Source organism: Burkholderia perseverans, from assembly GCF_022870505.1.
GTDB classification, from domain to species: Bacteria; Pseudomonadota; Gammaproteobacteria; order Burkholderiales; family Burkholderiaceae; genus Burkholderia; species Burkholderia plantarii.
The window spans coordinates 581,817-622,909 of the sequence record NZ_CP045094.1 but is presented as its reverse complement, the minus strand read 5'-3'; the positions used below and the strand labels follow the sequence as shown (position 1 = coordinate 622,909).

Here is a 41,093-nt window from a genome sequence, read left to right as displayed (position 1 = left end):
CGATCGGGCCGTCAAGTCCCGTCCTGCTCGTTATGCCGTTCGGTTCCTCAGAAAGAACCTTAACTGAACGGCATTACCGGCAGCGCCGGGCGTTTTTCATGCGGGAACCGCGAACGCGGGCACCCTCAGTGCAGGATCTTCGCGAGGAAGTCCTTCGCGCGATCGGACTTCGGATTCGCGAAGAACTCGTCCTTGCGGTCGTCCTCGACGATCGCCCCCTTGTCCATGAAGATCACGCGATGGGCGACCTTCTTCGCGAAGCCCATCTCGTGCGTCACGCACATCATCGTCATGCCTTCCTGCGCGAGCTCGACCATCACGTCGAGCACCTCGTTGATCATCTCGGGATCGAGCGCCGAGGTCGGCTCGTCGAACAGCATCGCGATCGGGTCCATCGACAGCGCGCGCGCGATCGCCACGCGCTGCTGCTGACCGCCCGAGAGCTGGCCCGGGAACTTGTGCGCGTGCGCCTTGAGGCCGACCCGGTCGAGCAGCTTGAGGCCCTTGTCGTTGGCCTCGTCCTTGCCGCGGCCGAGCACCTTGATCTGCGCGAGCGTCAGGTTTTCCGTGATCGACAGATGCGGGAACAGCTCGAAGTGCTGGAACACCATGCCGACCTTCGAACGCAGCTTCGACAGGTTGGTGCGCTTGTCGCCCACCGACTCGCCGTTCACGAGGATCTCGCCCTTCTGGAACGGCTCGAGGCCGTTCACGGTCTTGATCAGCGTGGACTTGCCCGAACCGGACGGGCCGCACACCACCACCACCTCGCCCTTCTTCACTTCCGTCGTGCAGTCGGCCAGCACCTGGAACTGCCCGTACCACTTCGAGACGTTCTTGATGGAAATCATCTTGTAACCTTTTTCTGAAGACCTTTGACGAGCGCGGATGCCAGTACGCACACGACGAAATAGCAGGCGCCCGCGAACAGGATCATCTCGACGTTGGTGCCGTCGCGGTCGCCGATGTTGGTGGCCGTGCGGAAGAAGTCCGCGAGGCTGATCACGTAGACGAGCGAGGTGTCCTGGAACAGCACGATCGCCTGCGTGAGCAGCAGCGGCACCATCGCGCGAAACGCCTGCGGCAGGATCACGAGGCGCATCGCCTGGCCGTAGCCCATGCCGAGCGCGAACGCCGCGTTGACCTGCCCGCGCGGCACCGCCTGGATCCCCGCGCGAATGATCTCCGAATAATACGCGGCCTCGAACAGCGAGAACGCGATCATCGCCGAGGCGAGCCGGATGTCGATGGTCGGCGACAGCCCGAGCACGCCCTGCAGCAGCTGCGGCACGATCAGGAAGAACCACAGCAGCACCATCACCAGCGGGATCGAACGGAACACCGTCACGTAGAGCCGCGCGAACCACTGCAGCGCGGTGACGCCCGACAGCCGCATCAGCGCGAGCAGCGTGCCCCACACGATGCCGACCACGATCGCGAGCACGGTGATCTCGAGCGTGACGATCGCGCCCGTCCACAGCGCCGGCAGCGCGCCGGGAATTCCACTCCAGTCGAAGTCGTGCATCACTTGCCTCCGATGTAGCCGGGCAGCCGCGTCCTGGACTCGATCCAGCGCATCAGGGCCATCACGACGAGGTTGATGATCACGTAGGCAAGCGTGACGGCGATGAACGATTCATAGGTCTGCGCGGTGTAGTCGACCAGCTGGCGCGCCTGCGCCGACAGGTCGAGCAGGCCGATGGTCGAGGCCACCGCCGAGTTCTTGAAAATGTTCAGGAACTCGGAGGTGAGCGGCGGCACGATGATCCGGTACGCCACCGGCAGCAGCACGAAGCGGTAGGTCTGCCATTCGGTGAAGCCCACCGCCAGCCCGGCCGCGCGCTGGCCCTTCGGCAGCGCGGCGATGCCCGAGCGCACCTGCTCGCAGACGCGCGCGCCGGTGAAGAGGCCCAGGCACACCACCGAGGCGGTGAAGAACTGCGTGCCCGGCGGCAGCTGCTTGATCCAGGTGCCGATCGCGGGCGGCAGCAGTTCGGGCACCACCAGATACCAGATGAAGAACTGCACGATCAGCGGGATGTTGCGGAAGATCGACACGTAGAGCGTGCCGAGCGCGGACAGCCAGCGGTTGGGGACGGTGCGCAGCACGCCGAACAGCGAGCCGACGATGAGCGCGATCACCCAGGCCACGAGCGAGACCTTGATGGTCACCCAGAAGCCCGACAGCAGCCAGCCAAGGTAGGTGGTCGGCTCGCCCGTCGAAACGGGGCTCAGGAAGATTCCCCAGTTCCAGTGGTAAGACATGATGGACAGGACTCCAGCATCCGGCAAAAAGAAACGGAAGAAGCGCGAAGCCTCTTCCGTTGCATCAGAGCGTCAAACGGAACGCCGGGCGACTCAGTCGAGCGCCTTGTCGTTCGGGTTCGCGTAGAGCTTCTTCATCGAGTCCGACAGCGGGAAGTTCAGGTTCAGCCCCTTCGGCGGGATCGGGTTCTCGAACCACTTCGTGTAGAGCTTGGCTGCCTCGCCCGACTTCTCGGTCTCGATGATCGCATCGTCGACCACCTTCTTGAAGGCCGGATCGTCCTTGCGCATCATGCAGCCGTAGGCCTCTTCCGATTGCGGCGTCCCGACGATCACCCAGTTGTCGGGCTTCTTCGCCTTGGCGCGTTCGCCGGCCAGCAGCGCGTCGTCCATCATGAACGCAACCGCGCGGCCCGTCTCGAGCGTCTGGAACGACTCGCCGTGGTCCTTCGCGCTGATGATGCTCATGCCCATCTGCTTGTCGTTGTTCATCGCGCGCAGCAGGCGCTCGGAGGTGGTGCCCGCCGTCGTCACGACGGTCTTGCCCTTGAGGTCGGCGAAATCCTTGATGCCCGAATCCTTCGAGGTCATCAGGCGCGTGCCGATCACGAAATAGGTGGTCGAGAAGGCGGCCTGCTTCTGGCGGTCGAGATTGTTGGTGGTCGAGCCGCATTCGATGTCCACGGTGCCGTTCTGCACCAGCGGAATCCGGTTCTGCGACGTGACCGGGATGTTCTTGGTCTGCAGGTTCGGCAGGTTCAGCTTCTTCTTCACGGCGTCGACGATGCGCATCTGGAAGTCGCGCGCGTAGCCGATCACCTGCTGGTTCTGGTCATAGTAGGAAAACGGAATCGACGACTCGCGGTGACCGAGCGCGATCACGCCGGTGTCCTTGATCTTCTTGAGGGTCCCCGTCTCCTGCGCGATGGCACCGCCGGCGAAGGTGGCGAGGGCAGCGGCGAGCAGCAGCGCTTGTTTGATTTTCATCTGGCATCTCCTTGGGCTAACGTCAGGCAGTCTAACAAAGTAACTCTAATGAAAGAAATTGTTGTCGGGCGCATTTTGTTTTGATTGTTCACAGTTCACGTGTCACGCCTGACGTGCCATCCCAAACGGGTCCAGATGCGAAAAACGGGCGATACCGGATCCGGTATCGCCCGCGAGGGGTGGCGGCACGGCGGGGTGAGCCGCGCCGCCGGGTCGACCGGCGGCAAGCCGCCGGTCCAGGGGGTGATCAGGGGTAGAGGCCGCGCATTTCGCGCGCCATCAGGATCCGCTTGCAGGCCACGATGAACGCGGCCGTGCGCACCGACACGTTGTGCTCCTGCGCGACCGACCAGACGCCGGCGAACGCCTCGCGCATGATGCGCTCGAGCCGCTGGTTGATCTCGTCCTCGGTCCAGAAGAAGCTCGAGAAATCCTGCACCCATTCGAAGTACGAGACGGTCACGCCGCCCGCGTTGGCGATCACGTCGGGGATCACCAGCACGCCGTTGGCCGCGAGGATGTCGTCGGCCGCCGTGGTGGTCGGGCCGTTCGCGCCTTCGACGACGATCTTCGTGCGGATCTTGCCGGCGTTCTTCTCGGTGATCTGGTTCTCGAGCGCGGCCGGGATCAGGATCTCGGTCTCGACGGTCCAGAACTCGTCGTTCGCCATCGGCTCGGCGCCCTCGAAGCCCGCCACGCCACCGGTGCGCGCGACGTGGTCGAGCAGCTTCACGGCGTCCACGCCGGCCGGCTGGTAGATCGTGCCGGTGTGATCCTGCACGGCGACGACCTTCGCGCCCGCTTCCTGGAACAGCCTGCCGGCGATCCCGCCGACGTTGCCGAAGCCCTGCACCGCGATGCGCGCGCCCTGGATCTCGACGCCCTTCTTCTGGGCCGCCTCGCAGCCCACCACGAACACGCCGCGGCCGGTCGCCTCGCGGCGGCCGAGCGAGCCGCCGAGCGTGATCGGCTTGCCGGTCACGACGCCGGTGGCCGTCTGGCCCTGGTTCATCGAGTAGGTGTCCATCATCCACGCCATCACCTGTTCGTTGGTGTTGACGTCCGGCGCCGGGATATCGGTGTTCGGCCCGATGATGATGCCGATCTCGCTCGTGTAGCGGCGCGTCATGCGCTCGAGTTCGCCGCGCGAGAGCTTGCGCGGATCGACGCGGATGCCGCCCTTCGCGCCGCCATACGGCACGTTGACGGCCGCGTTCTTGACCGACATCCAGGCCGACAGCGCCATCACTTCCGAGAGCGTGACGTCCTGGTGGTAGCGCACGCCGCCCTTGCCCGGGCCGCGCGAGACGTTGTGCTGCACGCGGTAGCCCTCGAAGTGGGCCACGGTGCCGTTATCGAGCTCGATCGGCACGTCGACCACGAGGATGCGCTTCGGGCGCTTCAGCGTTTCGAGCCAGCGCGACAGCGAGCCGAGATACGGCGCGACGCGGTCGACCTGCTGCAGGTAGTTGCCCCATGGGCCCAACGCTTCCGCGTTCAGGTAGGACGGAATGGACTGCGCGGCGGGCGAGGACTGCGGTTGCGAAGACATGGATTCTCCAACGGTCAGCGAATGACGCACATTGTCGAAAATCGGGTTTTCGAAATCCAATGCCGTTTGTTTATTCGATTATGCGTTTCGTGCATGATCGCGCTACTGCCGGACAACCGGCGGGTTCCGACCATGAACGGCAGCAATCCCCATGCCTTCGGGAAGCGGCGTCGGGCGCGCCGTGGAATGCGGTAACAAGGCGTGGCCGGCGTAGCCGCAGCGGGCGCCGGGGCTTGTCCGGCAAGGCTGGCGGGCGGGCTGTGTCAACCTGGGAGGCACGCCGCAGCGCGCCGATTGACCCCGCACGCGTGTCGGCTATCCGGCTATCCGGCTATCCGCGCCGACGGCGTCTCAGCGCGCGCGCTGCGCCAGTTCCTCGACGACGGCGTCCCACAGCGCGCGCACCAGCGTCTGGCGTGCCTCGTCGCCCTGCACGGCGAGCTTGTCGCGGTAGAGCCGGATCTCCATCGTCAGCGTGAACGGCTGCGCGCCACCCGCGCGCGCGGGCCGGTCGAGGCGGACCAGCTCACCGCGCGCCACCGCATCCTCGACCGCGCTGTGCGGCAGAAACGCGACGCCGTGGCCGGCCAGCGCCATCGCCTTGAGCCCCTCGGCCATGTCGGTCTCGTAGATCCGGTCCAGGTGCAGCGGCTCGCGCGCGTTGGCGATGATCACCTCGGTCATGCGGCCCAGGTACGCGTTCGGCGTGTAGGACAGGTAGGGCACGGGCGCGTCGGCGCCGCCCGGCAGCGTGTAGCGCGGCCGTCCGGCGCGCAGCGGCGCCGAGAACGGGCTGATCGGCTCCATGCCGAGCGTCAGCATGTCGTAGCGCGAGGGGTCGAGCGCCACCGGATGGCTCGGATGATGGTAGCCCATCACCAGATCGCAGCCGCCCTCGACGAGCGAGAGCACCGCGTCGTGCACGTTCAGCGCGCGCAGCCGCGTATGCACGGGGCCGAGCTTGGCCTCGATGCGCTGCAGCCAGAACGGGAAATAGGTCAGCGAGAGCGTGTGCGGCACCGCGAACTCGATGGTCGGCACCGGCGCCGCCGCGTGGCCGCGCAGCACCGTGCGCGCCTCGTGCGCCTGCGAGAGCATGGTCAGCGCCTGTTCGAGAAACACCTGGCCGGCCTGCGTGAGCCGCGTCGGGTAGACGGAGCGGTCGATCAGCTCGGTGCCGAGCCAGGCCTCGAGCGCCTGGATCCGCCGCGAGAACGCCGGCTGCGAGACGTGCCGCGATTCGGCCGAACGGCTGAAGCTGCGCGTCTCCGCGAGCGAGACGAAGTCTTCGAGCCATTTCAGTTCCATGCGGACCCTTGCTGCGCGGCGATTGTGGAGCCCGCATTGTAGCCGCGCACCGGCGCCGGGCGGCACGGCGGCTCACGCTCGGGCGCCCCACGGTCGGCGCCCCGGCACCGCGCATGGACAGCGCGCCGGAGCCGGCCGCCGCCGATGGTAAAATTCCCGGTTGACTCTCTCCACGCCCGAACCGGCCGCCCCATCATGTCCGACACCCGCCCCGACACCCTTTTCGCCCTCACCGCGCTCTCGCCGCTCGACGGCCGCTACGCGAGCAAGACCGAAGCGCTGCGCGAGTGGCTCTCCGAGGCCGCGTTCATGCGCCACCGCGTGACGGTCGAGGTCCATTGGCTGATCGCGCTGTCGCGCGCCGGCTTCGCCGAAGTGCCGCGCTTCTCGGACGCCTCCGAGCAGTTCCTGCTGCAGCTCGTCGAGCGCTTCACCGCGCACGACGCGGCTCGCATCAAGGACATCGAGCACGTCACGAACCACGATGTGAAGGCCGTCGAATACTGGCTCAAGGAATCGGTGAAGGGCCAGCCGGAACTCGAGGCCGCGAGCGAATTCATCCACTTCGCCTGCACCTCGGAAGACATCAACAACACCTCCCACGGCATGATGCTGGCCGGCGCGCGCGACAAGGTGATCGTGCCGGCGCTGCGCAGCGTGCAGCAGCGGCTCGTCACGCTCGCCCACGCGCTGGCCGACCAGCCGATGCTGTCGCGCACGCACGGCCAGCCGGCCAGCCCGACCACGCTCGGCAAGGAAATCGCCAACGTCGCGGCGCGTCTCGCGCGCGCGATCGAGCGCATCACGAAGGTCGAGCTGCTCGGCAAGATGAACGGCGCGGTCGGCAACTTCAACGCGCACCTGTCGGCCTACCCGACGTTCGACTGGGAAGCGTTCTCGAAGGACGTGGTCGAGAACCGCCTGAAGCTCGCCTTCAATCCGTACACGATCCAGATCGAGCCGCACGACTACATGGCCGAGCTGTTCGACGCCGTGGCGCGCGCCAACACGATCCTGCTCGACCTCGACCGCGACGTCTGGGGCTACATCGCGCTCGGCTACTTCAAGCAGAAGACCAAGGCCGGCGAGATCGGCTCGTCGACCATGCCGCACAAGGTCAACCCGATCGACTTCGAGAACTCGGAAGGCAACCTCGGCCTGGCCAACGCCACGCTGCGCCACCTCTCCGAGAAGCTGCCGGTGTCGCGCTGGCAGCGCGACCTGACCGACTCCACGGTGCTGCGCAACATCGGCGTGGCGTTCGGCTACTCGCTGCTCGCCTACGAATCGCTCACGCGCGGGCTCGACAAGCTCGAGGTAAACCCGTCGCGCCTGAACGAGGATCTCGACAACTGCTGGGAAGTGCTGGCCGAGCCGGTGCAGACCGTGATGCGCCGCTACGGCATCGAGAACCCCTACGAACAGCTGAAGGAACTGACGCGCGGCAAGGGCATCACGCGCGAGGCGCTGCAGCAGTTCGTGGGCGGCCTCGCGATCCCGCAGGACGCGAAGGAGCTGCTGCTCGCGATGACGCCGGCCTCGTACATCGGCAAGGCGGTCGAACTCGCGAAGCGGATCGCGTAACGCATGACGTATGCATGACGGCGTGCCGCTGCGCGGCGCGCAAAACGAAGGCGCCCGGGGCATTCGCCGCCGGGCGCCTTTTTTCATGGCGCGGGCCGTGCGCCGGCAGCGCCGGCCCGCGTCGATCGCAATCAGGCCGTCAGGCCTGCGAGGCGAGGCCAAGCTTCTTCAGCACCTCGTCGACCATCTGCTCGGGCGTCTGCTCGATGCTGACCTCGACCGCCTCGTCGTCGCCCGGCACCTCGAGCGTGTCGAGCTGGCTCTGCAGCAGCGACGGATCGAAGAAGTGGCCGGTGCGCGTCTTGAGCCGCTCGCTCAGCACGTCCATCGTGCCTTGCAGGTAGACGAAGCGCACGTCGGCGTCGCCGCCGCGCAGCACGTCGCGATACGAGCGCTTCAGCGACGAGCAGGTGAACACCGCCGTCTCGCCCGCGCGCTGCTTCGCCTCGATCGCCGCGCGGATCGACTTCAGCCACGGCCAGCGGTCGTCGTCGGTGAGCGGAATCCCGTGATGCATCTTTTCCTTGTTGGCGGCGCTGTGGAACGCGTCGCCATCGGTGAACGTGCATCCGAGGCGCTCCGCCAGCAGTTCGCCGATGCGCGTCTTGCCGGCGCCCGAGACGCCCATTGCGATCAAAATCATTGACTACCCCTTGCTTGTTACAGAACGGTGGCGAGCACCATCGTGAACGCGAGCCCGAGCAGCGAGATCAGCGTCTCGAGCGCCGTCCAGGTCTTGAAGGTCTGGCCGACCGTCATCCCGAAGTATTCCTTGATCAGCCAGAATCCGCCGTCGTTCACGTGTGAAAAGATCAGCGAGCCGGAGCCGGTGGCCAGCACCAGCAGCTCGGGCTTGACCGAGCCGCCGGCCGCGGCCGCGATCGGCGCGACGATGCCGCAGGCGGTCGTCATCGCGACCGTCGCCGAGCCCGTCGCGAGCCGGATCAGCGCGGCGGCGAACCAGCCGAGCAGCAGCGGCGACAGGTGCGCCTGGGTGGCCGTGGCGACGATCTGCTGCGAGATGCCGCTGTCGCGCAGCACGCCGCCGAAGCCGCCGCCCGCGCCGACGATCAGCGTGATGCCGGCGATCGGCGCGAGACACTCGCCGCAGAACTTCTGGATCTGCTCGCGGTTGAAGCCCTGCTTCGCGCCGAAGGTCCAGAAGCTGACCAGCACCGCGATCAGCAGCGCGACGTCGGAGGTGCCGGCGAAGCGCAGCAGGTTGTTCGGCAGCGTCTTCGGCGCGAACAGCAGGTCGGCCCAGCTGCCGATCAGCATCAGCACCACCGGCAGCAGGATCGTGAACAGCGTGATGCCGAAGCCCGGCAGCTCGCGGTCGTGGCGCGCCGGGTCGCCCGAATCGACGAACTGCGAGGCGAGCGGGTTGTTCTCCGGCAGCTTCACGTACTTGTGGATCACCAGCGCGAACAGCGGCCCGGCGATGATCGCGGTCGGAATGCCGACGATCAGGCCGTAGGCGATCGTCTTGCCGATGTCCGCGCCGAACGCCTGCACGGCCAGCAGCGCGGCCGGGTGCGGCGGGATCAGGCCATGCACGACGGACAGGCCCGCCACCATCGGCAGGCCGATCAGCAGCAGCGACTTGCCGGTGCGCTTGGCGACGTTGAACGCGATCGGGATCAGCAGCACGAAGCCGACCTCGAAGAACACCGGCAGGCCGATGATCATCGCGACGAACAGCATCGCCCAATGGATGTTCTTCTCGCCGAACCAGCCGATCATGGTGGTGGCGATGCGTTCCGCGCCGCCCGACTCGGCCATCATCTTGCCGAGCATCGTGCCGAGGCCGACCACGATCGCGATATGGCCGAGCGTGTTGCCGTTGCCGGTCTCGAACGACTTGACGATCTTGTCCATCGGCATGCCGACCACGAGGCCGAGGCCGAGCGAGACGATGATCAGCACGAGGAACGGATAAATCTTGTAGCGCGCGATCAGCACGATCAGCAACACGATCGCGATCAGCGCGCACACCAGCAGCATGCTGCCCTGTACTGCCCCCATGGACTCCTCCTCCTTCGATTGTTGGAACCGGGCCGGCGAGCCTGCGGTGCCCGGTATTCTCTGATGTCCCGCGCGGCGCCACGAGGCGCGCCCGACGGGACGCTGAATTCTACTTTCGTTTCGCCATGCGCGATAGAACCGGTTCCATTCGCACAAACCCCTAGCAATCGGCGGCAAGTCTGACGAATCGTGCGGGTGCGCCGGCTGGCGCGCACGCGCGCAGGTCACTATAGGGGAGACGGGGAAAATGCGCCGCGAGCGACGTCAGCGGCACGGCGGGTGCGCGGCTGCGTCACGTGGATATGGCCGCATGCGGAGGGACGCGAAGCCGGTGGTGGCGGCGGCAGCCGACGGCAGGCCGCCCGATGCGGGATGCCGGCGGCGCCGTGTATAGCCGGGCTTCGGGCCGGGAGCGCGGCGAGGGCCGGCCGCCGCTTCGACTCCGACCCGGCAGCCGCGGCGCGCGTTGCCGGCGGATGCGGACGCAACCATCGATCCCGCCGGACTGCATCGGCAAGAGAATCGGCATCGACATCAGCCGGCCAACGGGCCGCGCCTAGCGGCGCCCGGCCCGCGCGCCGGCTTGGGCACGCTGCATCGCCAAGCGGTTCGGCCCGCCGACCTGGCGACGATTCGAGCCAATCCAGCGAGCTAACTCAGCCGACCCACCCGGCGCATCCACTCAGCGAACCAGCTGGCTCGCGGCCTGCGCGAGCCGCGTGACCTCGGCCCAGTCCTGCGCCGCGAGCGCGGCCTTCGGCGTCAGCCACGAGCCGCCCACGCAGACCACGTTCGGCTGCTTGAGGAAATCGGGCGCCGTCTGCGCGCTGATGCCGCCCGTGGGGCAGAACTTCAGCGTCGGGAACGGGCCGTGGAACGCCTGCAGCATCGGGATGCCGCCCGCCTGCTGCGCCGGGAAGAACTTCACCACCTCGTAGCCGAGTTCGAGCGCCGTGATGATGTCGGTCGGCGTCATCACACCGGGCAACAGCGGCAGGCCGGCGTCGAGCGATGCCTGGTGCATGGCCTTCGTGAGGCCCGGCGACACGCCGAACTGCGCGCCGGCCTTCTTCGCGAGCGCGCAGTGCTCGGGCTTCGTGATCGTGCCGACGCCGACCACGATGTCGTCGGCGAGCTGGCTCGCGCGCTCGATCGCCTTCAGGCCCGCCTCGGTGCGCAGCGTGATTTCCAGCACCTTCACGCCGCCCGCGTGCAGCGCGCGCGACACGTGCTCGCCCTGCTCGACCGTCTCGAACGCGAGCACCGGAATCACCGGGCCGAGTTTCACGATGTCGTGGATCGTCTTCATCTGCTGCTTCTCCTGTGATTCGATGCGTGGGCCGGGCCGGCTCCGGCGGATTCGCCGCGCGGCGCCTCCGGCCCGATTCGGTTCAATGCCATTCAGCCTGATGCGGCTCAGTGCGCGATCGTCGCGCCGGCGTGCGCGGCCTGCGCACCCTGCACGGTCTCGCCGACCAGCGCGCCGAACACCGAGGCGCCCGCCTCGGCCGGCATCGCTGCCGCGCGGAACACGCCGAACAGCTCGCGGCCGAAGCCGACCTCGTTGTCGGCCTGGTGCGCAGGGCGCGCCAGCTCGCGCGCGGCCCATTCGTTCGCGTCGACCTCGACGTCGAGCACGCCGGCCTGCGCGTCGATCACGATCGTGTCGCCGCTGCGCACCTTCGCGAGCGGCCCGTCGAGCAGCGCTTCCGGCGAGACGTGGATCACCGCCGGCACCTTGCCCGAAGCGCCCGACATGCGGCCGTCGGTGACCAGCGCGACATGGAAACCCTGATCCTGCAGCACGCCGAGCAGCGGCGTCAAACGGTGCAGCTCGGGCATGCCGTTGGCGCGCGCGCCCTGGAACCGCACCACGGCGACGAAGTCGCGCTTCAGCTCGCCCGCGTCGAACGCGGCCTGCACCGCTTCCTGCGAATCGAACACGATGGCCGGCGCCACCACCTTGCGGTGCTCCGGCGCGACCGCCGAGATCTTGATCACGCCGCGGCCGAGACGCCCCTGCATCAGGCGCAGGCCGCCGTCCGGCGCGAACGGCTCGGCGATCGGGCGCAGCACCTTCGGATCCTGGCTTTCGGCCACGCCCGGCACCCATTCGAGCTTGCCGTCGACGAGCTTCGGCTCGTGCGTGTAGTGCGACAGGCCGCGGCCCGCCACCGTCGTCACGTCCTCGTGCAGCAGGCCGCCTTCCAGCAGGTTGCGCACCAGGAACGCCACGCCGCCCGCCGCGTGGAAGTGGTTCACGTCGGCCTTGCCGTTCGGATAGATCTTCGCGAGCAGCGGCACGATCGCCGACAGCGCGTCGAAGTCGTCCCAGTCGATCAGGATCCCGGCCGCGCGCGCGATCGCGACGAGGTGCATGGTGTGATTGGTCGAGCCGCCGGTGGCGAGCAGCGCGACGATGCCGTTGATCACGGCCTTCTCGTCCACCACGTGGCCGATCGGCGTATAGCTGCCGCGCTCGACCGTCAGGTCGAGCACGCGGCGCGCCGCGGCGGCCGTCAGCGCGTCGCGCAGCGGCGTGTGCGGATGCACGAACGCCGAGCCCGGCAGGTGCAGGCCCATCACTTCCATCAGCATCTGGTTGCTGTTCGCGGTGCCGTAGAACGTGCAGGTGCCGTGGCCGTGATAGGCGGCCGACTCGGCCTCGAGCAGCGCGTCGCGGCCAACCTGGCCGGTGGCGAACTGCTGGCGGATCTTCGCCTTGTCGTCGTTCGACAGGCCGCTCGTCATCGGGCCGGCCGGCACGAAGATGGTCGGCAGATGGCCGAACTGCAGCGTGCCGATCAAGAGGCCCGGCACGATCTTGTCGCAGATGCCGAGGCAGAGCGCGGCGTCGAACATGTTGTGGGTCAGCGCGATCGCCGTGCTCATCGCGATCGTCTCGCGCGAGAACAGCGACAGCTCCATGCCCGGGTTGCCCTGCGTGACGCCGTCGCACATCGCCGGCACGCCGCCCGCGAATTGCGCCACGCCGCCGTTCTCGCGCGCGGCCGCCTTGATGATGTCGGGATACGAGACATAGGGCGCGTGCGCCGACAGCATCTCGTTGTACGACGAGACGATGCCGATGTTCGGCTCGCGGATCGACTTGATCACGAACTTGTCGTTGCCTTCGAGGCCGGCGAAACCGTGCGCGAGGTTCGCGCACGACAGCGCGCCGCGTGCCGGGAAGCGGCCCTGCGCGGCGGCGATGCGGTCGAGATAGGCGGTGCGGGTCGGACGGCTGCGCGCGATCACGCGCTCGGTCACGTTCACGAGAGTGGGATGCGGCGAGGCCATGCTGGGCGGCTCCTCTGATGCCGGGCGGTGCCGGCGGCTGGAATCGTGGGGCTGGCCGGCTGGCCGACCAAACGCGGCAAAGTCTAGTAGAAAAACTACATATTCGCAATCCTGCGGCGCAGCATCCCTGAGGGCATCATCTGCATGAAGCTTGCTACGCCGGCCTAATCGATCAGTAAAAACCCTGATGTCGAATATTCGAATAGGTATTTCTCCTGGAAATTTCTTGTAGTTTTTCTACAATACCCTCGCAAGTCTACAATCCGTCATTTCCGAAACGAGCCGCCGATGCTGCCCCGAATCGAAGCGCTGCGCGCCCAGCTGCGCCCTTCCGAGCGCAAGCTTGCCGACCACGTGCTGGCCGCGCCGCGCGAGATCCTCGACCTGTCGATGACCGACCTCGCCGCGCGCGCCGGCGTAAGCCAGCCCACCATCGCGCGGTTCTGCCACGCGCTCGGCTGCAGCGGCTTCCGCGAGTTCAAGATCCGGCTCGCGCAGAGCGTGGCGCCGGGCGTGCCGTCGGTCTATCGCGACGTCGAGCCCGACGAACCCGCGCCCGGCATCATCGGCAAGGTGTTCGACCGCACCATCGGCGCGCTGATCGAGGTACGCAACAGCCTGTCGGCCGGCAGCGTGGCCGAGGCCATCGCGCTGCTCGCGCGCGCCTCGCGCATCGAGTTCTACGGCGCGGGCGGCTCCGGCATCGCGGCGCAGGACATCCAGCACAAGTTCTTCCGGCTCGGCGTGCCGAGCGTGGCCTACTCCGACCCGCACACGTTCAGCATGTCGGCCGCGCTGCTCGGCGCGCAGGACGTGGTGGTGGCGATCTCGAACACGGGGCGCACGCGCGACATCGTCGATGCCGCGAAATCGGCGCTCGCCTGCGGCGCGAAGGTGGTGTCGATCACGCACAGCCACTCGCCGCTCGCGCAGCTGGCCTCGGTCAGCCTCGCCTCGAACATCGCCGAGGAGACCGACGTGTTCTCGCCGATGACCTCGCGCATGTCGCATCTGGCGATCGGCGACATCCTCGCGGTCGGCGTCGCGCTGCAGCGCGGGCCGGAACTCGTCGACCGGCTCGGCCGCGCGAAGGCCGCGATCACGCGGCGGCGCATCGAGCCGGACGGCAAGGCCGTCGAGCGCAAGGGCGCGCGCGACGAGAAGGGAGCGCAAACGCAGACGTGAGCGGCCGGTGGGCGTGAGAGCCGCGGTGCGTGAGGAAAGATGCGGACAGCAATGAAGGTGGCGCGGCCAAGGCCGCCTGGGTCCGCGCCGTCATTCAGCGCGAGGCGCGTGAGAGGCGCGCAGGCAATCCGGCGCGAACCTCGAATCAGCAAATCAACGAATCGTTGGCATCGCGCAGTTGCGCGAAACTCGCCTCAGAACGGCTTGATCACGGCCAGCGCGACGGCGCCGAGCATGCCCAGCACCGGCAGTTCGTTGAAGAAACGATACCAGCGATCGGAGCGGCGGTTCTCGCCGCGCTCGAACACGCGCAGCAGATGTCCGCAATAGACGTGATAGACGATCAGCAGCACGACGATCGTCAGCTTCGCGTGAATCCACCCCTGCCCCTGCCCGACCCCGGCGACGAGCCAGAGCCAGAGCCCGCAGGCGAGCGCCGGCACGGCGATGAAGCTCATGAAGCGGAACAGCTTGCGCGCCATCGCGAGCAGCCGGCGTACCGCGCCGGGATCGCTCTCCATCGCGAGGTTCACGTAGATGCGCGGCAGGTAGAACAGCCCCGCGAACCACGCGGCGATCAGCACGATGTGGAAGGTCTTGACCCAGAGATACGTCATCGAATGGTCCGTCCGTCGGTGGCCGGATCGCGCCGGCCCGTCGTCGCGGCAGCCGGCAGCGGCCGCCGCGTGCTCATTGCCGCCCCTCGCCGTGCCCGAGCACGACGTACTTCAGCGAGGTCAGCCCCTCGAGCCCGACCGGCCCGCGCGCGTGCAGCTTGTCGTTCGAGATGCCGATCTCGGCGCCGAGGCCGTATTCGAAGCCGTCCGCGAAGCGCGTCGAGGCGTTCACCATCACGCTGGCCGAATCGACCTCGCGCAGGAAGCGCATGGCGCGGTCGTGGTCCTCGGTGACGATCGCGTCGGTGTGCGCCGAGCCATACGCGTTGATGTGCTCGATCGCGGCGTCGATCCCGTCCACCAGCTTGATCGCGAGCACCGGCGCCAGATACTCGGTGCGCCAGTCCTCCTCGGTCGCGTCCACCAGCGGGCCGACCCCGGCCGCCGCGAGCACCGCCTTCGCGGCCGCGTCCACGCGCAGCTCGACCGACTTGTCGTGATAGAGGCGCCCCAGCTGCGGCAGCACCGCCGGCGCGATGCCGCGCGCGACGAGCAGCGTTTCCATGGTGTTGCAGGTGCCGTAGCGATGGGTCTTGGCGTTGTCGCAGACGGTCAGCGCCTTCGCCAGGTCGGCGCGATCGTCGACGTACACATGGCAGATCCCGTCGAGATGCTTGATCATCGGCACGCGCGCCTCCTCGATCAGCCGCGCGATCAGGCTCTTGCCGCCACGCGGCACGATCACGTCGACGTATTCGGTCATCGTGATCAGCTTGCCGACGGCGGCGCGATCGGCGGTCTCGACCACCTGCACGGCGTCGGCCGGCAGCCCCGCCGCCGCGAGCCCCTCGCCGATCAGCCGCGCCAGCGCGGTGTTCGATTCGAGCGCCTCGGAGCCGCCGCGCAGGATCGTCGCGTTGCCGGACTTCAGGCACAGCGCCGCCGCGTCGATCGTCACGTTCGGCCGCGATTCGTAGATGATGCCAATCACGCCGAGCGGCACGCGCATCTGGCCGACCTGGATGCCGCTCGGGCGGAACTTCAGGTTCGAGATCTCGCCGATCGGATCGGCCAGCGCCGCGACCTGCCGCAGGCCGTCCACCATCGTCTTCAGCGCCTTGTCCGACAGCGTCAGGCGGTCGACGAACGCGGCGTCCTGGCCCTTCGCGCGCGCGCGCTCGACGTCGCGCGCGTTGGCGGCCTTGAGCGCGGCGGCCTCGCGTTCGATCGCGGTCGCGATCGCGGCGAGCGCGGCGTTCTTCGCCGCCGTGTCGGCCCGCGCGATCGCGCGCGAGGCCTGTCGCGCGCGGCGGCCGACGTCGGTCATGTACTGGTCGATATCCATCGTGAAACCCGAATCCGGAATGGCGGCCGCGTGGCGCGGCCAGATGCCGTTGGCAATTGCCGCCCGCGCCCGGTCGGGGCGCCGGCGAGTGATCGATTGTATGCGCGCCGTGCCGCGGCCGCTGATGCCGGCGGCTGGCACGGCACAAGCCATGCGGGTCACGTGGGTCACGCAAGCCGCATGGGCCGCGCCGCTCGCGCGGCGCTCAGGCCGGGCGGCGCGGTGTGGCGGCGGCAGCGGCGGCGCGCGCTCCCGCGGGGCCGCGCGCGCCGGCGCCGGAAGCCGGCGCGGCCCGCTGGCCGGCCGGCGAACCCTGCGCGCCGGCGACGGTCATGGCAAGCTGGAACAGCCCGTCCCACGGATCCGGCGGCGGCTCGTCGGCGCGCGGCAGCCCCGGCGCCATGCCGGACAGCCCCTTCACCTGGCGGTCGAGCTTCGCGGCCAGCGCGAGCGCCGTCTCGAGCACCGCCTCCGAGACGCGCGACAGCGCCGGCCCGATCAGCCGCTCGCGCGGCCCCCAGACCCGATTCTCACGGACCAGCACCGCGAGCGGCTTGCCGGCCGCGACGCCGCGCTTGATCCGCAACAGCGTGCGCAGTTCCTCGACCACGGCCCACAGCACCAGCACGAGCGCCTCGCCCTCGCCCTTCAGGCCGTCGATCATGCGCGCGAGCCGGCCCGCGTCGCCCGCCAGCATCGCCTCGTTGAGCTTGAATACGTCGTAGCGCGCGACGTTGAGCACGGCGTCCTGCACCTGGTCGAGCGCGAGCGTGCCGGACGGATAGAGCAGCCCAAGCTTCTGGATCTCCTGGTGCGCGGCCAGCAGGTTGCCCTCGACGCGCTCGGCGATGAACTGCAGCGCGCGCCGCCCGTCCTCGCCGGCGGCCACGCGCTGGCCCTGCGCGGCGAGCCGCTGGCCGATCCAGTTCGGCAGCTGGGCGCGATCGACGGGATCGACCTTCAGCGCCACGCCGCCGTTGCCGAGCGCCGTAAACCACGCCGATTTCTGCGTGGCCGCGTCGAGCCGCGGCAGCGTGACGAGCATCAGCACGTCGGGATTGCCCGCGCCGGCCAGCGTCTTCAGCGCGTCGGCGCCGTCCTTGCCGGGCTTGCCCGACGGGATCCGCAGCTCGATCAGCTGACGCTCGCCGAACAGCGACATCGCCTGGCTCGCGCCGAGCAGCGAGCTCCAGTCGAAGCTGCGCTCGACGGTGAACACCGAACGCTCGGTGAAGCCGCCCGCGCGCGCGGCAGCGCGAATCCGGTCGCACGCCTCCTGCGCGAGCAGCGGCTCGTCGCCGTATACGGTGTAGAGGCCCGCGAGCGTCTTCGCGAGGTGCGCCTCCAGCGCGTCAAGTCGCAATTGCATCGGTTCGCACGCTCAACAGTCGGAAGGAAACGGCGGTCGAAAAGGCCGCGCGCTCACAGCGGCGGCGGCGGCAGCGGCGCGCGCGGCGCGACGCCCGGCACCACGTCGTTCGGCCCCGGCGTCAGCGTATGCACGATCGACAGCCGGCGCGTGAGCTGGTCGACCGCGTCGTTCTGCATGTCCGCGTAGAGGATGTCCGACTCCTGCGCCTTCGCCTGGACGAACTGCGCGTTGTAGGTCATCGCGCGGTTCAGCGAGATCACGCTCGGCGCGATCAGCAGCGCGCCGTCTTTGGTCGTCAGCGTGTAGTTCAACGTGTAGTTGAGCTGGTATTCCTCGACCGTGCCGAACTGGTCGAGCGTCAGCGTGCTCGAGCCGCGCGACTCGCTCACGCGCAGCACTGCGTCGGCCTCGTCGAGCGTCTTGACGATCCTGGTGTCGCTGCCGCCCTCGACGAGGCGCTTCAGGCGCGCCTCGACGAACGGCGGCGCACCCGCGATCAGCAGATGCTTGAACGCGTAGTCCTGCGTACCGCGCAGCTGGAAACCGCACGCGGACAGCAGCAGCGCGCTGCCCATCACCATTACGAACGATCTGCGGATCACCTTGGCTCCTTGCTGGTTCTACTGCGCGTCAGACCACGACGTTGACGAGACGGCCCGGCACGACGATCACCTTCTTCGCCGGCTTGCCCTCGCCGAACTTCGCGAAACTCTCGTCGGCGAGCGCCGCCGCCTCGATCACGTCGCGGCCCGCGTCCTTCGCGACCTTGATCGCGCCGCGCACCTTGCCGTTGATCTGCAGCACGAGTTCGATCTCGGCCTGTTCGAGCGCGGCCTCGTCGACCTTCGGCCAGGGCGCGTCGAGCAGCGTGCCGAATTCGTCGGCATAACCGAGCGCCTGCCACAGCGAGAACGTGATGTGCGGCACCACCGGGTACAGCACGCGCAGCAGCACGCCGTAGGTCTCGCGCAGTACGCCGGCCGGCGCGGCCTTGGCCGCCTCGATCGCGTTGAGCATCTTCATCGCGGCCGACACGACGGTGTTGTACTGCAGGCGCTGGTAGTCGAAATCGGCCTGGCGCAGCACGCCGTAGATCTCGCGGCGCAGCGCCCTGGCGCCTTCGTCGAGCTGCGCGGCATCGAAGCCGGCACGCGCGGCGAGCGCCTCGCGGTTGGCCGCGCCGAACGCCCAGACGCGGCGCAGGAAGCGGCTCGCGCCTTCCACGCCGGCGCCCGACCATTCGAGCTGCTGCTCGGGCGGCGCCGCGAACATCGTGAACAGGCGCGCGGTGTCGGCGCCGTACTGGTCGATCAGCACCTGCGGATCGACGCCGTTGTTCTTCGACTTCGACATCTTCTCGATGCCGCCGAGCACCACCGGCTGGCCGTCGACGTTATGCACGGCGCCGACCGGACGGCCCTTGTCGTCGTGCGTGACGGTCACGTCGGCCGGGTTGTACCAGGTCTTCTTGCCGGCCGCGTCCTCGCGGTAGAACGTCTCGTTGAGCACCATGCCCTGCGTGAGCAGGTTCCTGGCCGGCTCGTCGAACTTCACGAGGCCGAAGTCGCGCATCACCTTGGTCCAGAAGCGCGAATAGAGCAGGTGCAGGATCGCGTGCTCGATGCCGCCGATGTACTGGTCCATCGGCATCCAGTGGTCGGTGCGCGCGTCCACCATGGTGGTAGCGTCGGGCGCCGTGTAGCGCGAGAAGTACCACGACGAATCGACGAAGGTGTCCATCGTGTCGGTTTCGCGCTTCGCGGCGGCGCCGCACTTCGGGCAGGTGCAGTTGACGAACGCCTCGGACTTGGCGAGCGGATTGCCCGAGCCGTCCGGCACGAGATCCTCGGGCAGCACCACCGGCAGGTCGGCCTCGGGCACCGGCACGTCGCCGCACGACGGGCAGTGGATGATCGGGATCGGGGTGCCCCAGTAACGCTGGCGCGACACGCCCCAGTCGCGCAGGCGCCAGGTGACCTGCTTGTCGCCGAAGCCGCCGGCGGCCAGGTCGGCCGCGACCGCGTCGACCGCGGCCTCGTGGCCGAGGCCGTCGTACTTGCCGCTGTTGACGCAGACGCTCTTCGTCTTGTCGCCGTACCACTCCTGCCACGCGTCGGTCGAATAGGTCTCGCCCTCGGCCGCGATCACCTGCCGGATCGGCAGGGCATATTTGACGGCGAACGCGAAGTCGCGCTCGTCGTGCGCCGGCACGCCCATCACGGCGCCTTCGCCATAGCTCATCAGCACGTAGTTGCCGATCCACACCGGCACCGGCTCGCCCGTCAGCGGATGCTTGACGGAGAAGCCGGTGGCCATGCCCTTCTTCTCCATGGTCGCCATGTCGGCCTCGGCCACGCCGCCCTGCTTGCATTCGTCGATGAACGCGAGCAGCTCGGGGCGGCCTTCGGCCAGCCGCGTGGCGAGCGGATGCTCGGCCGCGACCGCGCAGAACGTCACGCCCATGATGGTGTCGGCGCGCGTCGTGAACACGCGCAGCAGCTTCTGCTCGCCGTCGAGTTCATACGGGAAGCCGAAGTTCACGCCGAAGCTCTTGCCGATCCAGTTCTGCTGCATGACCTTGACGCGCTCGGGCCAGCCGAGGCCTTCGAGGTCGTCGAGCAGCTCGTCGGCGTACTGCGTGATGCGCAGGTAGTACATCGGGATCTCGCGCTTCTCGACCACGGCGCCCGAGCGCCAGCCGCGTCCGTCGATCACCTGCTCGTTGGCCAGCACGGTCTGGTCGACCGGATCCCAGTTCACGGTGCCGGTCTTCTTGTAGGCGATGCCCTTCTCGAGCATCTTCAGGAACAGCCACTGGTTCCACTTGTAGTAGTCGGGATCGCAGGTGGCGATCTCGCGCGACCAGTCGATCGCGAGACCCATCGCCTGCATCTGACGCTTCATGTAGGCGATGTTGTCGTAGGTCCACTTCGCGGGCGGCGCGCCGTTGGCCATCGCGGCATTCTCGGCCGGCATCCCGAACGCGTCCCAGCCCATCGGCATCAGCGTGTTGTAGCCGTTCATCCGCAGATAGCGGTACATCACGTCGTTGATCGTGTAGTTGCGCACGTGACCCATGTGCAGCTTGCCGGACGGATACGGCAGCATCGATACGCAATAGAACTTCGGCTTTTGCGAATCTTCCTTCGTCAGGTAGGCATCGGCATCGCGCCAGTCGCGCTGGGCGGCGGCTTCGACGTCGGCGGGTACGTATCGTTCTTGCATGGTGTGGTTCGGCTAGGCTGTCGGCACCGGCGCGGCGCGCGCGGGCTGGAGTGGATCGAAGGTCGCACTCCCCGGATCGCGGGGAAAGGGTCGATTATACCGTCCGCTCAGGCGCGTCAGGCCATCGGGCGCGGCGCGCGGTCGTGGCGGCCCGAGCGGCGGCGGGACGGCTTGGGCAGGACGTGGCGGGAGCCGGCGGGGACAAGCCGATGAAAGACGCGGCGGGATATGGCTTCACCGACGGGCTCGCCGGCCGTGACGCGTGAACCGGGCGCCGTGAAGTCGAAGTCGAAGCCGGCGGCCGGCGTGTCGGCCGCCGCCGGCTCATTGGCTCACCGGCCCGGCGCGATCGGCGCGGGCGCCGTGGAACCGGAAGGCGCCGCCTGTGCCAGCCCCGGCGGCGCGACGCCGGCACCCGGCGCGGGCGACGGTGCCGCCGCGCCCGCGTCCGGCTCGGTCACGAAACCGATCCGCGTCAGCCCGGCCGCCTGCGCGGCGCTCATCACGCGCGCAATCGTGTCGTAGCGGGCCGAGGCAGCCGCGCGCAGATGCAGCTCGGGCGCACCGCCGCGCGCGGCCGCGGCGCGAAACCGGTCGGCCAGCGCCGCCTCGCTGACGGGCGCGGCGTCCCAGAACAGCCGGCCGGCGGCGTCGATCGACAGCGTGATCGTGTCGGGCAGCTCGCGCGCGGGCGCCGCGGCGGCCTTCGGCAGGTCGAGCCGGATCGCGTGCGTGAGCAGCGGCGCGGTGATGATGAAGATCACCAGCAGCACCAGCATCACGTCGATCAGCGGCGTCATGTTGATCTCGGCCATCGGCGCGGCCGGTTCGCGAGGATCGAGTCCGCCGAATGCCATCGCGCGCGCCTCAGGTCCGCTCGTCGCGCCCGGGCGCGCCGCCGGCGAACGCGTGCAGGTCGCGCGCGAAGCCGTCGAGATCCTCGACGAGCTGCCGCACGAGACGGCCGAGCATGTTGAAGGCGAGCACCGCCGGAATCGCGACCACCAGCCCGAACGCGGTCATGATCAGCGCCTCGCCGACCGGGCCGGCCACGCTGCCGATCTGCGCCTGGCCGCTCGCGGCGATGCTGCCGAGCGCGTGGTAGATGCCCCAGACCGTGCCGAGCAGGCCGACGAACGGCGCCGTGCTGGCGATCGAGGCCAGCAGCACGAGGCCGAATTCGAGCCGCCGCTGCGAGCCGCGCATGGCCTCGCGCACCGCCCGCAGCACGCGTTCGTCGCGTTCGACGCGCGCGCCCAGCATCGCGATGCCGGCCGCGGCCTCCCGCACCGCCGCGTCGGCGGCGGCCGCGAGCGGCACGAACACGCGCTCGCGGTCGGCGGCGCGCAGCGCGGCGAGCCCCTCGTCGAACGAGCCGGCCCGCCAGAACGCGGCGATCGCGCCGGCGCCGGCCCGCTTCGCGCGCACCAGCGTCCAGGCCTTCAGCAGCAGGAAGCACCAGCTCGCCACCGACATCGCGAGCAGCAGGTACGCGACGGCATGCGTGACGGCATCGCCGCTCGCGAGATAGTGGATCACGCCGGTATCGGTCGCCATGCGCGTGTCGGGATCGATCGGCCGGCCTGCTCAGCGCAGGCCGAGCACGTCCTGCATGTCGAACCAGCCCGCCGGCTTGTCGGCGAGGAAGCGCACCGCGCGCATCGAGCCCTGCGCGTAGGACACGCGGCTCGACGACTTGTGGGTGATCTCGATGCGCTCGCCGATGCCGGCGAACAGCACGGTGTGATCGCCGACGATGTCGCCGCCGCGGATCGCCGTGAAGCCGATCGTCGACGGATCGCGCGGCCCCGTCTCGCCATGGCGGTCGTAGACGGCGCAGTCCGCGAGATTGCGACCGATCGACGCCGCCACGGTCTCGCCCATCATCAGCGCGGTGCCGGACGGCGCATCGACCTTGTGGCGATGGTGCGCCTCGATGATCTCGATGTCGTAGCCCTGCGCGAACTGCTTCGCCGCGAATTCGAGCAGCTTGAGCGTGACGTTCACGCCTACGCTCATGTTCGCCGAGAACACGATGCCGATCCGCGCCGCCGCCTCGCGCAGCTGCGCCTTCTGCGACTCGGAGAAACCGGTGGTGCCGATCACGAGCTTCACGCCGTGGCGCTGCGCGGCGTCGAGATAGCCGAGCGTGGTGTCGGGGCGCGTGAAATCGATCAGGTAGTCGGCGTCGGCGAACACGCGCTCGACGTCATCGGTGACGATGACGCCGGCGGGCTTGCCGAGGAATGCGCCGGCGTCCTGGCCGAGGTGCGCGGAACCCGGGCGGCCGAGTGCGCCGACGAGCGTCGCGTCGGGATCGTTGAGTACCGCTTCGATCAGCATCCGGCCCATACGGCCCGATGCTCCGGCAATGGCAATCTTCATGGTCGTGTTCGCGTCGGTGAACAAAGAGGAGACGGGATTCGGAAAACGAACCGGGCGGCCGAAGCCGCCCGTTGGATGCTGCCCGCGCGTCAGTTCGAGTTCGGCGGCGCCGAGATGTCGGCGGGCGGCGCGGTGAGCGGCTGGTTCGGCAGCACGTCGGAGCCCTGCGGGCCGACCGGCGGCGTCGCGTCGCTCGGCGCCGGCGGCTGCGGCGGACGCTGGAACTGGAACTGCGGCTGGATCGCCGGGCTCGCGCCGGGCGGCAAGCCGCCCGGAGTCGGGGCGGACGGCGCGGTCTGCGCCGACGGCTTGAAGCGGCGCTGCGTGCCCTGGCCCGAGACCTGCGCGGTCGCGCGGTTCGCCGCGCGCGCGGCCTCGGCGTTCGCGTCGGTCTGGCCGACCGCGCTCGCCGACGACGGCGCCACCGCGCCCGACGCCCCGGGCGCCGGGCTGGCCGCCATGTCGGGCGAGAGGCTCGGGGCCGGCGCGGCAGCTGCCGCGGCCGAAGCCGACGAGGCAGCCGACGCCGCGGAAGCGGCCGAAGCCGCCGCGGCCTTCTCGGCGGCCGCCCTCGCGGCGGCGGCCTTGGCGGCACGCTTGCCGCGACGGTCGCCGTCGATGTCGGCGAGCAGGTCGAGTTCGGACGGCAGGTTGTCGGCGCCGCTCCAGCTCGCGAGGCGGTCGTTCTGGAAATTCAGCACGAGGTCGCGCTGCTGGACCACCGAGGTCGAGCCGCGCTTGAAATAGAACAGATAGTCCCAGCGATCCGCGTGGAACAGATCGGTGAGCAGCGGCGTGCCGAGCAGTGCGCGAACCTGGTCGCGCGTCATGCCGGCCTGCAGCTGTGAAGCTTTTTCCTGGGAAACGAAATTGCCCTGGACGACCGTGATGCGGTACGGCGTAATACTCTGCGCGATTCGTTGCGTGACGCTGTCATATGACGAACAGCCTGCCAGCGTGACGACGGCGACAGCGACGGCAGCAGTGATGGCACTCCGCATGCGGGTCCTCTGAAGTTGCGAACGGATACAGGAAACTTGTCCTTCATCGGGTCGAACCGTCGGGCAGGCCGCGCGACTCGGCTCACAGATGACTGACAGGGCGAAAAGCCGGTACTATTGGAGCCCTGCATTGTACTCTAGGGACGCCTAGCCATGACCAATCCGACCGAGCTGAAGAATATCGGGCTCAAGGCCACCCTACCGCGCCTCAAGATTCTGGAAATCTTCCAGCAAAGCGAAGTCCGGCACCTGACGGCCGAAGACGTCTATCGCAACCTGCTGCACGAACAGCTCGACATCGGGCTGGCCACGGTCTATCGCGTGCTGACGCAGTTCGAGCAGGCCGGCCTGCTCACGCGCAGCAACTTCGAATCGGGCAAGGCGGTGTTCGAGCTCAACGAAGGCTCGCACCACGATCACCTGGTCTGCCTCGACTGCGGCCGCGTCGAGGAATTCTTCGACGCCGAGATCGAGAACCGCCAGCAGGCGATCGCGAAGACGCGCGGCTTCAAGCTGCAGGAGCATTCGCTCGCGATGTACGGCTCGTGTACCACCGAGAACTGCCCGCACCGCAAGCACTGACGGCTTTCCGCGAGGCCGGCCCGCCATGGCCGGCCGCGCAGCGATTCGGCCCGGCGGGCGCAAGCCCGGCCGGGCCGAATCGTTTTCGGGCGTGCCGCCCCCCGGTGCCACGCCGGACCTCGCGCCGATCTTTCGTTTTCCTGACGGATCGGCCGCGCGCCGAAAGCCTCCCACGCACAATCCTCACACGATTGCCGCCGCGCGCTCAGGCCGCCGCGATGCCGGCCGGCGCCAGCAGCAGGCGCGGCGCGTCGAGTTCGATCTCGTCGCAATTCGGCTCGCCGTTGCCGCCGCGATCGATCACGACGAAATCGCTGACGCGATCGAGCGCGAGCAGCGGATGGTGCCAGACGCCCTTCGCGTAATTGACGCCCTGCCAGCCCTCGGCCAGAAACGCGCGCAGCCGCCGCGCCTCGAACTCGCCCGCCGGCGCGACCACGATCGCGTAGCGCCCGCTTACCGAGAGCGGCAGGAACGCCTGGCTGCCGAGCGGATGGCGCTCCATCATCGCGATCTCGATCGGCCAGTCGCGCGGCTGGCCGCGAAACAAATTGACGAGCGGGTGGCCGCCCGCCGTATCGACGTCGATCGCGGCGAGATCGTGAAAGCGCTCGGTGGTGCCCCCGTTGATCGGGAAATGCCGCGCGCCGGCCAGTTCGATCACGTCGCCGAATGGCGCGAACGCGGCATGCGTGAGCGGTTCGAGCGGCAGCGCTTCAAGCGGCGGCGGAGCGGCGTAACGCGAATCGTTCATCGTCATGCTCCGGCCGTCACGCCGGCTCGCCCCACAGCCGCAGCCGCGACACGCCGCCGTCCGGGAAGATGTTGAAGCGCACGTGCGTGACGACGCCGGGCGCCGCGCCGCCGGGCTCGAACACGTGCAGGCTGTCCATCGACAGTGCCTGCTCGCCGAGCAGTTCCGGCCAGAACATCGCCTGCGTGACGAGCGAGCCGTCGGTGCCGCCCGTCACGCGCGCGGCCTGCAGCGAGCAGCGGTCCGGATAGTTGCCCTTGAAGTGGGCCGTGTCGACCTCGATGCGGCGGATGATGCCCGGCCGCGCCAGCGCGACGATCGCCCAGTCGTTGCCGGGCTCGCGGCGCCGCCGCGTCTCCCAGCCGTCGCCCATGTTCAGGCCGCGGCCCGGCATCAGCAGCCGCGAGGCCGCGCCGAAGTGCTCGTTGTTGGCGGCCACCAGATACGCGCCGTTTTCGGTCGCGGCCAGGTCGACGAGTTCGCCCGCCGGCACGGCGGCCCAGTCGCGCTGCGGCTGGCCATACACGCGCAGCCGCGCGAGCCCGCCGTCGGGATAGAGATTCACGCGCAGGTGCGTGACGACGCGCGGCTCCCGCACCTCGACATAGTGATGACGGTTGCCCTGCAGCGTGGTGGCGCCCAGCAGCGGCTGCCAGCCGGCGTCGTCGGGCGGCTGCTCGCCCTCGGCGTGGCAGGCGTCGATCGAGGCGGCCGGCGGGAAGTTGCCGGTGAAGTGGCTGGTGTCGAGATCGACGCCCTGCACGACGCCGGGCCGCGCCAGCTTGACGATGCACCAGTCGTGCCCCGCCGTGCGCTTGCGGCGCGTCTCCCAGCCGTCCATCCATTTGCCGTGGTCGTCGTACTTGCCGGGGATGAACACCGCCGGCTCCGGGTCGAGCATGCGTTCCTTCGGCGCGAAGAACTCGTCGCTGGCGGCCAGCGCGCGGGCACCGAGGCGCGGGTCGGCGAGGTTCGGATAGCGCCGCGTGAACGCGGGGGCGTCGGGATCGAGAATCGGTGCTGCCATGGTCGGGCTCCTGCCGGGAATCGGGAATCGAGATCGGGAATCGAGGTCGGGAATCGAAGGTCGGACGATCCGCACGCGCGGCCTGCCTGCCGTGCGCCGGACCGGCTCAAACCGGTTGCACGCGCATCAAAGCGCGGGGGCGGGTTGGTCAGCGGCCCGCTCGCCGGCCGGGGCATCGTCGGCCGGCACGTAGCGCAGCTCGCGGTTCAGCACGCGGCGCGCGCGGGCCGCGTCGATGTCGTGCTCCCACACCGCCACCACCACCGTCGCGACGCAGTTGCCGATCAGGTTCGTCACCGCACGCGCGATCCCGACGAACCAGTCCACCGGCAGGATCAGCACGAGGCCGAGCACCGGCAGCGCCGGGATCGCCGAGAGCGTCGCTGCCAGGATCACGATCGCCGAACCGGGAATGCCATGCGCGCCCTTCGAGGTGACGAGCGAGACCAGCAGCACCACGATCAGGTCGTGCGCCGACAGCGGCGTGTTGGTGGCCTGCGCGATGAACAGCACGGCGAGCGTCAGGTAGATCGAGAAGCCGTCGAGGTTGAACGAGTAGCCGGTCGGGATCACGAGGCCGACCGTCGAATCCTTCACGCCCATCCATTCGAGCTTGCGCATCACCTGCGGCAGCACCGCGTCCGACGAGGCGGTGCCGAGCACGATCATCAGTTCCTCGCGCAGATAGCGGATCAGCTTGAACACGCTGAAGCCGGCGAGCCGCATCACCGCGCCGAGCACCCCCGCCACGAACAGCGCGCAGGCCAGGTAGAACACCGCCACCAGCAGCCCCATCTGTTCGAGCGAGGCCACGCCGCACTTGCCGGTGGTGAACGCGATCGCGCCGAGCACGCCGAGCGGCGCGAGCCGGATGATGAAACCCATCACGCGAAAGCAGACCTGCGCGAACTCGTCGACGAGGCCGTTGAGCACGCGCGCGCGTTCGCCGAGCATCGACAGCGCCGCGCCGAACGGCACCGCGAACACGAGGATCTGCAGGATGTCGCCCTTCGCGAACGCGTCGAACGCGGTGTCGGGAATGATCTTCAGCAGGTAGCCGGCGGTGTCCTTCAGGCTCTGCGCGTTCTTCGCGTAGTCGGCGAGCGAGGCCGGATCGAGCGCGCGCAGGTCGACGTTCATGCCGGCGCCGGGGCGCGTGAGCACCGCGAGCACGAGGCCGATCGCGAGTGCGAGCGTGGTCATCAGCTCGAAGTAGACCACCGCCCGCAGGCCGACGCGCCCGACCTTGCGCAGGTCGCCGGCGTTCGCGATGCCGCTCACCACCACGCAGAACACGATCGGCCCGATCACCATCTTGATCAGCTTCAGGAAACCGTCGCCGAGCGGCCGCAGCGACTGCGCGGCATGCGGAAACGCCGCGCCGAGCGCGACGCCGATCACGAGCGCGATCATCACGCGCCCGAACAACGAGTTCAGAAACTTCGCCATCCGATCCTCCGTTACCGCGGGTAATCGCCGTTCGCCAGGGGAAATTCACTGTTCCGACTGGTCATACCAGTGAACGTATGGCGGAGTGTAGGAAGCCGATATAGTCGCGTCAACCATGTCAAAAACCGGGATTACCCGATTGACCATGGCGGGCCGGGCGGCGGTGCCGCACGTCATTTTGGGGGATTACAATGCCGGTCTGACCGCCTCTCGCAGCCATGAAGAACGTTCCCCACACCGTCACCGACGCCGCCATCGCGACGATCCAGACCCGGATCGAAACCGGCGCCTATCCCGTCGGCAGCCTGCTGCCGGCCCAACGCCAGCTGTCCGAGGAACTCGAGATCAGCCGCGCGTCGCTGCGCGAGGCGCTCTCGACGCTCGAGGCGCTCGGCATGCTGACGATCCGGCCCGGCAAGGGCGTCTACGTCGAGCGGGCGCAGGCGAGCGCCGATCATCCGTGGCGCTTCGCCGGGCGTTCGTCACCGCCCGACACCTACCAGATGCGCTACGCGCTGGAAGGCTTCACCGCGCGGATGGCCGCGCTCGCCGTCAGCGACGCCGACCTGGCCTGGTTCGAGGAGAACCTCGCCGCGCTGCACGTCGCGCTCGTCGACAACGCGCTCGACGACGCGTCGCAGCTCGATTTCGAGTTCCACATGCGCATCGTCGGGCTGGCCGGCAACGCGGCGATCGAATCGATCCTGCGCGACAGCGCGGACATCATGAAGGAAAGCCAGCGCATGCCGTTCTACCGGCGCGAACTGATGCTCTCGACGTTCCACGAGCACCGCGTGATCCTCGACGCGCTGATCGCGCGCGACTCGGCCGCCGCGGGCCGCGCGATCGAGACGCATATCGAGGGCGCCGCGCAGCGCGCCGGCGTGTTCTTCCCGACGCCGCGCGGCTGAAACCCCCGAAGCTCCGAAGGCAGGGGCGCGCCCATCGTCGGCCCCACCGTTTCCGTAACCGGAAAAGACACGGCCCGCCGCCGCGCACGAGGCGCGACGGCAGGCCGTGAGTTCGCCGGCGGGCGGGTACCGGCTGCTGCCGGCACCGCCCGCGGCGCGCGTTTACTTCGCGTTCGCGAAAGCGACCGCCGTGTCGAGCATCCGGTTCGAGAAGCCCCACTCGTTGTCGTACCAGCTCGACACCTTGACGAGGCGGCCCGACACCTTCGTCAGCGTCGAATCGAACGACGACGAAGCCGGGTTGTGGTTGAAGTCGATCGAGACGAGCGGCTGGTCGTTGTAGGCGAGGATGCCCTTCAGCGAGCCTTCCGACGCTTCCTTCATGATCGCGTTGACTTCCTCGACCGTCGTGTCGCGCTTGGCGATGAACGACAGGTCGACGATCGACACGTTGATGGTCGGCACGCGAATCGCGTAACCATCGAGCTTGCCGTTCAGTTCCGGCAGCACGAGGCCGACGGCCGCTGCCGCGCCCGTCTTGGTCGGGATCTGGCTGTGCGTGGCCGAACGCGCGCGGCGCAGGTCCTCGTGATAGACGTCGGTCAGCACCTGGTCGTTCGTGTAGGCGTGGACCGTCGTCATCAGGCCGGTTTCGAGGCCGATCTTGTCGTGTAGCGGCTTGACCAGCGGCGCGAGGCAGTTGGTCGTACACGAGGCGTTCGAAATCACGGTGTGCTCGGCCTTCAGCACGTCGTGGTTGACGCCGTAGACGATCGTCGCGTCGACGTCCTTGCCGCCCGGCGCCGAGATGATCACCTTCTTCGCGCCGCCCTTCAGGTGCGCGCTGGCCTTTTCCTTGGTGGTGAAGAAGCCCGTGCATTCGAACACGACGTCGACGCCCAGTTCGCCCCACGGCAGTTCGGCCGGATTGCGGTTGGCCAGCACGCGGATGCGGTCGCCGTTGACGATCAGGTAGTCACCGTCCACCGACACTTCGCCCGGGAACTTGCCGTGCGCGGTGTCGTACTGCGTCAGGTGCGCGTTCGTCTTCGCATCGCCGAGGTCGTTGATCGCGACGATCTCGATGTCGTGCTTCTTGCCGTTTTCATAGAAAGCGCGCAGCGTATTGCGGCCGATGCGGCCGTAACCGTTGATTGCAACGCGAATCGTCATGATTATCTCCTGATGGCTGAAAAAAAACGGTTCGTCGGCTTCACGACGGCGCCGGCCCGCCGGTCAGGCGGAGCCCGCGCGCTGGATCACGCTCAGGCGAGCACTTTCTTCGCCGTCTCGACCACGTTCTCGACGGTGAAGCCGAAATACTTGAAGAGTACGCCGGCCGGGGCCGACTCGCCGAACGAATCGATCCCGACCACGCCGCCTTCGAGGCCGACGTACTTGCGCCAGAAGTCGGTCACGCCCGCTTCGATGGCCACGCGGCGCACGCCGGCCGGCAGCACGCGCTCGCGATACTCGGCGTCCTGGCGGTCGAACACGGTGGTGGCCGGCATCGACACGACGCGCGCGGCAATGCCCTGCTGCGCGAGCGGCTCGACGGCCTTCATCGCCAGTTCGATCTCGGAGCCCGTCGCGATCAGGATGATCTTGCGGGCGACGATTTCCTCGTCCCAGTCGCGCAGCACGTAGCCGCCCTTCGCGACGTTCGCCAGCTGCGCATCGCTGCGCGCGTTGAACGCCAGGTTCTGGCGGCTGAAGATCAGGCACGACGGGCGCTGCGCGGCCACGGCCTCGGTCCAGGCCACGGCCGTCTCGACCGTATCGGCCGGACGCCAGACGTCGAGGTGCGGAATCAGCCGCAGGCTCGAGACGTGCTCGATCGACTGGTGCGTCGGGCCGTCTTCGCCGAGGCCGATCGAGTCGTGCGTGAACACGAACAGCGAGGGCGCCTTCATCAGCGCGGCCACGCGCAACGCGTTGCGGCTGTAGTCGGAGAACGTCAGGAAGGTACCGCCGAACGGCTTGTAGCCGCCATGAAGAACCATACCGTTAATCGCGGCGCTCATGCCAAATTCGCGCACGCCGTAGTTGATATGGTTCCCCCACTGGATACCTTTTTCGCCTGCGCGAACCGGCTTCGACGCCTTCCAGTTCGTCAGGTTCGAGCCGGTCAGGTCGGCCGAGCCGCCGACCAGTTCGGGCAGCGCGGCAGCCAGGCCCTCGATGGTCTGCTGCGAAGCCTTGCGGGTGGCGACCGTCTCGCCGCGCTCGTTCGCGCCGGCCACGATCGCGGCGGCCTTCTGCGCCCAGTCGGCCGGCAGCTTGCCCGCCATGCGGCGCACGAATTCGTCGGCTTCGGCCGGAAACTTCGCGCGGTAGGCTTCGAACACCGCGTTCCAGTCGCCTTCGCGCTTCGCGCCGGCAGCCTTGCCGTCCCACGCCGCGTAGACTTCCTGCGGGATCACGAACGGCTCCCAGTTCCAGCCGAGCGCCGCGCGCGTCTTGGCGATTTCCTCGGCGCCGAGCGCCGCGCCGTGGACGTCGTGGCCGCCGGCCTTGGTCGCCGCGCCCTTGCCGATCACCGTCTTGCAGCAGATCAGCGTCGGCTTGTCCGACAGCTTCGCCTTGGCAATCGCCGCGTCGACGGCGTCGACGTCATGGCCGTCCACGCCCGGGATCACGTTCCAGCCGTAGGCTTCGAAGCGCTTCGGGGTGTCGTCGTGGAACCAGTTCACCACGTCGCCGTCGATCGAGATGCCGTTGTCGTCGTACAGCGCGATCAGCTTGTTCAGCTTCAGCGTGCCGGCAAACGAGCAGGCCTCGTGCGAGATGCCTTCCATCAGGCAGCCGTCGCCGAGGAACACGTAGGTGTGGTGATCGACGAGCTTCGCGTCGTCCTTGTTGAACTCGGCCGCGAGCAGCGCTTCGGCCAGCGCCATGCCGACCGCGTTCGCGAGACCCTGGCCGAGCGGGCCGGTGGTGGTCTCGACGCCGGCCGTGATGCCGTATTCCGGATGGCCCGGCGTCTTCGAGTGCAGCTGGCGGAAGTTCTTCAGCTCCTCGATCGGCAGGTCGTAGCCGGTCAGGTGCAGCAGCGAGTACAGCAGCATCGAGCCATGGCCGTTCGACAGCACGAAGCGGTCGCGATCGGCCCAGTGCGGGTTCGCCGGGTTGTGCTTGAGGTGGCGCGACCACAGGGCCACGCCGATCTCGGCCATGCCCATCGGCATGCCGGGGTGGCCGGAGTTGGCTTGCTGGACGGCATCCATCGCGAGGGCGCGAATCGCATTGGCCATCAGGGAAGTGCTGGCGGTAGACGAGGTCGTCATGTCGAGTCCGGAGAACGAGTCGAGAAAACGGGGCACGGCTGGTCCGGAAGCTCGCGGGCCGACCGCTCCCGGCGCGCGATGCGGCGCCATGGGGACGCGAAGCGGACGAGCAATCAGACGGCAGGCAGCAAAGCCGGGCATTTTAACAGATGCCCCGGCGCGCGCCCCGGCGAAAAAGGCCTGGGAAGCGGATCGCGGCGCCCCCCGCGCGCACCGTCTGGCGGTGCGTCGCGCATAGATGCCGCGCCGCCGCATCTTCTCATGCTGCGCCGCATCGCGTCGCAAACGTTATGAAGCGCCATGCGCCCGGCGTGGCGCCGGGCCGGATTTGCTGCACCTGCCGCATCGATCGGGCGGCCCCGGCCTGCACCGCCGGCCCCGCGCGCGCCTTCTATAATTCGAGGCATCCGCGCCCGCCCGCCGCTCCGCCGCCCGACTGCCCGCCACGCCCCTGCCCGCCGCCGTGAACACTACGCTCTGTTTCCAGCCCTGCGCCGACGCGATCTACGGTTTTCCGAACGCCCGCCGCCTCGCCTCGTTCGCCTCGCCTTATCAGCACATCGAAGTCTGGGACACGCCGCAGCTCGGCCGCCTGTTCACGCTCGACGGCCGGCCGATGACCTCGGTCGGCGACGAGGCCGTCTACCACGAGTGCATGACGCATCCGGCCGCGCTCGCGCATCCGCACCCGCGCCGCGCGCTGGTGCTCGGCGGCGGCGACGGCGGTGCCGCGCGCCAGCTGCTGAAGCATCCGTCGATCGAACGGATCGTGATCGCCGAACTCGACGCCGCCGTGGTCGAGATGGCACGGCGCCACCTCGAGGCCGTGCATCGCGGCGCGTTCGACGATCCGCGCGTCGAACTCGTGATCGGCGACGCGGCCCATTACGTCGAGCACGCGCCGATCCACTTCGATCTGGTCGTGTTCGACCTCACGCCGCCCGATTCGCCGGCCGCCGGCCTCTATACGCGCGCGTTCCTCGCCCGGCTCAAGCGGATCCTCACGCCCTGCGCGGCGCTCTCGATGCATCTGGGCGCGCCGGCCTTCCACGCGCCGCGCCTCGCCGCGCTGGTCGACGAACTGCGCGCCTCGTTTGCGGTGGTCGCGCCGCTCGCCGCGCCAGTGCCGCTCTACGGCGGCGAATGGCTGATGGCGGTGGCGAGCGACACGCTCGACGCGGGCGCGCTGTTTGCGCACGACGTCGAGGAACGGCTCGCCGCGCGCGGCGTCGCCGATCTGCGGTTCTACGACGCCGAACTGCACCCGGCGCTGTTCACCCTGCGCCGTGCGCTGCGCGATACACTCGGCCTGCGCCGCTGACGCTGACGCGGCGCCCCCGCCCCCACCATCCCGCAGGAGATCGCCCAATGACCGATCCACGTCCGGCCGACGTGCCTTGGTTGACCCCCTATCTGGCCGTTCGCAACGCGGCCGCCTCGATTGCGTTCTACGGCAGTGCGTTCGGATTCGAAAAACGCGAGTTGATCGACGAAGACGGCGCGATCATGCACGTCGAGATGTCCTATCACGGCCAGCTGATCCTGATGTTCGCGCCCGAGGGCGCGTTCGGCTCCACCGCGCGCACGCCGCGCAGCGCCGACCTGATGGCGCCGCAGTCGTTCTACCTGTACGTCGACGACGTCGACACCGTGCACCGGCGCGCGCTCGACGCCGGCGCGAAGTCGCTCAGCGAGCCGCGCGACCAGTTCTGGGGCGACCGCTTCGCGCAGGTCGAGGATCTCGACGGCTACCGCTGGGCGCTCGCGCGGCGCATCGCACGATGAGCGGCAGCACGTCCGCGGTCCCGCGCTTCTTCGTCGATCTCGCGCTGCGCGCCGACAGCGAGGTGATGCTGCCCGCCGAGGTCGCCCGCCACGCGCAGGTGCTGCGCCTCGAACCCGGCGATCCGCTGACGCTGTTCGACGGCACCGGCGGCCAGTACCGCGCCGAACTCGTCGAGCTCGGCAAGCGCACCGCCGTGGCGCGCACCGTCGGCTTCGACGCGCGCGAGCTGGAGACGCCTTACCGCGTCACGCTCGCCCAGGGCATCGCCGGCGGCGACAAGATGGACTGGCTGATCGAGAAGGCCGTCGAACTCGGCGTCGCCGCGCTCGCACCGCTCTCGACCGCGCGCGGCGTGGTGCGGCTGTCCGGCGAGCGCGCGGACAAGCGCGTCGCGCACTGGCAGGGCGTGGTGCGCGCCGCCTGCGAGCAGTGCGGACGCAATCGCGTGCCGGCGGTCGCGCCGGTCGCGGACCTTGCGGCCTGGCTCGACGCGCTGCCGCCCGCGGCCGACGCGGAACTGCGGCTGATGCTGTCGCCGCGCGCGAGCATCGCATTCGCGGCGCTGCCGGCCGCGGCGCCGGCCGGCCCGGTCACGCTGCTGATCGGTCCGGAGGGCGGACTCTCGCCGGCCGAGGAAGACGCGGCGCGCGGGTATGGCTTCCAGGCGATCGTGCTCGGCGCGCGCGTGCTGCGCACCGAGACGGCCGGCATGGCCATGCTGGCGGCACTGGCCGCGCGCTGGGGCGGGTGGGCATGAAGCAGCGATGAACGCCGGCGCGCGGCCGGGCAGCCAGTCTCGCCGCCGCGCACCACGCCACGTCAAGCCGACGACGCATGTAAAAAGGCCCGCTCTCAAGCGGGCCTTTTGATTGCCGACGGACGGCAGGCGGGCGGGTGACGTGAAGCGGCGCGCGCCTGGCGCCGTGCCTCAGGCGAACGAGTAGAACACGCGGAACGCGATCTTGCGTTCGGCCCAGAACTCGGCGGCCTCGCGGAACACGTCGAGCAGCGTCTCGCGCCCTTCCTTGTCGAACTTCTGCGCGATCGGCAGCGCCTCCAGCACGATCACGAAGCCGGGCTGCTCGCCCGCCTGGTGGATCAGGTCGGTGAGGCTGTCGTACAGCGCGTCGTAGTTCTTCCCGAAGTGCTTCGGGAGCAGGAACGACGTCGCGATCGTTTCGAGCACTTCCTGCTTCGACTGCGCGGCGCCGCAATACGCGAACAGGAAATGCTGGCCGAGCCGGGCAGCTTCCTCCGCGAGGTCGTGGACGCGAAATGCGCGGATCGACTGCACGAGATTGGGTCGCACGGTCGCGAACAGACTCATAGGCTCCTCGGTCGATGAATCCCCGGGGCAGATCGCCGGCGGCTCCGCGGCGTCGCCGGCCTGGGCGAGCGCGCGCAGGCGCATCACGCGCTGGAACAGGTTGCCGTCTCCGGCCGCGAACAGATCCGCCGCAGCCGACATTTCGTGCGCGTAGCTAGTGTCGCTCATGCCGATCATCCCGAAGTCATTCAACAATACGTTTAAAACTGGCGTAGTGGTCGTCGGTGTAATAACAGTTGTCGATCCGTTGCAGCGGGCCGCCGCAGACGATTCGCTTCGCGCCGCGATTGCGCGCGCGCGGCGTCGGCACCGTGTACTCGTGGTAATAGCCGCGCCGCGTCTTCGGCAGAATGCGCTCGAAATTGCCGAACACGACCCCGTCTTTCGGATACGGATAAGGGCCGCCGGCGGCAATCAGGCCCAGCGTCGTCACGGCTTCGCGCGGCAACCGGGAAGTGGGAATCGTGCCGACCGACGCCATGCCGGCGACGGTTTCCCGGGCGTAAGCCGAGGAAATCGGACTGCCCGCCGGCGAGCCGGCGCTACCCAGTGCGACGAGCGCGAAAACGGACGCGAGCGCGCCGTTGCGGAGCCACTTGCGTGCCATGGACCGGGGTTCCCGCTGTTAAATCAACAAGTTGACGACCAGGAAAGGCGTAAGCGTAGCGCTAATGGCGGGCGGAATCAATGTTCGCCGGGGAAATGAAAGCGCCGCTTGCGGCTATTTGACACAAATAGCCCGATTTCGCCGCTTGCGTACGCCCTTTTTATCCTGACAAAGATAAAATCAAGGTGACAGCATCGGATGGCGGGTTCTTTGCCTCCCCGTCATCACCCGGCGGCCCCGGTGGATGCTGTTGTTCGACCCTTGGGAAGGCCTTGCCATACCCGACGGCGTGCCCTGCAACGGGGCACGCCGCTTTTCCCGTTTCTGCGCGTCTTTTCGCGCTTCCGGTCGAAACCGGACCCGGGCAGCGCAGACACCGCGGCGGCGGCCCGAACCGCGTCAAGTCGGGGGCGCGTGAAGGCGGGAGAAGGCGCCGAGCGCGCCGCCGCCCGTGCTTAGCGCGTCGCGTTCACGTCGGCGACCAGCAGCGCCGCCATGTTGACGATCCGGCGCACCGTGGCCGATTCGGTCAGCACATGCACCGGCTGCGCGGCGCCGAGCAGGATCGGCCCGATCGCGATGTTGTTGCCGGCTGCGGTCTTGAGCAGGTTGTAGGCGATATTGGCCGAGTCGATGTTCGGCAGCACCAGCAGGTTCGCCTCGCCCTCGAGCGTCGAGTCCGGCAGGATTTCCTTGCGCAGCAGCGGGTCGAGCGCGACGTCGCCATGCATTTCGCCGTCCACCTCGAGGCCCGGCGCGCGCTCCTTGAGCAGCGCGAGCGTATCGCGCATCTTCTGCGCGGTCGGCGCGTTGCTGGTGCCGAAGTTCGAGTGCGAGAGCAGCGCGACCTTCGGCTCGATGCCGAAGCGGCGCACTTCCTCGGCCGCCATCATCGTGATCTCGGCCAGTTGTTCCGGGGTCGGATCGACGTTGACGTGCGTGTCGACGATGAAGATCTGGCGGCCCGGCAGCACCAGGCCGTTCATCGCGGCGTAGACGCTGCAGCCCTCGCGCTTGCCGATCACCTGGTCGACGAAGTGCAGGTGGCGATGCGTCGTGCTGATGGTGCCGCAGATCATCCCGTCGGCTTCGCCCTTCTTCACCAGCATCGCGCCGATCAGCGTGGTGCGGCGGCGCATTTCGAGCTTGGCGAGCTGCTGGCCCATGCCCTTGCGCACCATCAGCTGGTAGTAGGTCTGCCAGAAATCGCGGTAGCGTTCGTCGTGCTCGGTGTTGACGATCGTGAAATCGACGCCCGGCGTGATGCGCAGGCCGAAGCGCTTGATCCGGTTCTCGATCACGTGCGGACGGCCGATCAGGATCGGCGTGGCGACGTGCTCGTCGACGAGGATCTGCACGGCGCGCAGCACGCGCTCTTCCTCGCCCTCGGCGAACACCACGCGCTTCTTCTCCTGCGGGGCGTTGCGCGCGGCCTGGAACACCGGCTTCATGGTGTTGCCGCTGTGATAGACGAACTGCTGCAGGTGCTGGACGTAGCCGTCCATGTCCTCGATCGGACGCGTCGCCACGCCGCCTTCCATCGCGGCCTTCGCGACGGCCGGCGCGATCTTGACGATCAGGCGCGGGTCGAACGGCTTCGGGATCAGGTATTCCGGCCCGAACGAGAGATCCTCGATCGCGTAGGCGGTGGCGACGATGTCGCTCTGCTCCTGCTGCGCGAGTTCGGCGATCGCGTTGACGGCGGCGATCTCCATCTCACGCGTGATCGTGGTGGCGCCGACGTCGAGCGCGCCGCGGAAGATGAACGGGAAGCAGAGGACGTTGTTGACCTGGTTCGGGTAGTCGGTACGGCCGGTCGCGAGGATCGCGTCGGGGCGCACTTCGTGCGCGACTTCGGGCAGGATTTCCGGCGTCGGATTGGCGAGCGCGAGGATCAGCGGGCGCTCGGCCATGCCCTTGACCATCTCCTGCTTCAGCACGCCGGCGGCCGACAAGCCGAGGAAGATGTCCGCGCCGTCGATCACCTCGGCCAGCGTGCGCGCGTCGGTCTCGCGCGCGAAACGCTCCTTGTCCGGATCCATCAGTTCGGTGCGGCCCTGGTAGACGACGCCGGCCAGGTCCGTGACGAAGATGTTCTCGAGCGGCAGGCCGATGTCGACCAGCAGGTCCAGGCAGGCGAGCGCCGCGGCGCCCGCGCCCGAGGCGACCAGCTTGACCTGCTTGATGTCCTTGTTCACCACCTTGAGGCCGTTGGTGATCGCGGCGGCCACCACGATCGCGGTGCCGTGCTGGTCGTCGTGGAACACCGGGATCTTCATGCGCTTGCGGCATTCGCGTTCGACGATGAAGCAGTCCGGCGCCTTGATGTCCTCGAGGTTGATGCCGCCGAAGGTCGGCTCGAGCGCGGTGATCACGTCCACCAGCTTGTGCGGGTCCGATTCGTTCAGCTCGATGTCGAACACGTCGATGCCGGCGAACTTCTTGAACAGCGCGGCCTTGCCCTCCATCACCGGCTTCGACGCGAGCGGGCCGATGTTGCCGAGGCCGAGCACCGCGGTGCCGTTGGTGACGACGCCCACCAGGTTGCTGCGCGAGGTGAAGCGCGCGGCGTTCAGCGGATTCTCGACGATCTCCTCGCAGGCGAACGCGACGCCCGGCGAGTACGCCAGCGCGAGGTCGCGCTGGTTGATCATCTGCTTGGTCGGCTGGACGGCGATTTTGCCCGGCGTCGGGAATTCGTGGTAATCGAGGGCGGCTGCGCGCAGATCGGCTTTCGGGGAGGGCTTGGTGGACATGAGTCGAAGGGGCGGGATTAGAATACCTGTTCGGCCCACATTGTAGCGCCAATCCTTATTCAAAATTTTACGTTCCGGCCACCACGGCCACGACCGGAATGCACGTAACGGCGGGCCGCCGCCTTACAATGGCCGCCCCTCATCCTGCCGCCGGAAAGGCTCGCCGTGGTCACCTCCCCGCTGTCCGAATTCTCGTTGATCGATCGCTATTTCGCGCGCCGAGCGCGGCGGCCGGAAGCGCGCGCCGCGCTCGGCATCGGCGACGATTGCGCGCTATTGGCGCCGCATCCGGATACGATGCTGGCGATTTCGACGGACATGCTGGTGGAGGGCCGTCACTTCTTCGCCGACGTGGCGCCGCGCGCACTCGGCCACAAGACGCTGGCCGTGAACCTGTCCGACCTCGCCGCGATGGGCGCCCAGCCGCGCGCGTTCACGCTCGCGTTCGCGCTGCCGCGCGCCGACGCCGACTGGCTCGACGCGTTTTCCGACGGTTTGTTTACGATTGCCGATCGCTACGGCTGCGAGCTGGTCGGCGGCGACACCACCAGCGGGCCCCTCAACCTGTGCGTGACCGTGTTCGGCGACGTCGGCCCCGATCGCGCGCTGCGCCGCGACGCGGCGCGCCCCGGCGACGAGGTCTGGGTGTCGGGCACGCTCGGCGACGCACGCGCCGGACTCGGCGTGGCGCGCGGCGAATGGACGGCCGGCGCGGCTGAAGCTGCGGCATTTCGCCGCGCACTCGAATGGCCGGAGCCGCGCGTCGCGCTCGGCCTTGCGCTGGCCGGCATCGCGCACGCGGCGCTGGACATTTCCGACGGCCTCGCGGGCGATCTGCGACACATCCTCGAACGCTCGCGCGTGGGCGCCGACATCGAGGTGGACGCGGTGCCGCGCTCGGCCGCGCTTGCCACGCTCGCGCCCGAGCTGCAGCGCACCTGCACGCTGGCGGGCGGCGACGACTACGAACTCTGCTTCACGGCGCCGGCCGCCGCGCACGCGGCCGTGCTGGCCGCCGGCGTGACGGCCGGCGTGGCGGTCACGCGGATCGGCACGATCCGCGCGCTCGCCGTGCCCGACGAGGCGCCCGGCATCCGCTGGCTCGACGGCGCCGGCGCGCCGCTCGCGCTGACGCTGCGCGGCTTCGATCATTTCCATGCCGGTCAATGACGAGCCGGCGCCGCGCGCCGACGCGCCCCGCCCCGGCACGGCCCTCGTGACGGTGCGCGGCCACGGCGGCACCTCGGGCCGCACCGCGCGCCATGACCCCGCAGGCGATGCCGACGATATCGACGACGTGCAGCCGCTGCCGCGCCGCGCGAGCGCGCCGTTCATGCGCTCGCACCCGCTGCATCTGCTCTCGCTCGGCTTCGGCACCGGCCTCGCGCCGTTCGCGCCCGGCTTCACCGGCTCGCTGTTCGGCTGGCTCAGCTTCGTCGCGTTCGCGCCGCGCCTGCCGGCGGCCGCCACGCTCGCGCTGATCGCGCTCGGCTTCGTGTTCGGCGTGATCGCCACCGGCCGCACGGCGCGCGCGCTCGGCGGCGGCCGGCCGCGCGCGATCGTCTGGGACCACGTGGTGGCGATCTGGCTCGTGATGCTGCTGGTCACGCCGGCCACGTTCTCGCAGCAGCTGGCCGCGTTCGTGCTGTTCCGCCTGTTCGACGGCGGCAAACCGCCGCCGGTGCGCGATCTCGATCGCCGTTTGAAAGGTGGTTTTGGCATCATGGTCGACGATCTCGTCGCCGCGTTCCTGACGCTGCTCGTCATCGCGACGTGGTGCGCCCTGTTTCCCACTCTTCACTGAGTCCGCACGCATGCCGACCGATTCCATCGTCCACCAGCTCGCGATCCGCGCCGGCAACAAGCTGCGCGACCAACACCTGGCGCTCGCGACCGCCGAATCCTGCACGGGCGGCATGATCGCGACCGCGATCACCGACATCTCCGGCAGCAGCGCCTGGTTCGAGCGCGGCTTCGTCACCTACTCGAACCAGGCCAAGACCGAGATGATCGGCGTGCCGCACGAGCTGATCGAGAAGCACGGCGCCGTCAGCGAGCCGGTCGCGCGCGCGATGGTCGAAGGCGCGCTGCGCAACAGCCGCGCGCAGGTCGCGCTGTCGGTGACGGGCATCGCCGGCCCCGGCGGCGGCTCCGAGCACAAGCCGGTCGGCACCGTCTCGTTCGGCTGGAGCAACCGGCTCCACACCGAGGTCGAGACGCTCGTGTTCAAGGGCGACCGCGAGCAGATCCGCGTGCAGGCCGCCGCGCACGCGCTGCGCGGACTGCTGAAGCTGCTCGACGAACGCGAGCGCTGATCCGGCGCGGCGGGCAAGGCTCCGCCGGCCGCAACGCCAACAGAAAGGGCGCCCCGCGGGCGTAATGCCGTTCAGTTAAGCAACTGGACGGCATTTTTGTTTTGGGAAGGAGTGGTTGTAAACGCTGCGCTGAAGTGTTAA

The 41,093-nt window shown here is 68.7% G+C and carries 37 protein-coding genes; 10 read left to right on the top strand and 27 right to left on the bottom strand.

The genetic code is table 11. From position 1 onward, the window contains the following. Nucleotides 1-125: 125 nt before the first annotated feature. From BpN12_RS17380 to BpN12_RS17355, 6 genes are all read right to left on the bottom strand, one after another. Complete coding sequence (locus BpN12_RS17380) at nucleotides 126-851, bottom strand: amino acid ABC transporter ATP-binding protein (protein ID WP_042623862.1); 726 nt, start codon at nucleotides 849-851, stop codon at nucleotides 126-128. Next, entirely contained in the window at nucleotides 848-1,525 is a 678-nt protein-coding gene (gltK, locus tag BpN12_RS17375; RefSeq protein WP_246796734.1) for a glutamate/aspartate ABC transporter permease GltK, read from the bottom strand. The genes BpN12_RS17380 and gltK overlap by 4 nt, the downstream gene beginning before the upstream one ends. Next, nucleotides 1,525-2,265: an amino acid ABC transporter permease gene (locus tag BpN12_RS17370; protein WP_246796733.1), complete on the bottom strand. Its 741-nt coding sequence runs from the start codon at nucleotides 2,263-2,265 to the stop codon at nucleotides 1,525-1,527. The genes gltK and BpN12_RS17370 overlap by 1 nt, the downstream gene beginning before the upstream one ends. Nucleotides 2,266-2,358: 93 nt before the next feature. Beyond that, nucleotides 2,359-3,252 carry a glutamate/aspartate ABC transporter substrate-binding protein gene (locus BpN12_RS17365; RefSeq protein ID WP_246796732.1) on the bottom strand — a complete coding sequence of 298 codons (894 nt, stop codon included), beginning with the start codon at nucleotides 3,250-3,252 and terminating at the stop codon, nucleotides 2,359-2,361. Nucleotides 3,253-3,499: 247 nt separating this feature from the next. Continuing rightward, a complete protein-coding gene (locus tag BpN12_RS17360; RefSeq protein ID WP_246796731.1) occupies nucleotides 3,500-4,804 on the bottom strand; it encodes a Glu/Leu/Phe/Val family dehydrogenase in 1,305 nt (434 codons plus the stop codon). Nucleotides 4,805-5,155: 351 nt separating this feature from the next. Beyond that, the gene (locus BpN12_RS17355) at nucleotides 5,156-6,112 is read right to left on the bottom strand and encodes a LysR family transcriptional regulator (protein WP_246796730.1); all 957 of its coding nucleotides are present in this window, start codon (nucleotides 6,110-6,112) and stop codon (nucleotides 5,156-5,158) included. Nucleotides 6,113-6,307: 195 nt separating this feature from the next. Between BpN12_RS17355 and purB the strand changes: the two genes are divergently transcribed. Beyond that, a complete protein-coding gene (gene purB, locus BpN12_RS17350; protein ID WP_246796728.1) occupies nucleotides 6,308-7,696 on the top strand; it encodes an adenylosuccinate lyase in 1,389 nt (462 codons plus the stop codon). Nucleotides 7,697-7,835: 139 nt separating this feature from the next. On the opposite strand, the gene BpN12_RS17345 is transcribed toward purB, so the two are convergent. The 4 genes from BpN12_RS17345 to edd form a co-directional block, all read right to left on the bottom strand. Next, on the bottom strand, nucleotides 7,836-8,339 hold the full coding sequence (locus BpN12_RS17345; RefSeq protein WP_246796727.1) for a gluconokinase: 504 nt from the start codon (nucleotides 8,337-8,339) through the stop codon (nucleotides 7,836-7,838). A gap of 17 nt (nucleotides 8,340-8,356) precedes the next feature. After that, entirely contained in the window at nucleotides 8,357-9,721 is a 1,365-nt protein-coding gene (locus BpN12_RS17340; RefSeq protein WP_246796726.1) for a GntP family permease, read from the bottom strand. Nucleotides 9,722-10,403: 682 nt separating this feature from the next. Beyond that, nucleotides 10,404-11,030, bottom strand: a complete 627-nt coding sequence (gene eda, locus BpN12_RS17335) for a bifunctional 4-hydroxy-2-oxoglutarate aldolase/2-dehydro-3-deoxy-phosphogluconate aldolase (RefSeq protein ID WP_042623854.1) — start codon at nucleotides 11,028-11,030, stop codon at nucleotides 10,404-10,406. 107 nt (nucleotides 11,031-11,137) lie between these two features. After that, nucleotides 11,138-13,021 (bottom strand): phosphogluconate dehydratase, encoded by a 1,884-nt coding sequence (gene edd, locus BpN12_RS17330; protein ID WP_246796725.1) that lies wholly within the window; start codon nucleotides 13,019-13,021, stop codon nucleotides 11,138-11,140. A gap of 288 nt (nucleotides 13,022-13,309) precedes the next feature. Here edd and BpN12_RS17325 point away from each other — a divergent pair, with 288 nt between their 5' ends. Next, nucleotides 13,310-14,206, top strand: a complete 897-nt coding sequence (locus BpN12_RS17325; protein ID WP_246796724.1) for a MurR/RpiR family transcriptional regulator — start codon at nucleotides 13,310-13,312, stop codon at nucleotides 14,204-14,206. A 194-nt stretch (nucleotides 14,207-14,400) separates the two neighbouring features. Here the strand turns inward: BpN12_RS17325 and BpN12_RS17320 are convergent, their stop codons facing one another. From BpN12_RS17320 to BpN12_RS17280, 9 genes are all read right to left on the bottom strand, one after another. Beyond that, nucleotides 14,401-14,823 (bottom strand): CopD family protein, encoded by a 423-nt coding sequence (locus BpN12_RS17320; protein ID WP_246796723.1) that lies wholly within the window; start codon nucleotides 14,821-14,823, stop codon nucleotides 14,401-14,403. Nucleotides 14,824-14,896: 73 nt separating this feature from the next. Next, nucleotides 14,897-16,168 carry a glutamate-5-semialdehyde dehydrogenase gene (locus tag BpN12_RS17315; protein ID WP_246796722.1) on the bottom strand — a complete coding sequence of 424 codons (1,272 nt, stop codon included), beginning with the start codon at nucleotides 16,166-16,168 and terminating at the stop codon, nucleotides 14,897-14,899. 205 nt (nucleotides 16,169-16,373) lie between these two features. Beyond that, on the bottom strand, nucleotides 16,374-17,537 hold the full coding sequence (gene holA / locus BpN12_RS17310; RefSeq protein WP_246796721.1) for a DNA polymerase III subunit delta: 1,164 nt from the start codon (nucleotides 17,535-17,537) through the stop codon (nucleotides 16,374-16,376). 53 nt (nucleotides 17,538-17,590) lie between these two features. After that, entirely contained in the window at nucleotides 17,591-18,142 is a 552-nt protein-coding gene (locus BpN12_RS17305; RefSeq protein ID WP_246796719.1) for an LPS-assembly lipoprotein LptE, read from the bottom strand. A gap of 28 nt (nucleotides 18,143-18,170) precedes the next feature. Beyond that, complete coding sequence (gene leuS / locus BpN12_RS17300) at nucleotides 18,171-20,765, bottom strand: leucine--tRNA ligase (protein ID WP_246796718.1); 2,595 nt, start codon at nucleotides 20,763-20,765, stop codon at nucleotides 18,171-18,173. Between the two features lie 332 nt (nucleotides 20,766-21,097). Continuing rightward, on the bottom strand, nucleotides 21,098-21,622 hold the full coding sequence (locus BpN12_RS17295; RefSeq protein ID WP_246796717.1) for an ExbD/TolR family protein: 525 nt from the start codon (nucleotides 21,620-21,622) through the stop codon (nucleotides 21,098-21,100). Nucleotides 21,623-21,632: 10 nt separating this feature from the next. Next, nucleotides 21,633-22,322: a MotA/TolQ/ExbB proton channel family protein gene (locus BpN12_RS17290; RefSeq protein ID WP_246796716.1), complete on the bottom strand. Its 690-nt coding sequence runs from the start codon at nucleotides 22,320-22,322 to the stop codon at nucleotides 21,633-21,635. A 30-nt stretch (nucleotides 22,323-22,352) separates the two neighbouring features. Further along, nucleotides 22,353-23,150: a 4-hydroxy-tetrahydrodipicolinate reductase gene (dapB, locus tag BpN12_RS17285; protein WP_246796715.1), complete on the bottom strand. Its 798-nt coding sequence runs from the start codon at nucleotides 23,148-23,150 to the stop codon at nucleotides 22,353-22,355. 89 nt (nucleotides 23,151-23,239) lie between these two features. Next, on the bottom strand, nucleotides 23,240-24,151 hold the full coding sequence (locus tag BpN12_RS17280; protein WP_246796714.1) for an outer membrane protein assembly factor BamE: 912 nt from the start codon (nucleotides 24,149-24,151) through the stop codon (nucleotides 23,240-23,242). Between the two features lie 153 nt (nucleotides 24,152-24,304). Between BpN12_RS17280 and fur the strand changes: the two genes are divergently transcribed. Further along, a complete protein-coding gene (fur, locus tag BpN12_RS17275) occupies nucleotides 24,305-24,733 on the top strand; it encodes a ferric iron uptake transcriptional regulator (RefSeq protein WP_013696628.1) in 429 nt (142 codons plus the stop codon). 205 nt (nucleotides 24,734-24,938) lie between these two features. On the opposite strand, the gene BpN12_RS17270 is transcribed toward fur, so the two are convergent. The 3 genes from BpN12_RS17270 to BpN12_RS17260 all read right to left on the bottom strand — a co-directional run bounded on the left by BpN12_RS17270 (nucleotide 24,939) and on the right by BpN12_RS17260 (nucleotide 27,963). Further along, a complete protein-coding gene (locus BpN12_RS17270) occupies nucleotides 24,939-25,487 on the bottom strand; it encodes an ureidoglycolate lyase (RefSeq protein ID WP_246796713.1) in 549 nt (182 codons plus the stop codon). A 16-nt stretch (nucleotides 25,488-25,503) separates the two neighbouring features. Then, nucleotides 25,504-26,514 (bottom strand): allantoicase, encoded by a 1,011-nt coding sequence (gene alc / locus BpN12_RS17265; protein WP_246796712.1) that lies wholly within the window; start codon nucleotides 26,512-26,514, stop codon nucleotides 25,504-25,506. A 126-nt stretch (nucleotides 26,515-26,640) separates the two neighbouring features. After that, complete coding sequence (locus tag BpN12_RS17260) at nucleotides 26,641-27,963, bottom strand: C4-dicarboxylate transporter DctA (RefSeq protein WP_246796711.1); 1,323 nt, start codon at nucleotides 27,961-27,963, stop codon at nucleotides 26,641-26,643. Between the two features lie 218 nt (nucleotides 27,964-28,181). Here BpN12_RS17260 and BpN12_RS17255 point away from each other — a divergent pair, with 218 nt between their 5' ends. Next, a complete protein-coding gene (locus BpN12_RS17255; protein WP_246796709.1) occupies nucleotides 28,182-28,874 on the top strand; it encodes a FadR/GntR family transcriptional regulator in 693 nt (230 codons plus the stop codon). 162 nt (nucleotides 28,875-29,036) lie between these two features. On the opposite strand, the gene gap is transcribed toward BpN12_RS17255, so the two are convergent. Both gap and tkt read right to left on the bottom strand, forming a co-directional pair. Next, nucleotides 29,037-30,047 (bottom strand): type I glyceraldehyde-3-phosphate dehydrogenase, encoded by a 1,011-nt coding sequence (gap, locus tag BpN12_RS17250; RefSeq protein ID WP_042623838.1) that lies wholly within the window; start codon nucleotides 30,045-30,047, stop codon nucleotides 29,037-29,039. Nucleotides 30,048-30,139: 92 nt separating this feature from the next. Beyond that, nucleotides 30,140-32,161: a transketolase gene (gene tkt / locus BpN12_RS17245; protein WP_246796708.1), complete on the bottom strand. Its 2,022-nt coding sequence runs from the start codon at nucleotides 32,159-32,161 to the stop codon at nucleotides 30,140-30,142. Nucleotides 32,162-32,624: 463 nt separating this feature from the next. Here tkt and speE point away from each other — a divergent pair, with 463 nt between their 5' ends. From speE to BpN12_RS17230, 3 genes are read left to right on the top strand one after another with little or no spacing between them, the layout of a single operon-like run. After that, nucleotides 32,625-33,482, top strand: coding sequence for a polyamine aminopropyltransferase (gene speE, locus BpN12_RS17240; RefSeq protein WP_246796707.1), 858 nt, complete (start codon nucleotides 32,625-32,627; stop codon nucleotides 33,480-33,482). Between the two features lie 47 nt (nucleotides 33,483-33,529). Continuing rightward, nucleotides 33,530-33,946 carry a VOC family protein gene (locus BpN12_RS17235; protein WP_246796706.1) on the top strand — a complete coding sequence of 139 codons (417 nt, stop codon included), beginning with the start codon at nucleotides 33,530-33,532 and terminating at the stop codon, nucleotides 33,944-33,946. Beyond that, nucleotides 33,943-34,704, top strand: a complete 762-nt coding sequence (locus BpN12_RS17230) for a 16S rRNA (uracil(1498)-N(3))-methyltransferase (protein WP_246796705.1) — start codon at nucleotides 33,943-33,945, stop codon at nucleotides 34,702-34,704. The genes BpN12_RS17235 and BpN12_RS17230 overlap by 4 nt, the downstream gene beginning before the upstream one ends. A 171-nt stretch (nucleotides 34,705-34,875) precedes the next feature. Here BpN12_RS17230 and BpN12_RS17225 read toward each other — a convergent pair whose 3' ends face one another. The 3 genes from BpN12_RS17225 to BpN12_RS17215 form a co-directional block, all read right to left on the bottom strand. Further along, nucleotides 34,876-35,442: a barstar family protein gene (locus tag BpN12_RS17225; RefSeq protein WP_246796704.1), complete on the bottom strand. Its 567-nt coding sequence runs from the start codon at nucleotides 35,440-35,442 to the stop codon at nucleotides 34,876-34,878. A gap of 16 nt (nucleotides 35,443-35,458) precedes the next feature. Then, nucleotides 35,459-35,881 carry a guanyl-specific ribonuclease gene (locus BpN12_RS17220; protein WP_246796703.1) on the bottom strand — a complete coding sequence of 141 codons (423 nt, stop codon included), beginning with the start codon at nucleotides 35,879-35,881 and terminating at the stop codon, nucleotides 35,459-35,461. 455 nt (nucleotides 35,882-36,336) lie between these two features. Next, entirely contained in the window at nucleotides 36,337-38,637 is a 2,301-nt protein-coding gene (locus BpN12_RS17215; RefSeq protein WP_246796702.1) for an NADP-dependent malic enzyme, read from the bottom strand. Between the two features lie 165 nt (nucleotides 38,638-38,802). Between BpN12_RS17215 and thiL the strand changes: the two genes are divergently transcribed. From thiL to BpN12_RS17200, 3 genes are read left to right on the top strand one after another with little or no spacing between them, the layout of a single operon-like run. Further along, on the top strand, nucleotides 38,803-39,807 hold the full coding sequence (gene thiL, locus BpN12_RS17210; protein ID WP_246796701.1) for a thiamine-phosphate kinase: 1,005 nt from the start codon (nucleotides 38,803-38,805) through the stop codon (nucleotides 39,805-39,807). Further along, nucleotides 39,794-40,441, top strand: a complete 648-nt coding sequence (locus tag BpN12_RS17205) for a phosphatidylglycerophosphatase A family protein (protein ID WP_246796700.1) — start codon at nucleotides 39,794-39,796, stop codon at nucleotides 40,439-40,441. Before thiL ends, BpN12_RS17205 begins: the two co-directional genes overlap by 14 nt. 10 nt (nucleotides 40,442-40,451) lie before the next feature. After that, nucleotides 40,452-40,952 carry a CinA family protein gene (locus BpN12_RS17200; protein WP_246796699.1) on the top strand — a complete coding sequence of 167 codons (501 nt, stop codon included), beginning with the start codon at nucleotides 40,452-40,454 and terminating at the stop codon, nucleotides 40,950-40,952. Nucleotides 40,953-41,093 lie beyond the last annotated feature (141 nt).

Excerpts from the sequence above, each read along its gene's own strand:
- BpN12_RS17380 (WP_042623862.1), bottom strand. The coding sequence starts at position 851 with ATGATTTCCATCAAGAACGTCTCGAAGTGGTACGGGCAGTTCCAGGTG.
- gltK (WP_246796734.1), bottom strand. The coding sequence starts at position 1,525 with ATGCACGACTTCGACTGGAGTGGAATTCCCGGCGCGCTGCCGGCGCTG.
- BpN12_RS17370 (WP_246796733.1), bottom strand. The coding sequence starts at position 2,265 with ATGTCTTACCACTGGAACTGGGGAATCTTCCTGAGCCCCGTTTCGACG.
- BpN12_RS17365 (WP_246796732.1), bottom strand. The coding sequence starts at position 3,252 with ATGAAAATCAAACAAGCGCTGCTGCTCGCCGCTGCCCTCGCCACCTTC.
- BpN12_RS17360 (WP_246796731.1), bottom strand. The coding sequence starts at position 4,804 with ATGTCTTCGCAACCGCAGTCCTCGCCCGCCGCGCAGTCCATTCCGTCC.
- BpN12_RS17355 (WP_246796730.1), bottom strand. The coding sequence starts at position 6,112 with ATGGAACTGAAATGGCTCGAAGACTTCGTCTCGCTCGCGGAGACGCGC.
- purB (WP_246796728.1), top strand. The coding sequence starts at position 6,308 with ATGTCCGACACCCGCCCCGACACCCTTTTCGCCCTCACCGCGCTCTCG.
- BpN12_RS17345 (WP_246796727.1), bottom strand. The coding sequence starts at position 8,339 with ATGATTTTGATCGCAATGGGCGTCTCGGGCGCCGGCAAGACGCGCATC.
- BpN12_RS17340 (WP_246796726.1), bottom strand. The coding sequence starts at position 9,721 with ATGGGGGCAGTACAGGGCAGCATGCTGCTGGTGTGCGCGCTGATCGCG.
- eda (WP_042623854.1), bottom strand. The coding sequence starts at position 11,030 with ATGAAGACGATCCACGACATCGTGAAACTCGGCCCGGTGATTCCGGTG.
- edd (WP_246796725.1), bottom strand. The coding sequence starts at position 13,021 with ATGGCCTCGCCGCATCCCACTCTCGTGAACGTGACCGAGCGCGTGATC.
- BpN12_RS17325 (WP_246796724.1), top strand. The coding sequence starts at position 13,310 with ATGCTGCCCCGAATCGAAGCGCTGCGCGCCCAGCTGCGCCCTTCCGAG.
- BpN12_RS17320 (WP_246796723.1), bottom strand. The coding sequence starts at position 14,823 with ATGACGTATCTCTGGGTCAAGACCTTCCACATCGTGCTGATCGCCGCG.
- BpN12_RS17315 (WP_246796722.1), bottom strand. The coding sequence starts at position 16,168 with ATGGATATCGACCAGTACATGACCGACGTCGGCCGCCGCGCGCGACAG.
- holA (WP_246796721.1), bottom strand. The coding sequence starts at position 17,537 with ATGCAATTGCGACTTGACGCGCTGGAGGCGCACCTCGCGAAGACGCTC.
- leuS (WP_246796718.1), bottom strand. The coding sequence starts at position 20,765 with ATGCAAGAACGATACGTACCCGCCGACGTCGAAGCCGCCGCCCAGCGC.
- BpN12_RS17295 (WP_246796717.1), bottom strand. The coding sequence starts at position 21,622 with ATGGCATTCGGCGGACTCGATCCTCGCGAACCGGCCGCGCCGATGGCC.
- BpN12_RS17290 (WP_246796716.1), bottom strand. The coding sequence starts at position 22,322 with ATGGCGACCGATACCGGCGTGATCCACTATCTCGCGAGCGGCGATGCC.
- dapB (WP_246796715.1), bottom strand. The coding sequence starts at position 23,150 with ATGAAGATTGCCATTGCCGGAGCATCGGGCCGTATGGGCCGGATGCTG.
- BpN12_RS17280 (WP_246796714.1), bottom strand. The coding sequence starts at position 24,151 with ATGCGGAGTGCCATCACTGCTGCCGTCGCTGTCGCCGTCGTCACGCTG.
- fur (WP_013696628.1), top strand. The coding sequence starts at position 24,305 with ATGACCAATCCGACCGAGCTGAAGAATATCGGGCTCAAGGCCACCCTA.
- BpN12_RS17270 (WP_246796713.1), bottom strand. The coding sequence starts at position 25,487 with ATGAACGATTCGCGTTACGCCGCTCCGCCGCCGCTTGAAGCGCTGCCG.
- alc (WP_246796712.1), bottom strand. The coding sequence starts at position 26,514 with ATGGCAGCACCGATTCTCGATCCCGACGCCCCCGCGTTCACGCGGCGC.
- BpN12_RS17260 (WP_246796711.1), bottom strand. The coding sequence starts at position 27,963 with ATGGCGAAGTTTCTGAACTCGTTGTTCGGGCGCGTGATGATCGCGCTC.
- BpN12_RS17255 (WP_246796709.1), top strand. The coding sequence starts at position 28,182 with ATGAAGAACGTTCCCCACACCGTCACCGACGCCGCCATCGCGACGATC.
- gap (WP_042623838.1), bottom strand. The coding sequence starts at position 30,047 with ATGACGATTCGCGTTGCAATCAACGGTTACGGCCGCATCGGCCGCAAT.
- tkt (WP_246796708.1), bottom strand. The coding sequence starts at position 32,161 with ATGACGACCTCGTCTACCGCCAGCACTTCCCTGATGGCCAATGCGATT.
- BpN12_RS17235 (WP_246796706.1), top strand. The coding sequence starts at position 33,530 with ATGACCGATCCACGTCCGGCCGACGTGCCTTGGTTGACCCCCTATCTG.
- BpN12_RS17230 (WP_246796705.1), top strand. The coding sequence starts at position 33,943 with ATGAGCGGCAGCACGTCCGCGGTCCCGCGCTTCTTCGTCGATCTCGCG.
- BpN12_RS17225 (WP_246796704.1), bottom strand. The coding sequence starts at position 35,442 with ATGAGCGACACTAGCTACGCGCACGAAATGTCGGCTGCGGCGGATCTG.
- BpN12_RS17220 (WP_246796703.1), bottom strand. The coding sequence starts at position 35,881 with ATGGCACGCAAGTGGCTCCGCAACGGCGCGCTCGCGTCCGTTTTCGCG.
- BpN12_RS17215 (WP_246796702.1), bottom strand. The coding sequence starts at position 38,637 with ATGTCCACCAAGCCCTCCCCGAAAGCCGATCTGCGCGCAGCCGCCCTC.
- BpN12_RS17205 (WP_246796700.1), top strand. The coding sequence starts at position 39,794 with ATGCCGGTCAATGACGAGCCGGCGCCGCGCGCCGACGCGCCCCGCCCC.
- BpN12_RS17200 (WP_246796699.1), top strand. The coding sequence starts at position 40,452 with ATGCCGACCGATTCCATCGTCCACCAGCTCGCGATCCGCGCCGGCAAC.